Raw genomic sequence first — 48,043 nt, forward strand, 5'->3', positions numbered from 1 at the left:
CGCCACGCTGGCCGAGGCCCCGGTCCGCGAGACCCGCCCCGTCGAGGGCGTCCTCCCGTACGAGGAGGGCCTGCACATCGGCCATCGGGCCTGGTTGCGATCGGGCACCGAGCCCGCGTACTGGTTCGGCCACGGACTGGGATACACCACCTGGGCATACGAGGACCTGGGCCGCCCCGAGCCCGCCCCCGGCGGCCACGAGATCCCCGTCGTCTTGCGCAACACCGGCACCCGGCGAGGCCGTGAAGTGGTCCAACTGTACGTGTCCAGGCCCGAGTCGACGGTGGAGCGGCCGGTGCGCTGGCTCGCCGGATGGGCGGCCGTGGAGGCCGAACCGGGGGAGCGGGTGACGGCGTACGTGCGCCTGCCCGAGCGCGCCCTCCAGTACTGGTCGCCGGAGCCTCGGGGGTGGGTGACCGAGCCGGGCCGGTTCACGCTGCTCGCCGGTCGCAGTGCCGGGAACCTGCCCCTGCGGGCGGCCCTCGACGTCTGACAGCCGGCCGCTACAGTGCGGCCATGAACAGTGGGGGGAGCAGCGGAACGGGTACGGGCACGGCCCCGACCCTGGAGGACGTGGCCCGCGCGGCCGGAGTGTCACGGGCGACGGTGTCCCGGGTGGTCAACGGCGTCCGGAACGTCGACCCGGCCATCGCCGAGGCGGTCCGGCGGGCCGTCGCCGCGACCGGGTACGTGCCGAACCGGGCCGCGAGGTCCCTGGTGACGCGCCGCTCGGGGGCAGTGGCGCTGGTGGTCTCGGGCGCCGGCACGGAAACCTCGGAGGTGTTCCAGGACCCCTTCTTCGGTCGGGTGGTCGGCGGAGTCGTACGGGCGCTGCGCCCGCGCGGCGTGCACCCCGTGCTGCTGTTCGCCGACTCGGCGCAGGACCGGGCCGAGGCGCTCGCCCACCTGAGCCGGGGCGGCGCGGACGGCGCGCTGCTCGTGACGACCCACGGCGACGACCCGCTGCCCGCGATGCTCGCCGAAGCGGGCATACCGACCGTGCTCTTCGCGCGCCCCGCGACGCCCGGCCTGCCGCTGGACAGCGTGGACCTGCGTCACGGCGAGGGCGGTGCGCTGGCCGCCCGGCACCTGCTGGCGCGGGGCCGCGGCCGGCTCGCCGCGATCGGCGGACCCGCGGACGTGGCGGCGAGCCGGGAACGGGTGGCCGGGTTCCGTGACGCGTTGGGCGGGGGCGGGGGAGCGGTCGGCGCGGTCGCCGGCGGTGTCCGGGTCGTGGATGCCGACTTCACCGTGGAGGGCGGCGAGCACGCCATGCGCATGCTGCTGGCCGAACAGCCGGACCTGGACGGGGTGTTCGCGGCCAATGACCTGATGGCGCTGGGTGCCTGTCTGGTGCTGCGCGAGCACGGGCGGCGGATTCCGCAGGACGTGGCGGTGATCGGCTTCGACGACTCCAGCGCGGCGACCGCGTCCCGGCCGAGACTGACGACGGTGCGGCAACCGGTGGAGGACATGGCGGCCGAGATGGTGCGGCTGCTGCTGGACCGGGCCCCGGACCGCACGGAGCCCGAAGTCGTCCTGTTCGACGGGGAACTGGTGATCCGCGACTCGGCCTGACCCCGCCCGCGGCGCCGGGCCGCGCCGAGCCCCCTCCTCGGTACCGGCCTCCCACGCCGAGCCGTCCCCTCCTGCCCGCGCCGCACTGGCCCGCGCCGCGCCTCCCGTCCCGCCGGCCCACCCGCCCCGCCCGAGCCACGCAGTCCCGTCAGGCCCGCCGCCGGCCGATCGCGGGTCACCCGCTCATCGGCCGGCCCCGCGATCGGGCACCGCTCACCCCGGGCGGCCCGCCGGTCCGCCCCGGACCTCCAGGGCCGTCTGCCAGCCCGGCTGCTCGGTCGGCGGTTCCGGGAGCCTGCGCCGGCCGCCCGCCGTGAAGAACGCGGACAGCGGCAGCGTCGCCGCGCCCACCGTCACCGCGTCCGGGCCTAGGGACCCCAGGTCGATGGTGACGCGGTCCGCGGGGTGGCGCAGGGAGTACCGCGTCGCGTGTTCCCGTACCGACGGGAGGATGTGCGGGCCCAGCAGCAGGCCCGCCCAGCCACCGATCAGGATGCGTTCGGGACGGAAGAGATTGATGAGGTCCGAGAGGCCCGCGCCCAGGTACTCGGCCGTCTCCTCCAGGACGTCCACGGCCACCGCGTCCCCGGCGAGGGCCGCCGCCAGCAGGGCCGACAGGGCCTCCTCCTCGTCCACCGCGTCCATCGCCTCCCCGGCGCCGCCGTTCCGCTCCGCCCACCGGGCCAGCACCGACTCGGCGCCCGTGTAGGCCTCCAGGCAGCCCCGGGCCCCGCATCGGCAGCGCCGCCCGCGCACCGAGACGGTCAGGTGTCCCCACTCCAGCGCGGTGCCCGCGCCGTCGGTGATCAGGCTCGCACCGACGCCCGAGCCGAAGAGGACGACCACGGCCTCGCGCGCTCCGCGTCCCGCCCCGAACCACATCTCCGCCTGGCCGAGGGTCCGGGCGCCGTTGTCGATGATGTACGGGACCTCCTCCGGCAGGGCCTTGGTCGCGCGCAGCAGCGCCTCCAGCGGCACGGCGTCCCAACCGATGGTCTGACCGTGCACCACCGTCCCGCCCGGGGCGTCCCGGTCCACTATCCCGGGCACGCCCACCCCGACGCCCAGCAGCCGGTCCGTCCCGACCCCGGCTTCGGCGAGCACGGTGGCGATCCCGGTGCGGACGTGGTCCACGATCGGGCCGACGTCGTAGCAGCCGCGCGGTTGCAACGGGAGTTCCGTGCGCGCGAGTTCCGTGAGCGTGAGGTCGAACAGCTCGACGCGGACGCGGGTTTCACCGACATCGACGCCGATCATGTGGGCGCTGCCCGGCGCGACCCTGAGGAGGGTGCGGGGGCGGCCACCGTCCGAGTCGACGATCCCGGCCTCCTCCAGCAGGCCGTCGGCCACCAGTTCGCCGACGACGTTGCTGACGGATCCGGAACTCAGTCCCGTGGCCGGGCCCAGTTCCTGACGGCTCATCGGGCCGCCGAAGTACAGCTGCCGGAGTACCACGCTGCGGTTGCCGCGCCGCAGGTCCCGCACTGTTCGTCCGCTACGCCCTGTGGTCATCCGGCCCCTTCCGCAGTGACATCCAGCGCAACATACCCCTGCGCGACCCCTTGACGCGACCCTTTCGCGAGGCTTAACTCACGTCCTAAATTAAGGCCTGGACGGAGCGGGTGCCCACAAGGCGCCGTGCGCACCACCACGAGGCGCCGCACGGCACGGACGACGCCGTACGGTGCCTCAACCCCCGCACCACCCGTCATACGCCGTTCGCCACTCGCAGGTCTCCTCCCGACCCTCCCGAAAGGGCCAGATCCGCCATGCGCAGAACCAGAGCCGCCGCAGCCGTCGCCGTCACATCCGCCCTCCTCGCCGCCGCCACCGCATGCGGCGGCGGCTCCGCGGACAGCGGGGGCGCCAGCAACACCGCCCCCAAGGAGCTCACCTACTGGGCCTCCAACCAGGGCCCCGACATCGCGGCGGACCAGGCGACCCTCGGCCCGGAGCTGAAGAAGTTCGAGCAGCAGACCGGCATCAAGGTCAAGCTGGAGGTGGTCCCCTGGTCCGACCTCCTCAACCGGATCCTCGCGGCCACCGCCTCCGGCCAGGGCCCGGACGTGCTCAACATCGGCAACACCTGGTCCTCCTCCCTCCAGGCCACCGGCGCCCTGCTGCCCTGGGACGCCAAGAACTTCGACGCCATCGGCGGCAAGGACCGCTTCGTCGCCTCGGCCATCGGCTCGGCCGGCGCGACCGGCAAGGACCCGGCGGCCGTCCCCCTGTACTCGATGTCGTACGCGCTCTACTACAACAAGAAGATGTTCCGGGACGCCGGCGTCGAGAAGCCCCCGGCCACCTGGGACGAGATGGTCACGATCGGCCAGAAGCTGTCCAAGGACGGCAAGTGGGCGCTCGGTGCCGAGGGTTCGAACCTGTCGAACAACATCCACCAGGCCTTCGTGTTCTCCAAGCAGCACGGCGCGGAGTTCTTCGACGGCGCCGGCAAGCCCACCTTCGACAGCCCCGGCAACGTCGACGCCGTCAAGCAGTACGTCGACCTGATGGCCAAGGACAAGATCATCGCGCCCGGCAACGCCGAGTACGACAAGAACCAGTCCCTCCAGGACTTCGCCAACGGCAAGACGGCGATGGTCCTGTGGCAGAGCGCCGCCACCAGCTTCAAGGCCAACGGGATGAAGGAGGGCGACTGGGGTGTGGCCCCCGTCCCCGTCCCGGCGGGCGGCACGCCCGGCGCCGGGAAGAACACCAACTCCATGGTCGCCGGCATCAACATGGCCGTCTTCAAGAACACCGACAACATCGACGGGGCGCTGAAGTTCGTGAAGTTCATGACCAGCGACGAGGAGCAGAAGGTCCTCAACAAGTCCTACGGGTCCATTCCGCCGGTCAAGGCCGCCCAGACCGACGGCGCGTTCGCCACCGACGATCTGACCGTGCTGCGCGACACCCTCGGCACGAGCGCCGCCCCGCTGCCCCAGGTGCCGGAGGAGTCCCAGTTCGAGACCGCCGTCGGCACCGCCGTGAAGGAGCTGTTCGCCGAGGCCGCCGCGGGCAACCCGGTGACCACCGAGTCGGTCAAGGCGAAACTGACCAAGGCCCAGCAGCAGATGTCGAAGTGAGCACCGCCCGATGACCTCCGTGACCACGGAAGGCGCCGGACGGCTGCGGCGCACCGCGACCCGGGTGCGCGGCACCGGTCGCGTGCGCCGCGCCGCCCTGCCCTACCTCCTGCTCCTGCCCGCACTCCTCCTCGAACTGCTCATCCACCTCGTCCCGATGGTGATGGGCATCCTGATGAGCTTCCGGGAACTGACCCAGTTCTTCATCCGGGACTGGTCCCGCGCCCCCTGGACCGGCTTCGACAACTACGACCTCGCCGTGGACGTCAACCGACCCGTCGGCGAGGCCCTGTTGGGCTCCTTCCTCACCACCTGCCTGTTCACCCTGCTCTCCGTGGCCCTGTGCTGGTTCCTCGGCGCCGCCGCCGCCGTCTTCATGCAGGAGAACTTCCGCGGCCGAGGGTTCCTGCGCGCCCTTTTCCTGGTGCCGTACGCCCTGCCCGTCTACGCGGCGGTCATCACCTGGGCGTTCATGTTCCAGCGCGACAACGGCCTGGTGAACCACGTCATCCACGACCAACTCGGGCTCGGCGGGGCCGAGCACACCTTCTGGCTGCTCGGAGACAACAGCTTCTGGGCCCTGCTGATCGTCTCCGTGTGGAAGGGCTGGCCGTTCGCCTTCCTGATCGTCATGGCGGCCCTCCAGAACGTCCCGAAGGAGCTGTACGAGGCCGCCGCCCTCGACGGCGCCGGCATCTGGCAGCAGATCCGTCGGATCACGCTGCCCTCGGTCGGCGCGGTCAACCAGGTCCTGATCCTCGTGCTGTTCCTGTGGACCTTCAACGACTTCAACACGCCTTTCGTGCTGTTCGGCAAATCCGCCCCCGAGGCCGCCGACCTGATCTCCATCCACATCTACCAGTCCAGTTTCGTCACCTGGAACTTCGGCACCGGCTCCGCCATGTCCGTCCTGCTGCTGCTCTTCCTGCTGCTGGTCACCGCCGGGTACCTGTTCCTGACCACCCGAGGCCGGAGGGACGCCGATGCCTGACCACCGCCCCCGGGCACGCACCCGCTCCGCGCTCGACCCGCCCCTGTCCTTCAAGGTGATCCGGGCCGTCTTCCTCACCCTGCTCACGAGCTTCGTGGCGCTGCCCGTCTACGTGATGATCACCAGCTCCCTCAAGCCGCCGGCCGACGTCGCGGGCGCCTTCCGGTGGATCCCCAGCGGGCTCACCGTCCGCCCGTACATCGACATCTGGCACACCGTCCCGCTCGCCAAGTACTTCCTGAACTCGCTGATCGTGGCCGGCGCCGCCACCGTCTGCTCCGTGGTCATCGCCGTCTTCGCCGCGTACGCCGTCAGCCGCTACCGCTTCCGGGGCAAGCGCCTGTTCACCGTCACCGTGCTGTCGACCCAGATGTTCCCCGGCATCCTCTTCCTGCTCCCGCTGTTCCTGATCTTCGTGAACATCGGCAATACCACCGGAGTCGCCCTCTACGGCTCCCGCGGCGGGCTGATCCTCACCTACCTGACCTTCTCCCTCCCCTTCTCCATCTGGATGCTCATCGGGTACTTCGACTCGGTGCCCCGCGACCTCGACGAGGCCGCCACCGTGGACGGCTGCGGCCCCCTCGGGGCGCTGTTTCGGGTCGTGGTCCCCGCGGCCGTCCCCGGCATCGTCGCCGTCGCCGTGTACGCCTTCATGACCGCCTGGGGAGAGGTCCTCTTCGCCTCGGTCATGACGAACGACACCACCCGCACCCTGGCCGTCGGACTGCAGGGCTACTCCACGCAGAACGACGTGTACTGGAACCAGATCATGGCCGCCTCGCTCGTCGTCAGCATCCCCGTCGTCGCCGGATTCCTGCTGCTCCAGCGGTACTTGGTGGCCGGACTCACGGCAGGAGCCGTCAAATGACCCTTTCCGAAACCCGCCTCGACACCGTGCACGCCACCGTCCACGGCGCCGTCGACCTCGGCGCGCTGCCCCGCGACTTCGCCTGGGGCACCGCCACCTCCGCCTACCAGATCGAGGGCGCGGTGGCAGAGGACGGCCGCTCCCCGTCCATCTGGGACACGTTCTCCCACACCCCCGGGACCATCGACGGCGGCCACCACGGCGACACCGCCTGCGACCACTACCACCGCTGGCGGGACGACATCGCCCTGATGAAGGAACTCGGCACCAACGCCTACCGCTTCTCGGTGGCCTGGCCCCGCGTCGTGCCCGGCGGCGACGGGCCGGTCAACGCCAAGGGCCTGGACTTCTACGACCAGTTGGTCGACGGCCTGCTCGCCGCCGGCATCACCCCGTCCGTCACCCTCTACCACTGGGACCTGCCCCAGGTCCTCCAGGACCGCGGCGGCTGGCCCGAGCGCGCCACCGCCGAGGCCTTCGCCTCGTACGCGCACGTCGTCGCGGAGCGCCTCGGCGATCGGGTCACCCAGTGGACCACCCTCAACGAGCCGCTCTGCTCGGCGTGGATCGGCCACCTGGAGGGCAAGATGGCCCCCGGTCTCACCGACCTCACCGCCGCCGTCCGCGCCTCCTACCACCTCCTGCTGGGCCACGGCCTCGCCACCCGGGCCATCCGCGCCGCCGCCCCCGGCGCGCGGATCGGCATCGTCAACAACCTCTCCACCGTCCAGGCGGCCACCGACAGTGACGCCGACCGGGCGGCCGCCGTACGGATGGACGGACACGTCAACCGCTGGTGGCTCGACCCCGTCCACGGCCGAGGCTTCCCCGCCGACATGCGCGAGGTCTACGGCGTGGACCTCCCCGAACGCCCCGGCGACCTCGACGCCATCGCGGCCCCCCTCGACTGGATCGGCCTGAACTACTACTTCCCGCAGACCGTCGTCGCCGACCCGACCGGACCCGCCCCCCACGCCCGCCAGATCGACCTGCCCGGAGTCCCGCGCACCGGCATGGACTGGGAGGTCGACCCGAGCGGCATCGAGACGCTGCTCATGCGACTCACCGAGGAGTACGGCGCCCGACGCATCCACGTCACCGAGAACGGCTCCTCCTACCCGGACACCGTCGCCCCGGACGGCAGCGTCCACGACCCCGAACGCGCCGCGTACCTGACCGCCCACCTCGCCGCCTGCGCCCGCGCCGCCCGCCGCGGCGCGCCCCTGGCCGGCTACTACGCGTGGTCCCTGCTCGACAACTTCGAATGGGCGTACGGCTACGACAAGCGGTTCGGCCTGGTCCGCGTGGACTACGACACCCAGGAACGCACCGTCAAGACCAGCGGAGCCCACTACGCCGACCTGATCGCCGCCCACCGGGCGCTCTGAGCCCCGGCGGTTTCCCGCGCCGTGCCCGCCCCGCTTCCCGGGGCGGGCACGGCCTTTCGTGATGAGATGCGGAACAGATGATTCCAGCCGCGCGCGGAAAGGTGGGACGCATGTCGTTGAACGTCGAGGCCGAGGGCACCATGCGGGCGATGGTGTACGAGACGTACGGCGGGACGGAGGTGCTCACCGAGACCCGGCTGCCGGTCCCCAAGGTCGGGCCCGGCGAGGTCCTCGTCCGGGTCAGGTGCGCCTCCGTCAACCCGGTCGACTGGAAGATCATGGCGGGTGGCCTCGACGGCCTCATGGACGTCGTGTACCCCGTGATCCCCGGCTGGGACGTGGCCGGGACGGTCGAGTACGTCGGCATCGACACCCCCGAGTTCACCGCGGGCGACGAGGTCATCGCCTACGCCCGCAAGGACTACGTGCACGGCGGCACCTTCGCCGAGTTCGTCACCGTGCCGGTACGGGCCCTCGCGCCGAAGCCCGTCTCGCTCAGCTGGCAGGAGGCGGCCGGACTGCCGCTGGCCGGCCTCACCGCCTACCAACTGCTCACCCGCCTCGACACCGGTCAGGACGACACCGTCCTCATCCACGGCGCGGCCGGCGGCGTCGGCTCCCTCGGCGTCCAGATCGCCCGCGCCCTCGGCGCCCGCGTCATCGGCACGGCCTCCCCGCGCAACCACGACCGGCTCCGCGAGCTGGGCTGCGAACCCGTCGCCTACGGCGACGGCCTCACCGAACGGGTCCGGGAACTGGCCCCGGACGGGGTGAGCGTCGTCGCCGACTTCGTGGGCGGCGTCCTCGACGTCACCAAGGCCGTCCTCGCCCCCGGGGGCCGGCACGCCTCCATCGCCGACCCCGACGTGCTCGGCGCCGACGGCCAGTGGATGTGGGTGCGCCCCGTCGGCGACGACCTCGCCGCCCTGGGCGGGCTCGCCGACACCGGACGGCTCGGCGTCACCGTCGCCAAGACCTTCCCGCTCTCCGAACTGGCCGCCGCCTTCGAACTCAGCCAGGACGGACACACCGCCGGGAAGATCATCCTGGAGGTCTGACGGCCTCCGAGCCGGCTGCCGCGGACATGACCGCGCGCCGCCCGGTGGTCGACCGGACGGCGCGCGGCACCTGCGGCAGGGTCAGGTCTGCCGATCAGGCATGGACGCCGAAGTGGAAGAGGGAGTAGCCGTACCCCGTGCCGCGCCGGGTCAGCTCCAGCCGCACGTAACGGCCCGACGCGGCGACGTCGAAATCGTCGATCCCGCCGTCACCGGACGAAGTGGCGTACGCCGTGCGCCAGTTCTGGCCGTCGTCCGACACCTTGACGGTGTACGCCTTCCCGTACGCGCTCTCCCACACCAGCTGCGCGTGCTTCAGCTGCTTCACCGACCCCAGATCGACCTGGAGCCACTGCTGATCGGCCCAGGTCGTCGCCCACCGGGTGTCGTCGCGCCCGTCCGTCGCCGACTGCGGGGCGCAGGGGCAGCCGCCGTACCCGTCGTTCTGGTAGGTGGAGGCGGTGGTCGGCCGGCCCCGTGCCACGTCCGTGCCGGCCACCGGCGGCGGCACCACGCGGACCGAGCGCTGTTCGACGCCCACGTTGCCCCGCCCGTCCTTCGCCTTGACGTACAGCTTCCACACACCGGTCCTGGCGGGCGCCGTGACCTTGAGGGTGCCGTTGCCCAGGTGCGTGGACGGCGCCGAGACCAGCCCGCCGCCGCCGTCGACGTACTTGCCGCCCCACAGCACCTCGTACGCGAGCGGATCGCCCTCCGGGTCGGTCGCCGGGGCCTGGACCGTCACCTCCCTGCCCGCGGGGACCGCCCCCGGGTCCGCCACCGACGGCACGGCCACGGTGGGCGGCAGGTTGTCGCCCGCCGTGTCGCCGCCGTAGGCCCGCTTGACGGCGTAGTACATGTGTCGGCGCTCCCCGGCGGGGGTCAGGTTGAACCAGTGCCCGCCGAAGTCGTACTCGGTGCCGTAGTGGAAGACCGTCGCGCCCAGCGCCACCCCCCGGTGGCCCGTGACGCAGTTCCACGCATTGGTGTAACCGTCCGCCTTGGCCTTGTCGCCCGGTTCCAGCGGTACGCCGTTCGCGTCGTTCGGCACCTCCCACTCACCGGCCGGACCGGTCTCGGTGATCAGGTACGGCTTGGTGTACCCGCCCTGCTCCCACGCCTGCCGGACCCCGCAGACCTCCTTGTAGGAGTTGACCGAGTACAGGTCCAGGTCGGGGGAGTTGCGCTTGTAGTACGTCCACGCGCCCACCCACGCGTCCGTGGAGGTGACGGGGTGGTTGGCGTCGATCCGGTGGATGGCCTTCGCGACGTCGTTGACAAACGTGGTGTAGGCGTTGCGCTGGTTCTCCAACTCGGTTCCGGAGTAGCAGTTCTGCAGGCCGAGCACGGACTCGTTGCCGACGTTCCACATCAGCACGGCCGGGTGGTCGCGATAGGTCTCCACCCAGCGCGAGAACTCGGCGAGCATGGTGTTCTTGTAGCCGGTGTCCGTGACGTAGTTCGTACAGCCGCCGCTGCCCGGGCCGCCGCCCGGCTGGAGCCAGAACCCGGCGACCACCTTGACGCCGTTGTTCGCGGCCGCGTCGAACAGCGGCCGGCTGCTCGCGTCCGTGCCCCAGGTCCGGACGGTGTTGGCGCCCAGCGATCTCACGTCGGGCAGGAGTCGGGCGGCGTCGGCCGGGGACGGACCCCAGGTGACACCTTTGACGAGGTACGGCGAACCGTTCACGCTGAGCTGCCAGTTGCCCTGGGAGCCGGTCACCTTGACCACGCTGCCGGCTGCCTGCGCCGGGGCCGCGGGGATTGCGGTGACGGCGCCCGCGAGCAGGGCGGCCGCGGTGAGGGCGCGCATGCGGGAGTGCATGCCTGAGCCTCCTTGGGAGTGGGGGGAAGCGGGGAGGGGACGCGAGGACGCGCCCTACGGGAGCCGGTAGTCGGGGCCGAGGACGGCGCCCGCCTCGGGGTGGGTCTGGTCGTAGCCGCGGGCGTCGCACTGGAGACCGCCCTTGACGCAGTGTTCGACGAGGGCGTTCAGGGTCCGGTCGTCCCACGCGTTGAAGAAGTCGAAGTGGAACGTGTGGCCGGCCCCGCTGGAGAGCCTGACCTGCGACATGTTCCCGCTGACGGGGAAGGCCATCTTGAACTCGACCATGGGCAGCGCCACCGGGTGGGAGGTCGGGCAGACGTTGTTGTTGGTGCCGGCCTTCACCGTCGGATACGCCATGTGGGCCTTGTGGTCAGGGGTGTCGAGGTACTTGCCGTCCCAGCAACTGGGCGCCTGGAAGCGGATGTTGAGCTGTGTGCCGGCCGGGCAGTTCGCGGGGAACTCGACGTTCTTGAAGCTGTCGCCGCACTCCCAGCCCTCGACCCAGCCCTTGTGCGCGCGGAACTCCGCCGCGGTCTGGGTCGGACCGCCGACGAGGAACCGCAGGCCCTTGGGGAAGGGGCGCACGCTCGTGTGGTCGGTGACCCCGGCCTTGTAGTAGATGACCTGGGGTCCGGTGGGCAGTACGGCCTGGTTGCCGTTGTAGAGCGTCGGCATCCAGTAGCCCGACAGGTCGCCGACCGCGTTGCAGGCCGTGCCGCCCGTGCTCAGCGAGGAGGTGGTGCTGAACGCGTTCGTGGTCGTGTTGCCCATGAAGGTGTGGTCGTGGGAGGCGCCCGGCCGCCCCGCGAAGACGATCGGGTCGTCCGGGGCGGTCCGGGTGACCGCGCAGTTGGCCTGGAACTCGTGGAAGTAGCGCGGGGCCGGCTCCCGGTCGGACGGGGTGACGCCGGTGACCTGCGGAACGGCCGGGATGTAGCCGTCGCCGTCGGGGTCGTCGCCGGTGGCGAGCGGGGCGACCGCGGCGTGGTTCATGCCCGCGTGCGCGCCGGCGCCGGAGTCCGGGGTCGCCTGGGCGGTCAGCGCGGACGCGCCGAGACCGGCTGCGGCGGTCACGGCGAACGCCGCCGAGACCAGGAGTGCGGACAGGGTCCGCGAGCGGATTCTCATCGTGCGGCTCCTTCGGGGTGGATGGGAGAGCGCTCTCTCGGACGGCCCGGAAAACGCGGGGCGGCCGCCGGGCCGCCCCGCGTCCTGCGGGGGTCAGGGGTGGATCAGGGGAACGAGACCACGGTGGAGGGGGCGGTCGACGTCCCCGAGGTGGGGGCGCCGGTGTTGTTGATGACGTGCTCGTACTGGCCGTTCCCGCCCAGCGAGACGACGAGCAGGTCGTGGAAGCGGACACCGGACTTCACCGGCGCCTGGAAGCCGTGGTCCTGACGGATCGTCGGATCCACGTTGTAGTAGCAGTAGCTGCCCAGGCCCCAGCCCTCGTGCGTGTTGACCGAGTCGGCCACCTTGTAGGCGGCGTAGCCCTTGATCGAACCGTTCTGGATCGCGGCCTGGTTGGGGGCGTCGTACGCCTTCTCGTTCTGGAAGAAGATCGTCCGGCCGCGCTCGCCGTTCCACTCGACGTCGTACTTGTTGAAGTGCTCGACGAACAGCCCGGTGGCCAGCACGTCGTCACCGTTCACGCGGAAGCCGTAGTCGGAGCGGTTGGTCTCCCAGCCCACCCCGTCGCCGTGGTCGGCCCGCCAGATCCACGTGTGGTCGACGATGGTGTCGTGGTTGTTGATCACCATGCCGGCGGTGGCCTTGCCCGCACCGGCGCCGCCGACGCGGATGAACACGTCCTGCACGGTCGTCGGGTTCGCCGCGTGGTCCGTGTTCGCGCCGGCGGGACCGACCTCCAGCAGGGTGGGGGAGTTGACCTGACCGGCGTCGATCAGGAAGCCCGCGAGCCTGACGCCGTCCACGTCGGCGACCTTCATGGCGGTCACCCCGTTGTCCGGGATGATCGTGGCGAGGCCCAGGCCCAGGACGACCGTGTCGGGGCGGTTCACCTGGATGGTCTGGTTCACGTGGTAGACGCCCGGGGTGAAGAGCAGGTGCAGGCCCTGGGCCAGCGCCTGGTTGATCGTGGCGGCGCTCGCGCCCGGCTTGACCACGTAGAACCGGCTCAGCGGGATCGAGGTGCCCTGCGGGGTCCCGTTGCCCCAGGAGGTGCCGCGGGCGTTCACCCGCTTCGCCGGGGCGAACACCTTGTACTCGTTCCCGTCGAGGTACAGGAAGGGCTTCTCCCGCGAGACGGGGGTGGTGTCCAGCGTGGTGTAGCGCGGCTCGGGGAAGCCCTGGGCCGGCGCGCCCTGGGTGCCGGAGAACACCTGGTTCCAGACGGAGTTGGACCAGCCGCCGATGGAGCTGTCGCGGGTGTACCACTGCTGCTGCGAGTAGTTGCCGACCTGGCCGTCGATCCTGGAGTCGGCGATGTACCCGCCGGAGGCCCAACCGTAGCCGTTGGGGGCCAGGTTGAGTCCGCCCTTGACGTGCATCCGGCGGAACGGCGCGGCCTGGGACACGGCCCAGCGGTCGGTGCCGTTGACCGGGTTCAGTGCCAGGTTCTCCGCCGAACGCCAGAAGTTCTGCGTCGCGTTGCCGCCGAACCAGCCGGCGTCGACGGTGACGTCCCCGTTGATGGTGGTGTCGTCCGGGCTGAGGCCGAGACCCGAGATCGAGGTGTAGAAGCCGATCTGGGCGTTGAGGCCGTTGTACGTGCCCGGCTTGAACAGGAACTGGTAGCGGCCGGAGCCGAACTGGGCCGACTCCTGCTGCGCGAAGACCTGGTCCAGCCGGGCCTGGATGTTCGGCGTGGACGGATCGAAGACGATCACGTTGGGGCCGAGGTCGCCCCCGCCGGGGAGCGTCGGACCGGTACCGCCCGTGCCGTACACCTGGAACTCCCAGAGCGAGTAGCCGTATCCGGTGGCGCGCTGGGTGCCGTACACCCGGACGTAGCGGGCGGTGCCCGTGACGTCGTGGGTCTGGACCCCGCCGGCGGAGGTGGCGGTGGAGTGGGCGGTGGACCAGTTGGCCCCGTCGGTGGACAGTTCGACCCGGTACGCCTTGGCGTACGCGGCCTCCCAGCGCAGCACGACCTGGCTGATCTGCGCCGGGGCGCCCAGGTCGACCTGTATCCACTGCGGGTCGGCGAACTGGCTGGACCAGCGGGTGTTGGTGTCGCCGTCCACGGCCGCGGAGGCCGGGGTGCCGCCGCCCTCCACGGTGGAGGCGGTGGCGGGCCGGCCCTGGGAGAGCAGCGTGGGCGCCGCGCTCGCGGTGGCGCCGGGGAGCAGCACGAGGAGGGCCGCGACCAGGGCCGCGGCGAGGGCCGCGACGGTGAGTCTCGGCGGGCGATCGTGGAGCAGGGGCATGCGGGGCACTCCTGACGTCGAGGATCCGGGGGGATCGAAGCGTGAGTGAACTGCCCGGCGCGGGGGGCGTCAAGGGGTTGAGCGTTCATGAACTGAAGATCCAACGGAGTGTCAATTGCGCGTCAGGCCTGTGAACTTGGGGTTTCTTCAATCCTTGTGAAAAGTATTGACGAAAAAAGCCGGCCGCACTCTACTGAGGCTCCTGACCGCTCCGGCCCGCACTGCCCGCCGAGCCCGCCGCACGGGGAGGGCGGGACGGGGTGGTCGACCGACCACGTTCGGACAGTGGGGCCGGCAGGAGGGTGCTCGTGTCCATGCGTTCGTTACTTGTCGTCGCCGGGAGTCGCCGCGACCGTCGGCCCGGGCATCGCCGGGGGCGTCGGGGCTCAGGCCAGGGTCGGAACGGCCCCGCCCTCCACCCGCTCGACCGTGACTCCCGGCAGGCCCGCCGTCCAACGGGCGACCAGCGGGGACAGGTCGGCCGCGGCCGGCGGGTTCGACCCGAGCCCGATCGCGTAGCGAGCGAGCGTGTCCCGCGACACGAACGGACGGGGCCACGCGTGAGCGTCCCCGACACCGCCCTCCTCCAGCGCGGCGAGCAGCGCACGCAACCGGCCGCGCACGCGGCCCAGCCGCTCCTCGAACTCCCCTGCGTCGCCCCGTACGGTGACCACCGCCCAGGCGGCGTGTCGTCGGTGCGCCGGCGCTCCGGCCGCGGCGAGCGGGCCGTCCGCGCCGGCCTCCAACGCCTCCCAGGCCGCGTACAGCTCCCGGACCAGCAGGTCGCGCGTACCCGGCCCCACCTGCGTCGTGCAACTGCGGACCGGATCGGAGGGGGTGAGCACCGTGACGGGGTCACGGTCGCTCCCGCCCGGGCCGTGCGCGGACGGGAGCCCCGCCCCGGACTCCTGCCCCGCCCGCCGCGCTGCCGCGGATCCCGTCGCCCCCAGGGACACCGGCTCGCGCCAGTCCCAGGCCGCCCACGTCCCGAAGAACTCACGGGACAGCGCGTCGGGAGCCAGGTCGCAGGCCTCCCGCACCGTCCGTGCGGCCATCACCGACCAGGCCAGGCCCGGCAGTCCGCCGAACGGCGCCGAATCCAGGCCCCGCGCCCGCGCCCAGGCCTTCACCTCGCGGGCCAGCCCGGCGAAGGCGGCCTGCCGCGGGCCCACGAAGTCCCGTACCGCGTCGGCGTCGCCGACCGCGCTCAACGCGATCCGCGCCGCCTCGCCCAGCTCCGCCCGTCGGGCCACGGCCCGCTCCGGCTCCATGGCGCCGGTGGAGACCACCACCAGGTCCACGTCCAGTCCGCCCACCCGCAAGCGCAGCCCCGGCACCCGCGCCCCCGGTACCGACCGCAGCCGCTCGGCCTCGGGCAGCGCCGCCGCCACCCGGCCCCGCACCTCCTCGATGCGGACCTCGCCGGCCAGCGCCGCCACCAGGTCCAGATCCGCGTCCGGCAGCGCGCAGCCCATCCGCCGGGACCCCGCCACGTGCACCACGCCCTCGCCCAACGCCGCCGTGATCCGGGCGAGGACCGCCCCGGGATCAGGACGGCCCCGGTCGGCCGACGAATCCGTCGACGGGGGGATCGACGGCTCGATCGACGGCTCGGTATCGGGTACCCACCTGACCTCGCCCGTGCCCAACTCCACCGTCGCCCGGACCTCCATCGGTCCGTCCCCGCGCCGCGACAGCACGGCGAGCGAGCCGACCCGCGCCCGGCGCGTTCCGCCGCCGAGGCGGGCGCCGAACTCCGCGACCGCCCGCCGCGGATCGTCGCTGCGCCCCAGCGTCAGGTGCGGGGTGTAGCCCTCGGCGCGGCCCCGGCAGCCGGGGAACCGTGCGGCCAGTGCCCGTCGAAGCTCCTGCCAGGGCGCGGCGCCGTCGGCGGCCGGGTCCAGCCACAGCGTGGCGTCCTCCCGGTGCCCGAAGTCGTGTACGCCCTCCAGGCGGGCCGTGAACGGGGAAGCCTCCGCCGCGACGTGCGCCAGCAGCGGCATCGCCGCCTCGAACGCCGACTCGGGAACGAAGCCGAAGAGCAGGTTCACGTGCGCGGGCCACCGGTCGACCCGGGGATCGTGGGCTCGCCGAAGGGCGTTCACGGCCGGGTCGGCCGGTGGGAGCCAGGCCACGGCCGTGCGCGCCGTCGCCGCCACGTCCAGGCGCGCGGGTCCCTCGTCCGGTGCCTCGAACCCCACCGTCGCCTCCACCCCGAAATGGTCCGAGACGAACAGCCCGTCCGGGCCGGGGACGTCGCCCCGCAGCGCCGCCGAGCACACCACGCCCGACGACCGCAGCAGGATCCGGTCCAGTCGCGCGGACCGTCCAGAGAGCGAGCCCACCGCCGCCAGCGGGTTCACCGCCGGATCGAAGGTCGGCGTGTCGTCCGCCGCCCCGTGTACCTCGGTCCAGGCGTCCCGGAGTCCGAGCGCGGCGGCAGGGCCCTCGGCCCCGGTCCGGCCGTCGTTGAAGTCGCCGACGAGGGCGATCGGGGCGTCGACGGAGCCCAGGCCGTGGGCCAGGGAGGCCAGTTCTCCCGTCCGCCGGTCCGCGCCGTGTTCGCTGTGGTCGCTCGTCAGGTGGGTGTTGGCCACCACCAGGGGCCCGGCCGCGGTGTCCACCGTCACGGCGATCACGGCCTTGTGCGGGCGCAGTTCGTGCAGACCCGCCTCCCGCACCGGCAACCGGCTCAGGATCAACAGCCCGCACTCGACGACGTCCCGGCCGCGCGGGTCGGCGCCCACCGTGTACCGCTCCCGTACCCACGGCTGCGCGAGCAGCATCGTCAGCAGCGCCGGTTCGACCTCCTGGAGCGCGATCACGTCGGCGTCGGCCCGGGCCAGGTCGGCCAGGAGCATCGGCCTGCGCAGCGCGGTGGAGATGCGGGGCGCGTCGTACCGGTCCCACAGCGTGTTCCACGTGACCAGCCGGACGGCGTCCACGCGGGGGGCGTCGGGGTCCGGCTCGGCCGGCCGCCAGGCGCCCTCGCCCGCCGGGTCCCACGCGTGCGGGATCCGTACGGTGAAGAACGGCGCGTCCAGCAGCCGCGGTTCCTCGATCCGACCGGCCCGCGTGCCGTCGATCACGTCCAGGCCGGTGGCCCGGTCCCACACCAACTCGCCGTCCGCCTCGACGAACAGCACCCGGTGCCAGGGGATGTCGCCCCCCGGCACGAACGACGGCAGGGGCACCCGCTTCGGGGCGGCCCCGCGTTGCAGCAGCCCGAGCGTGAACCGCGCCGGATCCAACCGCGGGTCCCAGCGCACCTGGTGGTAGAGCTCCTCGCTGGTACGCATCACAGGTCCCCGTCCCGTTCCGCGACGGCACCGGCGGTGTCCTCGACCCGGCCCCCCGCGCCGATGTACCAGGTCCGGTGTGCCCGGCCCGGATACGGCGGAGCGAACCGCCGCAGCTGTGACTCCAGCACCGCCGCGGGCACGGGATGCGGGCGGACCGTGTTGCGCCGCACCAGCTCCGCCTCCTCGACCCACACCACCGCGTGGGTGACCAGAGCGTCCCGGCGGCGCGCGACCGCGCCCGCCAGACCGCGCTGTTGGTCATTGAGGGAGGTCGCGTCCCACACCACGGTGCCGCCGGTGCGCGTGGCGGCGGCCAGGGCCAGGCTCAACCGGTCGAGGCCCTCGCGGAGCACGTCCGCGTTGTCCTTCTGGTCGCCGCGCGCACCCCGGGCGGCCCGCAGGTCGTCCAGGCTCACGTACGCGCTCACGCCGGGCAGCGACCCGGCGAAGGTGCTCTTGCCGCTGCCCGAGGGGCCGCACAGCTGGATCAGCCGGGGGAACGCCCCGTCGCGCCACCGCCAGGTCGCGGCCACCGCCTCCTCGGCGGTGCGCGCCCTGCCCAGCGCGAACGCCTCCCGCGCCTCGGCCCAGCAGCGGTCCGCCGCGTCCGCGTCCACACCCGCCACGCCGTCCCGCAGCCCCGACCGCAACAACCCCAGCGGGTCCGGCCCGAGCAGCCCCGCGTCCTCGGCGCACAGCGCGGACCACTCCACGCACTCCCGGGCGGCCCCGTCCGCCGCGGCCCCGGCCAGCGCGTGCAGCACACCCAGGTCGGCCGCGGCGGCCAGTCGCACCAGCCCGGCCCGCCGCTCCTCGTCCGGGAACGGCCGTCGCAGCACCGGGTACAGCCCGACCAGGTCCGCGACCCGCCGGGCCGTCGCCATCCCGAGCGGCCCGGCCGCGAGCCGCGCCCCGAGGGCCGCCCGCCGCTCACCGCGCAGCGCGGCGGCCAGCACCCCGGTCAGTCGTGCCTCGCCGGTGCGCCCGGCCCCGTCCAGGCGGGCGGTCACCTCCGCGACGACCTCCTCCGTCGACGCGGCGGACGTCCCCGGGGGGTCGACGGAGGGCACGGGGGGTTCGGCGTGCGCCGCCGGACCCGCCCCGACCGCGTCCCGCAGCGCCGCGACGTCCGGTTCGGAGCCGGACCGGACCGCCCACAACGGGGCCCGCCGCCCGAGTCCGTTCGGTACGACCTGCGCGTACATCCAGTGCGTGTCGGTCTGTACGTGCCCCACGCGGACCCACTTCGCGACGTACCGACCGAAGTCGGCGCGCGTGAACCCGTCCACCGTGCGGACGACGTAGCCCTCCTGGCGGTTCGTGTCGAGCCGCAGCCGGCGCAGCGCCCGCTCGTCGAAGACCCCACGCCACAGGACCCTCGGGCTCGGCACACCGATCCCGTGCAGGAACCGCACGGTGCGGTCCCAGTCCAGGCAGGAATCGCCGTCCCACACGGAGAACCCGTAGAACCAACTGTCCAGGTCCTCGTAGGCGAGGGAGTGACGTGCGTACAGGTTCTCGCCGCACACCCGCCAACCCGCCGGGATCCCGGCCCCGATCCGGCCCTGCAGCGCCTTCACCCACGCCCGCGACGGATGGTGCCCCGAGTCTAGGGAGCGCGCGTGCGACCCGTCGGAGTACAGGGTGGTGTTCTCCCCGTCGAGCTTCTCCGTGACCACCACCTCGCGTCCGGCCAGAGCCGAGAGCCCGGAGGCGCGGACATCGTCCGCGCTCGCCCCGGGGGACCAGGGAAGATGCGCCGTACGGGGGTAGTGCGTGCGCATGGTCCGCTCCTGCTCGACGACGTGGTGCCCCGTCACTCTAGAGAGCCGGAGGCGGCCGGATCCACCCGATTTCCCCAGGTGAACGCGGCCCCGACCGCATGTGCGGGGCGCTGGACGCCCCGCGCCGCGGCCCGTCTCCGGGGCTCCGGGGCCGCCCGTTCAGGGGCGGCGGCCCGCCCACGCCACGAGCCGGTCGATGGCGGGAGCGTCGGCGGCCACGTCCGTGACCGGACCGAAGGGGATCGGCCCGCCGCGCGCCTCGGCCGGCAGGACCCGCCGCACGAGCGTCAGCGCGCGTTCCACCAGGGACTCGTCCCACACCGGCCGCTGCCCGGTCGCGCGCGCCAGGTCCCAGGTGTGCACGGTCAGCTCGTGGCTGTACATGAGCGCACCGGCCGCCCCCGGCAACCGGCCCACGGGAAGCCGGAGTTCGCGCCCCAGGATCCCCGGGTCGGCCCACACGTCGGCGACCTCGCGAGCGGCGGACTCCCAGGCGCCGCCCCACGCCCCGTCGGCCAGTTCGTCGGCGAAGGACGGCACGCTGAAGGGGTCCTCGCCGCGCCCGATCACCGCGATCCGCCGCACGACGGCGACGAGGTGGCTCGACAGCCGCCGGACGTCGAAGTCCTCGCACGGGGTCGGGGCGTCGTACTGGTCGGGGCGGACGGCGGCGAGGGTGCGGCCGGCGAGTGCGATGGCCGTCGCGAGGTCGTCGCGCGGGTCGAGGGCATCGGCTGCCGGCGTGGCGGCCTTGGTGGAAGGGGACTGCTCGAACGACGTGGTGTCTGTGGTCATGCACGCCATCCTGGTCATCAAAGTGGCCACCTTGTGGCCTGTTTTTCGAGCACAATGAACCCATGAAGGCTGACCGTCTGGTGGCGATCCTGCTGTTCCTCCAAGAGCGTGGTCGCGTCACCGTCTCCGAGGTGGCAGCGGAGTTGGAGACCTCCGAGCGCACCGCCCGTCGTGACCTGGAGGCGCTGGCCGCGTCCGGCGTGCCCGTCTACTCCCAGCGCGGCCGCGGCGGCGGCTGGTCGCTGGTGGGAGGGGCCCGCACCAACCTCACCGGACTCACCGCCGACGAGACCCGGGCGCTCTTCCTCGCCACCGGCCCCCTCGCCGTCACACCCGAACTCCGCACCATGCTCCGCAAGTTGGTACGGGCCCTGCCCGCCACGCTGCGCGCGGACGCGGAGGCCGCCTCGCGTGCCGGCGTCACGGACACCACCGACTGGTCCCGCAACCCCGCCACGACGGACACCCGGCACCGCACCGCGCTCCAGGCCGCCGTCGTGGACGGGATCAGGGTCCGCCTCGGATACGAGGGAGTCGGCAAACCGGCGGGGGTCCGCGAGGTCGAGCCGCTCGGGCTCGTCTCCAAGGCGGGAGCGGAGTACCTGGTGGCCGGCACGGAGCGGGGCCTGCGCACCTTCCGGCTGAGCCGGATCGTCTCCGTCGAGCCGACGGGCGAGCCGGTCGTCCGGCCGCCCGACTTCGACCTGGCCACGGCGTGGCGCGCGCTCGCCGAGACGATCGAGGGCGGGATGTACGCGGCCACGGCCCGGGCCCGCGTCGAACCGTCCGTCCTGCCCCTCCTCGGCCGACTGCTCGGCGGCCGACTGCGGGTCGGCGAGCCGCTGCCCGACGGCTGGACCGAGGTGTGGGTCGACGGTCCGGCGCCCCGGGCCATCGCCGCGAGCCTGGCCGGGCTCGGCGGACGCGTGGAGGTGCTGGAACCGCCCGAGGTGCGGCGGACGCTCGCCCGGACCGGCGCCGAACTCACCGCGCTGTACGCCGACGACGCACGGCCCCCGGGAGCCGACGGCGCCGAGGCCGACCCCGAGGACGACAGGCCCCCCGGGCGCCGCGTCGACTGACCGGGCCGCGCACCGCCACCCGCGCGCCCGGCAGCCGAACCCCCGCGCCGCGCGGCCGACCGTCGATGTGCTCGCCCGGGGCGCCGGCGATCGAACCCCGCGCCCGCGCCCGCGCCCGGCGAGCCGACCGCGCACCCGGGCCCGCGCTCAGTACCCGACCGTGAACCGGCGCCCCGCGTGCGCGTCCCGCTCGACCTCGTCCACCAGGGCGACGGCGTAGTCCTCCGTGGAGATCCGGCTCAGCCCCTCGGCGTCCACGATCAGGTCGTCGAGTCCGAGCCGGTACGTCCCCGTGCGTTCGCCCGGCGCGATCAGCGAGGCCGGGCTGAGGCTGGTCCAGTGGACCTCCTCCACCGGCACGGTGAGCAGGAAGTCGAGGGCTTCGCCATGGGCGCGCATGACCGCCAGGACCGGCTCCGGGACGTCCTCCTGGTCCCAGACCTGCCGACCGCCGGCGGTGCGCAGCGAGCCCGCCCCGCCGACCGTGACCAGCCGGGGCCTGGACGTCTCGTCGGTGCCCAGTGTCTGCACGCCGCCGATCAGGGACCTCGCGGCGGTCACGATGGCGCCCGCGTCCCCCGGACCCGGTCCGAAGGCACTCACCACCACGTCGTGCCCCTCGGCGGCCTCGGCCACCGACGACGGGTCGAGGACGTCGCCGCGCGTCACCGCCGCACCGTCCGGGTCGGGGAGCCGCTCCGGGTCCCGTACCACCGCGGTGACCTGGTGACCGCGGCCGAGTGCCTCGTGCAGCACCCGACCGCCGATGGTGCCGGTCGCGCCGAACAGGGCGATCCTGGCCATGCCCGCTCCCTGGGTTCAGGGGCCCCGTGCGGGCCCGCCCCGCCCATGAAACCGAACCCGTCAGGCCCGGCCCGGAAGCCGGGCCGGAGCCAGTCGGATGACGCGCCGCCGACGGGGTGACGCGACGGCCCCGCCGAACCGCGCCCCGCCGACTCCCGGCCCGTCGACTCCCGCGCGGGCGACCCCCGGCCCCACCGAACGGCGCCGGGTCAGCCCGAGACCGCCTGGACCGGTACCGCCGCGGCCAGCCGTCCGCCCGCCGGGAAGTGCAGCCGGTCCAGCCTCGCCGAGTACGGCCACTCGCGGGCCCGGTGGAAGCACAGGTCGCTCGGCAGCGGGACCTCCCGCAGGTCGGCGGCGTACGCCCCGTCCGGCAGCTCCGCCACGGCCGCCGCGAGCAGCGGATCCGTCGAGCCCGCCCACTCCGAGACCGGGGTCGGACGCGGCCACGGTTCACCGGTGTTGGGGAACAGCCACTGCGTCACGCCGGCGATCCGCGCCGCGAAGTCAGGCCCGCCGGCGGCCCGGCGCACCCGCCGGACGAGGTCCAGCAGCAGGTCGGCGGGAGACTCCGCGAGGAGTTTCACCTCGGGGTATCTCCGGAGCGCGGCCGGGTCGGCGGGCACGGAGACCGCGTACCCCCACTGCCCGGCCTCGGGGTCGATCCGGATCTGGACGAGGGCGCCGCCCCGCCCGTACCGCACGCCGGCCAGCGGCCAGTACGTTCCGTCGCCGCCCAGCATCCGGTGCAGTTCGGGATCCACGCCGAGGGCGTCGCCGCCCGGCCGCAGCCACAGCGTGGGCAGGCCCGTGACGGTCACCGAGCCGAACTCGCGGAGCACCACCCGGACGTCCTCGGGGACGGGTACCGGCCAGCCGTCCATGACGGAGTCCGCGCTCCCCGGTTCGAGTGCGACGTACGAGGGGAACTCCGCCGCCAAGGCGCGCAGTTCCGCGACCGCGCGGTGCGGGGCGTCCTCGGGCGACGCGTGCCGGCGCACCGGACGGCCCAGGAAGTCCCCGCTCACCACACTGTGCAGGAGGAGCACCCGGCCGTCGCCCACCAGCCGGAACCGCACGTCGCTGCCGCTGGTGTCGGCGGTGCCGTGGAGGGTGGAGAAGTACGGTTCCCAGCCCACCCCGCAGGGGTACGCGGGCAGGGCCCGCAGGTCGACGAGGTCGGTGAGCGGGTCCCCGCCACCGACCAGGGCGGCGAGTTCGGAGTCCGGGCCCTCCGCCACCGCGACGCTGGGGACGGCCTTCACGAACGTCCCGGGTACGGGTCGCTCGGCGCCCTCCGCGAGCCGCTCGGCGAAGCCGGTCAGCCACCGTACGAACTCCGGGGCCTCGACGGTGACCTCCGGGTCGTCGGCCCGGTGCGGGAACACCGCCACCACCGGACCCCAGTCGCCGGTCCCGGCCCCCACGATCAGCGAGCCCTCTCCGTAGTCCAGGTCTCCCAGGGTCCAGTGGCCGTCGGTGAACACCTGGCGGCCGCGCGGCCCGAAGACGAACTCGCTCTCCCCGGTCCGCACCCCGCCGATCTCCCGCAGCACGGCTCGCAGCGCCTCGGGCACCTCGACCCGCCAGGCGTCCATCTCGGAGTCGGTGAACCCGTCGAGGACCTCCACCTCGCCCGCCCGCTCCCGCGCCAGTTCCCGCAACGCGCCGACCACCGCTGCCGAGTCGGTCATGCCCCACACTCCCCGTGTCGTCCACCCGCCGGCCCCGCTGCCCGACGACGTCGTCCCGAGGCTATGCGCCCGCACTGTCATCAGCGGCACAGGGCCACGATGGACGGTGACACCGTCCCCTTGGCCGCCGCGCACAGCGGCGCCATGTCGTACGAGCGCCTCGGCGCCGGCCGGGCTCCGGGCCGTACGGACTCCCGCCCGCGGGGCTTGGCGGCGGGCGCGCGGTGCGCCGGGCGGGCCGGCGCGACGGGCGCGGCGTGCCGCGGTACCCGCCCCGTGCGTCGCGCCGGGGCCGCCGGCCCGGGGGCCGTGCGCGGCGGCGCGGCCCGCCCGGGGCCGGCCGGCCGCGGCGCAGGGGCGGTGTCCGGTGCCGCCGTGGCGGGCGGGGCCGGCTCGGAAGGAGCGGGGAGGATCCGCAACGGCCATGCCTCCACGACCTGTTGCGGGGGAGCGGGGGTCGCGGCGGACACCGGCGGGGGCGTCGTTCCGGTGGTGTCCGTCGGCCGTACCGTCACGCACCCGGCGGTCAATGCGAGCGCGAGTACGACGAGGGCCAGGGGCACGGGCGGAATCCGGCGCGGCTGCATCCGCCCACCCTGCCGTACCCGTGCCCCGTCCCGCGCCCGACGTCACACGGACGGGTGAGCGAGCCGCGCGGACCGGCGGAGGTCGCTCAGGCCCCGCAGGTGACGGCGTCGCGCGGCGTGTAGCGGGTCTTCATCGTCTCGCGCCTGACCTCCTGGCCGCCCTTCACGAAGATCCGGTCGACGGCCACGTCGAAGCCCTCCAGCGGGGTCTGGGTCTCGCACTTGGGGCCGCTGCCGGTGCGGGAGGCCGGCGCCTTGACGTTGGTGCGCGGGCCCTTGACCGCCTTGACCTCGTCGTACTTCCCGGTGCCGAGGAAGGTGACGGTGACAGAGGTGTCGGTGGCCGTCGCCTGGATGTACAGGGCCCGGCCCGTGTCGTTGGCGAAGCGCAGGTCCAGGCTGCCCCAGGCGACCGTGGCCTCGCGGCCCTCGGGGTAGCGCTCGATGTAGAAGGAGTGCGCCCCGTATTCGAGGGGTTTGACGCCGGCGAAGAACATCGCGTTGAAGACGGTGGTGGCCACGGCCGAGACCCCGCCGCCCGCGGCCTTCTCGTACACACCATTGTTGATCATGAGGCCGTCGACGAAGCCGTTCTCCTTCGTCCGCTCGCCGACCCGCCGGTTGAAGCTCCACGTCTCGTCGGGCAGCACCACCGAACCGTTGATCAGCTCGGCGGCCCGGCCTATGTTCGTGGTCCGGTACGGGGCCCGCTCGAACGGGACGGTGAAGGTGGACACCTGCTCCGTGATGCCGAGTTCGCGCACCGACTCCCGCGTGAGCCGCGGCCGGACCGACTCGGTGGCGACCTCTCCGGTGCGGGCGGCGGCCCCGGCTCCGGTCAGCAGCGGCAACACGGCCTTGCCCAGCGTGGCCTCGGTGACCTGGCGGCCCGGTTTCCCGTCCTCGACGACGGTGACCCGGCCGTCGTCCACCCGGAGTTTCGCCTCGACGGGGCCCCGGGTGGCCTGCCGCAGGGGTCCGCCGAGGGCGGGAGCGGCGAGCAGTGCCTTCGCGTCCAGGCGGGGGGCCAGTCGGCCCCGGCCGTCGTCCTTCAGCGTCAGGTGCCTGCCCAGCAGGGTGGGGGACACCGATATGCGCCTGCCTTCGACGGTGAGGGTGACCGGCGCCGACACGGCCGGTCGCGCGAACTCCTTCAGCGCGCGGTCCGTTTCCTGTCGGCCGACGCGCGGTTCGGTCGTGCGGACCGGCAGTTCCACGGGCTTGCCGGCGGCCGTGGGGTACGCGGCGCGCAGCGCGTCCAGGGACCGGTCGGCGTCCACGGCGATGCCCGTGACCGGGGCGACCGCCTCGGCCAGGCCCTTCTCGAAGGTGACGGAGCCCTCGCGGGCCGCGCGCCCGCTCTTCTCGCCCACCCGGTCGAGGGCGGCACGGGCCGTCTTCTCGTCGAGGCCGACCACCGGCCGTACGTCGGGGTCGCCCGAGGCGAAGAGGCGTCCGATCGCGGTCAGCGGGTCCGAGCCGGAGCGCGCGGCGCGCTCGACGGTCGCGGCGGTGTCCAGGGAGAGGCCGAGGGCGCCCGGGGCGAGGCGTTCGGAGCGTTCCCCGACGCGCAGGACGACCGGTGCCGCGGCGTCCGGGCCGAGTTCACGGTCCAGGGCCCGCCGGGCCTCGGCCCGGCTCATTCCGCCCAGGTCGACCCCGCGCACCTTCGTGCCCGCGGCGATGTCGCTTCCGGTCAGGAGGAGTCCGGCGACGTACAGGCCGCCGAAGCCGAGCACCGCGACGCCGCCCGCGACACCCGCGACGACCGGTGCGGTCCACCGCATCCCGTCGGCCGTTCCGGTGTCGGTACGGGAAGCGCGTCGCATGTCGGCTGGTTCTCCTCGATCCGGTGAAGTGGTCGGACCGGCGGCTTTCACACGGCCGGTCCGCACGACGGAAGCTATCAAGATCGACATAATCAGGTAATAAGAAGGTATGGATTCGGTAAAGCCGAATCGAGCCATCCGGCAGGCCGGGGTGTCGGGGCGTCGTAACCCGGGGGCCACGCCCGCTGTTGCACAACCGGCGGGTCCACCCACGGTGAACGGAGTTCCAATGCCGCAGCTGACCGATGACGCCGAGCGCGCGGGTACCTGGATGACACCGGCGGAGTACGGGGCCTCGCGCGCCACGCTCTGGACCGCGGCCGTCGTGCTCGTCACCGACCCCGACGGCCGGATCCTCCTCCAGACCGTCGACTACCGCCCCGACCGGCTGCTGCCCGGCGGCGCCGTCGACGCCGGGGAATCGCCGGCCGCCGCGGCCGCCCGCGAGATGCGCGAGGAACTCGGGGTCGAGGGCCGCTATCCGCAGGGGCTCGCCGTGGACTGGGTCCCCGCCGACACCCCCGGCTTCCCCGCCGAGATGCGCTTCCCCGGCGAGATCCTCCACGTGTACGACGGCGGTACCTGGAGCCCCGAGCGCATCGGGTCCGTCCGCCTCCCGGCCCAGGAGATCACCGGCATCGAGTTCGCCGAACCGGCCGACCTGCCCGCCCTGATGGACGCGGGTGACGCCCGCCGCGCCCTGTCCGCCCTGCGGGCCCGCGTCAGTGGCGGCGGCCCCGCGCTGTTGGAGGCGGGCCGCCCCACCAACCCCACGGCGCTGGACCGGCTCGGCGTGCTGCGCACCCGCCGGATCCCGGAGCACGGAACCTGGCACCGCGGCCCGGTCCCCGCCGGCCTGCCGGTGCGCGACCGGGCCGGTTGGCTGTTCGCGCCCGACGGCCGGGTCCTGCTGCTGATCGCCCGGGCGACCGGTGCGGCCCACCTGCCGACCCCGGAGGCCGAACCCACCGCGGGGCCGGTCCCGATCGGGTACCGGTACGACGGCCAGGGCGCCCACGCCCGCGGCGCGGCCCGCCTCACGGCCGTGCTCCCGAGCCGTGACCCGGCGTACGCCCGCCTCCTGGCCACGCCCGAACAGGTCCGCGAGCTCAGCGACTGGGGCCCCGCCGGCCACGAGGAACTCGCCGCCGTGCACGCCGCCCGCACCCACCTCTGCCTCCCCGTCCCGCCCCGCACCCCGCCCACGGAACTTCCCCCGGAGGGCGCCCGTTGGTGACCGCCCGGCCGCGGGCCCGGGAAATCCGCCCCCAACGGTGCGCGGTCCCCCAGCATGGGGACATGAGCGACAGTGCGATCACCTACACCCTCTACATCCAGGCCGACCCCGACCGGGTCTGGCAGGCCCTCACGGAGCCGGCCCTGACCCGCCGCTACTGGGGCCTCAGTTTCGAGACCGACTGGGCGGTGGGCTCGACGATGGACTGGATCGAGCGAGGTGCCCGCACCAGCGATCCGGCCCAGGTCGTCCTCGACTGCGTGCCGAACCGCCGGCTCTCCTACACCTGGCACACCTTCACCCCGCAGTGGGCCGCCTCGGTGGGCGTCGGGGAGGAACTGCGGGCCGAGTTGGCCGGCGAGCCGCGCACGGAGGTCGCGTACGAGATCGAGCCGGTCGGGGACACCCTCGCGCGACTGACCATCCGCCACGAGGGCTTCGTACCGGGCGGCACCCTCATCGGCATGTGCGGCCGGGCCTGGCCGATGCTCGCCTCCAGCCTCAAGACCCTGCTGGAGACGGGAGCGCCGCTGCCCGAGCCGGGACACGAGGGCGGGCAGGGAGCCGGGGGACACGAGGTCCACGAACGCTGACCGGGCGCCGGGACCGGAAACGCGGACGGGTCGACGTCGGGCGCCCCGACCCGACCCGCTTGTGGTGCCCCTGACATGATCTCCGTCAAGTCGTTCCACCGACAACAGGTCTGACGGGCCGGAGAGCGAGTACGACCATGGGTCCGAGCCTGACGGAGATACTCGACGCGGCGGCCGTCGGGCACTTCCCACCGCCCGACGGCGGCACGACCGTCGTCCCGCAGGAGAGCGGACGCGACGCGGGCGTCATCGCCTTCACCGCCCACTCCGTGGTGTTCACCGACGAGGACCCGGACTGGGTCCGCTCCACCCTCGCCGCCCTCACCTGCGACGGCCTCGCCGCCACCATGAACCCGCGCTTCCTCGCCGCGTTCCTGGACCGCACGGGCCGCGGCCACGACACCATCGACCTGCTCACCGTCGCCGGTCCGCTGGCCGGCCCGCCGCCACTGGAACTGTCCGAGATCGTCGACCCGGACCACCCCCGGGTCCGCCGGGCCCTGCGACGACGCCACGACATACGGGTCTGGTCCGCCGCCGGCGGCGTACTCGTCCTCGGTCGTGGGATCGCCGACCGCTGGGAGGCGGCGATCGAGGTGGACGAGGACGTGCGCCACAAGGGCCTCGGCCGGTCCCTGGCACTCGCCGCCCGCCACCTGGTCCCTGACGGGGCGCCCGTCTGGTCCCAACAGGCCGCCGGGAACGCCCGCAGCATCCGCGCCTTCCAGGCCGCCGGATACCGCCCGATCGGCGCGGAAGCGCTGCTCCTGGCCCCTGAAGCCGCCCGTGCGGCCCGCTGACACCCCACCCCCGCTCCAGGCCGCCGGCGCCCCCCTGGGAACCGGGAGCCCGCGGGTGTCGTGTGGAATGGACGTCATGGGGAGAGCCGAGAACCAGACGCACGGGGCGCCGGGAGCCGCCCCGGCACCTCGGGCCGAGGAGTCGACCGCGCCCGAGTACTGGTCCTACACCCGGCATCTGGTCTCCCTGGCCGCCGCGGCCGGGCACTCGGAGGCCGGGGCGGTGGCCGCCGTACTGCGCGACGCGGACCGCGTCATGGCGGAGAGCGCGGTGGTCACCCACCTCGACCGCAGGGCCGCGCACCTGCTGGACGACGACGGCTTCCCCGCCTGGGCGCGGGCCATGGAGGACGTGTTGAGCGGCCGGGACTTCCCGGCGCGCAGGCTCCACGAGTGGAACCTGCTGAGGTCGATCACCGTCGACGAGTTCTGGTCGGCGCAGGAGCTCACCGGTGCCTCCGACTGGTGCCAGCGGACCGCCGTCGCGCTGCTCACCTCACGCGCGGCCCTCGGCCTGCTCGCCTCCGCCGCCCGTACCCGTCGGGTGCGCAACGCCGCCGTCCAGCGCCTGCGCAAGCTGCCGGAGGCCTGACCCGCGTCACCCCGGCCGACGGCTCGGTCGCCGGGGTGACGTGTCGGTTCGCGAACCGGGGCCGGTCGGGTCAGAGACCCTTGCGGACCCTGGCCGCGCGGCGGGCCTCGGCCTGCTGCCTGGCCTCGATGGTCTTACGGGACTCCTTGCCCTTCCCGGGGCGCCCGGGGCGGGTGCCGATGCCCCGGAAGCCGAGGTCCGTCCCGCTGGGCCGCCCCTTCGCGTCGGTCGCCGCCGCGCCGGCGAGCGGCACCCCGGACGGTGCCTTCGCGCCGGTGATCCGGCTGAGCGCCGCCTCGCCGGAGCGGACCTGGGTGATGGTCGGGCGGATCTTCGCGTCGGCCATCAGACGCACGATGTCCCGCCGCTGGTTCGGCGTGACCAGGGTGACGACCTTGCCGGACTCGCCCGCGCGGGCCGTCCGGCCGCCGCGGTGCAGGTAGTCCTTGCTGTCGGCCGGCGGGTCCACGTTGACCACCAGGTCGAGGTCGTCGATGTGGATGCCGCGGGCGGCGACGTTGGTGGCGACCAGCACGCCGATCAGCCCGTCCTTGAACTGCCCGAGCGTGCGGGTGCGCTGTGGTTGGGACTTCCCGCTGTGCAGCCCCTCGGCCCGTACGCCCATGGCGCGCAGGTGCTTCACGAACTGGTCGACGCCGTGCTTGGTGTCGAGGAACATCAGCACCCGGCCGTCCCGCGCGGCGATCTCGGTCGCTGCCGCGACCTTGTCGGCCGTGTGGATGTGCAGCACGTGGTGGTCCATGGTGCCGACCGAGGCCGACTGCGGGTCGACCGAGTGCGAGACCGGGTCCTTCAGGTAGCGGCGCACCAGCTGGTCCACGTTGCGGTCCAGGGTGGCCGAGAACAGCATCCGCTGGCCGGCGTGGTGCACCTGGTCGAGCAGCTCGGTGACCTGCGGCATGAAGCCGAGGTCACACATCTGGTCGGCCTCGTCGAGGACGGTGATCCGCACCCGCTCCAGGTGCACGTCCTTGCGCCCGATCAGGTCGCTCAGGCGTCCGGGGGTCGCCACGACCACCTCCGCGCCGGTGCGCAGGGTGCCGGTCTGCCGGCCGATGGACAGGCCGCCCACGACGGTGGCCATCCGCAGCGCGAGGGCCTCGGCGTACGGGGCGAGGGCCTCGGTCACCTGCTGGGCCAGCTCGCGCGTCGGCACGAGGATCAGCGCGAGCGGCCGCTTCGGGTCGGCGCGCTGTCCGGCCGTGCGGGCCAGCAGCGCCAGACCGAAGGCGAGGGTCTTGCCGGACCCGGTCCGGCCGCGCCCGAGGATGTCCCGTCCGGCGAGGGAGTTGGGGAGGGTGGCGGCCTGGATCGGGAACGGCTCGCGCACGTCCAGTTCGGCCATCGTCTTCACCAGCTCGGCAGGCAGGTCGAGCTCCGCGAACGACGTCACCGGCGGGAGGGCCGGGCTGACGGTCCTGGGCATCGAGAACTCACCCTGCGGACCGAGGGTCCGAGGAGTCTTGCCGGAGCCCTTGGCCCCGGACTTGCTGCCTGTCCTGGCGCCGGGCTTGATGCCGAAACGCCCATGAGCCGACGGGTTCTTCATGCAGAACCTTCCGTGAAGAGAACACAACGCGAGCGGGGAACGTGAGGGCGGACGACAACGAGCCGGGGCCCGTACCCCTCGGTACGGGCCCCGGCTCGTCGTGCACGTCCGCACCGGGCGAAGGGCCCGCGCTTCACGTTTCCCGCCCATTTTACCAGTCGGTCCTATGGGGTGAGCGGCCCCAGTTCCCCGGACCGGACCTGGGCCAGATGGGCGCGGGCCTCCACCGCCGCCCGTCCGAACCAGTCCGCGATCACCGCGACCTCGTCGGGGGTGTACTCGGCGAACACGGAGCCGAGGCGGTCGTAGAAGGGCTGGTACACGGCGAAGATCCGGGCGGCCCCCGACGGATCGGCCACCACCCGGACGCGGCGCCGGTCGCCCGGGTCGGGTCGCCGGTGCGCGTACCCGGCCCGTTCCAGGCGGTTGAGCACCCCGGTGACGGCGCCGGTGGTGAGGTTGGTCAGTTCGGCCAGTTCGCCGGCGGACAGGGGGGTCTCCCCGGCGCCCAGGACGTGGCCCAGGCAGGTCAGGTCGGTCACGTTGATCCCGAGGAGCTGCGCCACCTCCTGCTGACCGATCACGCCGAGGGCGACGTACTGGTCCATGCGCGAGATCGCCTCCCCGGCCGTGGCCGCGGGGCGGGGCTTGCCCTGCACGCAATTTCTCCTTAGCATCTAAGTAACTTAGCTCGTGAGATGTTTACTTTGTGAGGTAAGTCATCCTGTTCCGAGCCTACTGCCGCCCTTCCACCGGGAGAATCATGAGCGCCCACGGCCACGTAGACATGGGCCACACCGTGGCCGGCTGGACCGGCACGACCCTCGCCCTGCTGGGCGCCACCGGAGCGGGCGCCGCCCTCTGTGCCGCCTGGGCCCCCGGCATCTGGCTGGGTCTCGCCCTGGTCGCGGTCGCGGGACTCGTCACCTGGGTCCTGCACCTCGCGGGCTGGGGCAAGCCGAGCGGGCCGCGCCCCGAGTCCGCGTGGGACTGGCGCGTCCGCGACACCACCGCGCGCACCGGACACGCGAACTGCCTTGGCTGCCGGGCCGCCGGACCCCGACGGGCCGCCGCGGGCGCCCTCGAAGCCCGACCGGTCGTGTCGTTGTCCGCCGGCGACGGCGGCTCCTGACCGCACGGCCCGGCGCCGCTCACTCCCGTCACGGACAACTCGGCCAGAAGTTCGAGCCGACCCGGTTGGCCGCGCCTGGAGTGTGTCGACGGCGACGGGTGGGCACTATCGAGACGGCCGCACGTGCGGCCCGAGTGGAACGTTGTGAAGGATCAGTACTGATGGCAACTGGCATCGTGAAGTGGTTCAACTCCGAGAAGGGGTTCGGGTTCATCCAGCAGGACGACGGCGGTCCTGACGTGTTCGTGCACTTCTCCGCCATCCAGACGACCGGCTTCAAGGAGCTGGCCGAGGGGGCGAAGGTCGAGTACGACGTCACCCAGGGTCCCAAGGGTCCGCAGGCGGAGCAGGTGACCACCCTCTAGTACCGCCTCACGCGGCCGATCGCCGTGGACGTGAGCCCCGCCGGTTCCTCCGGCGGGGCTCACGCGTACCCGGGGCGAAGGAACCGGTCGCGCCTATCCCGCCCGGTGCAGGGCCATGAGGAGCGGCCAGAGCCGGTTCGCGAGTTCCACCGGGTCGGAGTCCGGGATGTGCTCGTGCAGCCAGTCCGCGAGGACACCGGTGAAGGTGGCGGCCACCGCGGAGGCGACGAGGTCGGGGCGCGGGGCGCCCACGGCCTCGCGCTCGGCCCGGGCCCGGGCGCGCAGCTCCCGGTACAGGCGGTCGCCCAGCGGGCCGCCGCCCCCCGGGAGGAGCAGGGCGCGATGGAGCGGACCGCGGGCCGCCGCGTCCGCGAGGAACTCGGCCAGGGCCGCCGGGGGCCTGACCGGGGGGAGCGCGCCCGGGATGCCCTGCCAGGCGTGGAGGGCGTCGACCGCCGCGTGCACCACGTCGGCGCACGCGTCCACCGCCAGCGCGGTGAGGTCCTCGTAGTGCAGGTAGAACGTCGCGCGCCCGACACCCGCCCGGCGGACCACCATCGAGACACCGACCTCGGCCAGCGGGCGGTCCGCGCACGCCGCGAACAGGCTCTCGCGCAGCCGGGCCTTGGTGCGCGCGGTCCGCGGGTCCTGTGCGCGCGCTTCCCTGCCGCCCGGCCGGTCGGAGCCGGTTTCCGGCACGGAGTCCTGTGCGCTCACGGGGCGTTCACCCGGCCGACAGCGCCGCGCCGAGGGCGAGGGCGCCGGGCAGGGCCTGGGCGATCAGGATCCGGCGGTTGGCGGTCGCGGCTCCGTAGACGCCCGCGACGATCACACAGACGAGGAAGAAGATCTGCGTGGCGAGGGAGTCGATGACCAGCGACCAGACCAGCCCCGCGGCCAGGAAACCGTTGTAGAGCCCCTGGTTGGCGGCGAGCGGTGCGGTGAGGCGGGCGGTGTCCGCGTCGAACCCCGACAGGGCCCGGCCGGGCGGTCGCTGCCACAGGAACATCTCCAGGACCAGGAAATACAGGTGCAGTGCGGCGACCGCGCCGATGAGGACCTGAGCGACCGTGTGCACGGGCTGTCTCCCTTGGTTGATTTCCTGGACAACTGTACAGGAACTCGCGGGTCGGGAGCCGGTGATCGCGCGGCTAGGCTGGCCGCATGACTGTGCTCGTGTACGAAGACTTCGGCACCGGACGCCACCGCGAGGCCTCCCTGATCCGCCACGCCCTGGGCAGCGCCCACGACGAGGAACTGGTCGCGGGCCTGGCCGGCGGGATCGGCTTCATGTACTTCGTCTTCGAGTACGCCGGACGGACGCCGATCGCGACGATCGTCGCCCAGTCCCACCCCGAGCCCTGGGTGCAGGTCGCGCTCGGACGCCTCGGCGTCCCGTACGACGCCACCCGGGCGATGAAGCCACGTTGGGGCCGGGTCCGCGCCGCGCTCGACGAGGGGCAGCCCGCCTTCTGCGTCGTCGACCGCTCCTCGCTGCCCTGGCACGAGCCCGACCCCGAGGCCGAGATGACCGGCGCCGACCCGCACACCGTCGTCATCGCCGGGTATGACGGCGACGACCTGTTGATCGAGGACGGGGCCGAGACCCCGCACCGGATCGACCGCGAGGAGTTCGGGGCGGCCTGGACCGCCCACCGCAAGGGCCGCCACCAGCTGATCGTGCCCACCGGCCCGCCGGAGGGGGATCCGGACGTGGACGGGGCCATCGCCGCCACCGTCACCCACCTCACGGGCCCGGTGCTGGGGAACCAGTTCGACGTCAACTTCGGCTTCACCGGCATGGAGAAGTTCGCCGCGCAGTTGCGCGACACGACCACGAAGACGGGCTGGGAGCGTCGTTTCGGCGTTTCCCCCGAGGCCCTCGCGGCGGGCACCGGCCGGCTCCACGCCTGTCTGGAGGAGGAGTGGACCGCGCCGGGCGCCACCCGGCCGCTCTACGCGGACTTCCTCGACCTCGTCGGGCGGCCGGAGGCGGCGGAACTCTTCCGGGAGTCCGCCGGGCACTGGTCCGCCCTGGCCGACCTCGCGCGGGCCTGCGATCCGCACTCCGACGCCGACGGGCGACGGGCCCTGTTCGACGCCTGCGCGGAGCACGTGGACGCCTGCCTGGAACTGGAGGGCCGGGCGGTCGAGGCGCTCCGCAAGTAGCGACCGTCAGCGCCCGCCCCCCGGCCGTCCGGGATCCTCAGGCGTCCTCCAGGGAGATGGCCGCCACCGGGCAGGCCCGCGCGGCCTCCCGGACGAGGGGGCTGCCGGCGCCGTCCTCCCGTCCTGCCAGCAGCTCGCTCAATCCGTCGTCGTCCTGCGTGAACACCGTCGGCGCGGTCAGCGCGCACTGGCCCGCACCGATGCAGACATCGTGGTCGATGGAGATCCGCACGCCGCTCACCAGGCCACGGGCAGTTCGATCATGCCCTGGATGGTGTCCCCGGGTTTGAAGGGGATCCGGTCGGGATCGGCCGCCAGTCGTAGTCCGGGCAGCCGCCGGAACAGCGTGCCCAGGGCGATCTCCATCTCGGCGCGGGCCAGGTTCTGCCCGAGGCACTGGTGGATGCCGAAACCGAACGCCAGGTGGTGGCGGGCCGGCCGATGCCAGTCCAGGTCGTCCGGCTGATCGAACACCGACTCGTCGCGGTTGATGACCGAGGTGGAGAAGATCACCCCGTCGCCGGGGCCGATCGTGACCCCGCCGACCTCGATGTCCTCGGTCGCCACCCGCAGCATGCCGTCGGCGATCGACAGGAACCGCATCAGCTCCTCCACCGCCTCCGAGATCAGCGACGGATCCGCGCGCAGCTCCGCCAGTTGCCCGGGGTGCCGCAGCAGGGTGAACGTGCCGAGGGAGATCATGTTCGCGGTGGTCTCGTGACCCGCGACGAGCAGGATCACGGCCAGCGCCACCAGCTCCTCGACGTCCGTCTCGCCCGTCTCCAGCCGCCTGGCGATGAGTTCGTCCAGCAAGCCGTCGCCGGGGGCGGCGCGCTTGCGGGCGATCAGGTCCGTGAGATAGCCGTCGAGTTGTCGGCGTGCCTCCTCGACGTCGGCGACGTCGGGGCCCCGCAGCAGCCGCCGGGACTGCCCCTCGAAGAACTCGTGGTCCTCGTAGGGGACTCCGAGCAGCGCGCAGATCACCATGGACGGCACCGGGAGCGCGAAGGCGCCGACCAGCTCCGCCTGCGAACCGGCCGCCGTCATCTCGTCGATCAGCCGGTCCACGGTCTGCTGGATCGCGGGCCGAAGGGCGGCGGTCCGTTTCAGGGTGAAGCTCGGGATCAGCATCCGGCGCTGGGTGTTGTGCTCCGGATCGTCGACCCCGAGCAGGGCGGTGCGGCGTCCCGTCAGGCCCTTGAACCGCTCGGTCGGGGCGGGAAAGTCCGAGTTCAGCCGGTCGGAGGAGAGTCGGGGATCGGAGAGCAGGGCGCGCGCCTCGGCGTGGCCGGTGACCACCCACACGGAGCGGCCGTCGAAGAGGGTGACCCGGGAGAGCGGGCGGCCCGCCCGCAACGGCTCGTAGGCGGTCGGCGGGTGGTAGGGACAGGTTCGGTCCTGGGGAAAGGCAACGGTCTCTGACATGCAGCACCTCGCGAGCGATGGTTCCGTCTTGCCGGACTCCATTACATGCCTGAGGCACCTATCTCCCCCATACCACTTTCGGCCAGACCGCCCCAGGTCACCCGAACGGGCCCGCGAGCACCCGTCGCCCCTCAGACGTGGGCGTCCAGGAAGGCCTTGAGCTCCTCGCGCGCCATCGGCCCGGAGTGGCTCGCCACCGCCAGGCCCGCCCGGACGATGACGACGGTGGGGGCCCCGGTCACCTCGTGGCGCCTCGTGGCCTCGGGGCAGCGGGTCATGTCGGTCCGTACGACGGTCAGCCGTGCCTCGTACTCCTGCGCCACCTCGCCGACCAGCACGTCCATGGTCCGGCAGGCCTCGACGGCCTTGGGCCAGGTGCCGACGAAGTAGCCGAGGACCGCCCCGGGAGCCATGCCCAGGATGAAGTCGAACTCCTGGTCCTCGCGTGGCTGATGTACCAGACGTGCCATGTGCCGAGCTCCTGCGTCGCGATGGGTGGACGACCCGACGGGCCGGCGGAAACCCTACGGGACTCGGTGGTTCCGCCAAGGTCCGGGCCCTGTTCACGGAGGTCCGGACGGCATTTCCGGTGAATGCTCCAGAGGGGAAAAGCGATGCTGTGGCAACTGCGACTCTTCATGTATGTTGCGCACGGCATTTCAGCTGGAAAGAGGCTGATCACCTTGCATGTGCGAGTCTGTTGGTCGGCGCGTCGGGAGGGGTTCGTCCATGGGAATGCGCAGGAATCGCAGAAGCGTGAATCGCGGCGCGGCGGTCGCCGTGTTCGCGGCGGGCGGCCTGCTGCTCGCCGGCTGCGGGCAGTCGGACGACGGCAAGGGGTACCAGGAGGGCGCCGCGGACGGCTTCCACCGCGCCCTCGACCTCGGCCCCGGCAACGTCCGCGGCCCCTCTGAAGCCCGGTGAGGTGCGGGTGGCCGGCGAGGTCGGCAAGCCCTACACCGTCACCCTCGCCGAGCTGCGCAAACTGCCGCAGACCTCGGCCGCCGTGAAATTCACCAGCGCCAAGGGGGAACAGGAACACACCTATCAAGGCGTGTTGCTGAACGACGTGCTGAAGACGGCGGAACCCCGATTCGACCAGGGAAAGAAGAACGGACAGTTGCGCGGCTTCGTCGCCGCGACCGGTGGCGGCGACTACCGTGCCGTCTTCGCCTGGGCCGAAATCGATCCCGCCTTCGCCAAGAGCCAGGTGCTGCTCGCGGTCTCGGAGGACGGAGTCCCCTTCGACGACGCCGCGGGACCCCGACTCGTCGCTCCGCAAGACACCAAGGGCGGCCGGTACGTGTCCGAGTTGAACCAGCTGTGGGTCGGTGTCGTCGACCCGGTGGTCGACGGTGTGAAGTGACGGACCGGCCCGCCGTGACCCCGCTGCGACGGCGGACCCTGCTCGGCGCCGGGGGGCTGGCCGCGCTCGCCGCAGGGGGCGCCGTGCTCACCACGGCCGCCCCCGGGGAGAGCACGAGGGACACCGGGGGCCGTGAGCCCGAGGCTCGGATACCGTTCCACGGCCCCACCCAGGCCGGAATCCTGACCCGGCGCCAGCCACACGCCCACCTCGCCGCGCTCGACCTGCTGCCCGGTGTCGACCGCCCGCTCGCCGCCGGTCTGCTGCGGGCCTGGAGCGGCGCCGCCGACCGGATGAGTCGCGGGGAAACGCCGGTCGAGGGGGAAGCCGACACCGGGGTCGCCCTCGGCGCCGGTCCGGCCGCGCTCACGGTCACCTTCGGGTTCGGGCCGGAGTTCTTCGAACGCCTCGGGTTGACCGCCGCCCGACCGGAGGCGCTGGGCCCGCTCCCCGCGTTCCCGGACGACCGCCTCGACCCCGCCCGCAGCGGCGGCGACCTCTTCGTCCAGGTGGCCGCCGACGACCCCCTCGTCGCCGTCCACGCGCTGCGCGCCCTCCAACGACTGACCCGGGGAACGGCCCTCACCCGCTGGGTGATGTCCGGGTTCACCCGTCCACCCGGAGCCGGCGCTCCCGACGGAACACACCGCAACCTCATGGGACAGCTCGACGGCACCGCCAACCCGACGCCGGCCGGCGACCCGGCGCACCGCGCACGGATCCTGGTCACCGCCCCGGACGCGCCCGGCTGGCTGCGGGGCGGATCGTACGTGGTCCTGCGCCGGATCCGGATGCTCCTCGACCACTGGGAGGGCCTGCCCGAGGCCCACCGCGAACAGGCCGTCGGACGGCGCGTGTCGGACGGGGCGCCCCTGACCGGGGGGACCGAACACACCCCGGTCGACCTGGACGCCGCCCGCCCCGACGGGGTTCCCGTCATCGCGACCAACGCGCACATCCGGCTGGCCGCGCCGCGCGGCAACGCCGGCGCGACGATGCTGCGGCGCGGCTGGTCGTACCACGACGGCATGCGCGCCGACCGCACGGTGGACGCCGGAATGCTGTTCGTGGCCTGGCAGACCGACCCGCGCACGGGCTTCGTCCCCGTCCAGCACCGGCTCGCCCGGGGGGACGCCCTCTCCCGGTACCTCGTCCACGAGGCCTCGGCGCTGTTCGTGGTGCCCGCCGGCGCGGCGCCGGGGGAGTACGTGGGACAGGCCCTCCTGGAAGGCTGACCGGGCCCGTTGTCAGTGGGGCCTGTCAACCTGGGCGGATGGACGACAGGATGCTGCGGCGCCGGGTCTACGGCGCCGACCACGACGACCCCGACCCGGGCCCGCGCCCGGGGCACGTCTACGGCGAGCTCGTGGGCGGCCCCCTCGACGGGCTGCTGCTCGACATCACCGGCTGGAGCGGGCCCCGACTGGCCGAAGAGGCCCGCCTCCCCACCGAGATAGGCCGCTACGGGGCCGGCGGGCGCGCCCACTACCGTCGCCGGCCGGCCGACCCGGACCACTGGGACTGGTCGGGCGACAGCCCCTGACCGGGCGAGCCCCCGATCCGCCGACGTCGACCGGGGGCTCTGTGGACCACTTCCGGCGCCGGGCCCCGTTCGGATGCGGTGCGTTTCAGGTGCCGGCCGCCTCGGGGTGTCGGGCTGTCAGGGCGTCGGGGTGTCGGGCTGTCAGGGCGTCGGGGTGTGCCGGCGGTCCGGGCGTCGGGGTGTGCCGGCGGTCCGGGTGTCAGCCGGTCGTGGCTCCGCGACCCACCTGGCGGGCCCACAGCACCAACGGCACCTGTAGCGGCAGCCGTGCCAGGGTGACGGCCCGGATGGCGGGGGACTGGGTCCGGGCGTCGACGGCCATCTTGACGTTCGCGGGGAAGACGCCGACGAAGAACGCCGCCGTGGCCATCGCCGCCACGCGCCGGGTGCGCGGGTGCGCGACGCCGGCCGCCAGTGCCAGCTCGACGACGCCGGACGCGTACGTCCACTGGCGGGGGCTGCCGGGCAGGGAGCGCGGGACCGTCACGTCGAACCGCTTCGGCGCGACCGTGTGCGCCACCGCCGCGCCCGCCAGCAGACCGGCGAGCAGCAGGGGCGAGGAGGGGGTGCGCGGCATCGGGGATCCTCTCGGAGGGGATGAGGCCCGCGATCCTACTCATGGGTAGCCGCCCTGCGTCCAGGCCCGCGGCAGGCCCGACTCGGCCGGGAGCGGCCCCGCCTGCCGGCCCGGACCCGCCGCGGTGGTGAGAATGCGGATCGGGGCGGATCGGGGCCGATCCCGAAACTTCCTGAAGAAAGTTTCCCGGAACTGTCGATTCGGGTGTCTCCCGTTCGACGCAGGGGTGAGAGGCAGGGAAAGCCCCCGCCCTCCCGACCGAGGAGTCACCATGCCGCGCTTCCTTTCGCTGATCCGCATCGACGAGCAGAACACGCCCACCGACGGCTTCACCCCCGAGTTCGAGCAGCGGATGGGCGCCCTCCTGGAGGAGATCACCAAGGCCGGAGTCATGCTCGACACCGCGGGCCTGCTCCCCACCGCCGAGGGCACCCGGGTCACCTGGTCCGGCGGCAAGATCGGCTACACCGACGGCCCCTTCACCGAGACCAAGGAGGTCATCGGCGGCTACGCCCTCATGCAGTGCAAGGACAAGGCCGAGGCCCTGGAATGGACCAAGCGGTTCCTGGAGCTCCACCCCGCCACCTGGACGGTCGGCTCCGAGCTCCGCGAGATCGTCGAAGGCTGATCCGGCCGCGTTCACGGCGTCCTGTTTGCCCTGCCTCGTCACGGCTGCTCTGATGGGTGGCCGTGACGGCAGTGAGTACGACCCGAGCGGTCGAAACGGTGTTCAGGATCGAGTCCGCGCGGATCATCGCCGGTGTGACGCGCATCGTGCGCGACGTCGGCATCGCGGAGGAGATCGCCCAGGACGCCCTGGTCGCCGCGCTGGAGCAGTGGCCCGTGGACGGCGTCCCGGACCGGCCGGGCGCCTGGCTGACGACCACCGCCAAGAACCGCGCGATCGATCTCGTCCGCCGCAAGGAGGCCTACGCCCGCAAACTCGCCGAGGTGGGCCGCACCCTGGAGGACGTACCGCCGCCCGAGGAGCCGGCCGAGCCGGAGGACATCGACGACGACCTGTTGCGGCTGATCTTCACCGCCTGTCATCCGGTGCTGAGGACGGAGGGCCGGGTCGCGCTCACGCTGCGTCTCATGGGCGGGCTGACCACGCAGGAGATCGCCCGCGCCTTCCTCACCTCCGAGTCGACCGTCGCCCAGCGCATCGTCCGGGCGAAGCGGTCGCTGGCCACGGCCGGTGTGCCGTTCGAGGTTCCGTACGGCACCGACCGCGAGCAGCGGCTCGCCTCCGTGCTGGAGGTGATCTACCTCGTTTTCAACGAGGGCCACTCGGCGACCGCCGGGGACGACCTGGTCCGCCCGGCACTGTGCGAGGACGCGCTGCGGCTGGCCCGGTTGCTGGCCGGCCTGATGCCCGAGGAGACCGAGACGCACGGGCTGGTGGCGCTCCTGGAGTTCCAGGCCTCCCGGATCGCCACCCGCACCGGGCCCGACGGCGAGCCCGTGCTCCTCGCCGACCAGAACCGGACCCGGTGGAACCGCATGCTCATCGGGCGCGGTGTCGCGGCACTGCGCCGCGCGGGCACCGGCCCGTACTCCGTGCAGGCCGCGATCGCCGGGTGTCATGCCGCGGCCGTCCGGTACGAGGACACCGACTGGGCGACGATCGTCGCGCTGTACGGGCGACTCCTCGTGCTGATCCCGTCCCCCGTGGTGGAACTGAACCGGGCCGTCGCCGTCTCCATGGCCGAGGGCCCCGGTGCCGCCCTGCCGCTGGTCGAGGCCCTTGCGGACGAACCGGCCCTCGCGTCCTACCACTTGCTGCCGAGCGTGCGGGGTGATCTGTTGGAGCGCCTCGGCCGCGGGGAGGAGGCCCGGGTCGAGTTCGAACGGGCCGCCTCCCTGACGCGCAATGCCCGAGAGCGCTCCTTGCTGCTGCGTCGGGCGCGGGCCGCGGCCGAGCGCTGAGCCGGCACCGGGTACTCGCGGTCGGCCTCGCCCTGCTGCGCGGTACCCCGCGCACCGCACCCCGGCCGGCCTGGCGTCCGCCGGGCCGGGGGAGCTCAGGCCCGGACGCGGGGCCGGATCGGCAGACGGGGCGGGGTGAGCGCGATCGGGCGGCGGAACCCGCCGGTCAGGGCGATGTCCCGCACGGTCTGGCGCAGTGACGCCTGGAAGTCGCCCATGGTGCCGCGGGCGGCCGCGGTGTCCACGTAGATGGAGTTCATGTGCAGTCCGTCCGCGTCCCGTTGGAACCAGGAGCACGCGCCGTTCGCCCGCGCCGACCACACGTGGGAGGTGGGCCGCCACTCGTCGTGCCGCTCGGAGCCACGACACTTGCGCATGTCGATGTACGAGAAGAAGTTCACCGGGTACGGCCACGAGCGCGCCGCGAACTCCTCGGGGGCCAGCAACTCCCAGGCCCTGACGAACGGCACGTCGATGTGGCGGATCATCTCGCCGAAACCGGCCCGTACCTGCGTCATGACCTGGGTGAAGTCCCGCCCCGGAGAAGCGTCGAACTCGATGGGCATGGTGTTCACGAACCAGCCCACCGAGTTGGTCCAGGCGTCCCGCCCGCGCTCGCTGACCGGCATGAACCCGCGGTACACGCCGGGCCCGCCGGCCTCCCGCAGGCAGACGGCGACCGACGCGAGCACCCCCATGAACGGCTTGCCGCCCACCGCCAGACAGGACTTCTCGAACACCTCCGCCTCGGTGGCGTCCAGGAGCAGCGACGCCTCGTTGACGATCGGGTACATCCGGTCCGGCCGCACGCCCAGGTCGAGCGGGAACCGCGGGAAGAACTCGCCGTTGCGCTCGATGAACGACTTCCAGTAGCCCAGGCGTTCGTCGTCCGCGCCGATGGAGAGGTACCGGCGCCGCTGCTCCTCGGCGAAGTCCAGATAACTGGGCGCGGTGGCCGGCAGCCCGGAGCTCTCGCCCCGGCACAGCGCCTCGTACTCCGTCTCCACCTCGTGCACCACGATCGGCATCGACATGCCGTCGCACACGATGTGGTCGAAGGCCAGGTACACCGTGGCGGAGTCCTCGCGCAGCACGGCGCCCATGGTGAACAGCGGCCAGGACAGGGTGTCGATGCTGCGCTTGAACCGTTCGACGAGGAAACCGCGCAGCAGCTCGGACGTCTCGAAGACGCCCACCTGGGCCGTTTCGAGGGCGAGTTCGTCGGCGGCCAGCGGCGCGCAGGCCAGCTCGCCGGCCAGCCGGCGGAACTCGCAGCGCAGCACCTCGTGACGGCCCACGAACGCCAACAGCGCCCGACTGAGGGCCGTTTCGTCGAGCGGTCCCTCGACCTCGAAGGTCACCGCGATCCAGGACGCGACCGGATCGTCGGCCGCACGGCTCTCCTCGGCGACGGTGAAGTGCTTGTCCTGGTTGAAGGACGCCCTCCTGCCCGACGGATCACCCCGGTCGGCGTCCCGCGCCGCCGCCGTGGACCGCAAACGCCACTCCACCACCCTTCCGGGCGCCAAGGTGTGCATCTCCAGAGGAAACTGCCGCATTCCGTCATCCCTTCGACCCCCGAGTCAACCCCGAGCGCCTAACGACACCCGGCCCACGGAAGTGACGCACGCACCCGCGAAGGCGTTCGGCGCCGCGCGCGTCAGTCCGTGTCCGGGGCGTCCTGCGCATCGTCGCGACGGACCTCGATGTGGTCGGCGGCGAGGTCGACCGCCACCCGGTGCTCCATGCCCAGCGCCTCCAGGAACTTGTACGGGAGTTGCACCCGCCCGGTACGGTCCAGCATCACGTACTCGCGTTCGCTCACGGACTCCGCGCCGTGCTCGTCGGTGACGGTGCGGCGCAGTACCTCGCTGCTGGTGCGACCGTCGCGGATGGCCACCGTACGGCGGACCTCTCCCGCGACCATCGGGTCGTGCGTCACGATCACCACGGTCGCCCCGAGCTCCCGGTTCACGGTACGGAAGGCCTCGAAGATCGCGGCGCCGGTCTCGGAGTCCAGCTCGCCGGTCGGTTCGTCCGCCAACAGGACCGCCGGGTCGTTGGCCATGGCCACGGCGATGGCCACGCGCTGCTGCTGCCCGCCGGACAGCGCGTTCGGCCGCCGCCCGGCCAGGTCGCCGATCTCCAGGGCCGCCAACAGCTCGGCGACGCGCGCGGTCTGCCGCTTGCGGGCCGCGCGCCCGCTCCCGTCCTTCAGCTGCATCGGCAGCGCCACGTTCTGGGCGGCCGTGAGGAACGGCAGCAGGTTGCGGGCGGTCTGCTGCCAGACGAACCCCACGGCCTCGCGCCGGTAGCGCAGCCGCTCCCGCGCCGACATCTCCAACAGGTCGTGGCCGCCCACGGTGGCCTTGCCCGCCGTCGGCACGTCCAGGCCCGCCAGGATGTTCAAAAGCGTCGACTTCCCGCTGCCGGACGCGCCGACCAGCGCGATCAGATCCCCCCGGGTCACGGTCAGCTCCAACCCCTGCAGGGCCTGCACCTCGACCCCGTCGGAACTGAAGATGCGCACCAGCCGGTCACAGACGATGGCGTGGGCCGGATCGTGACCGCGGGGCTCGGCGGCGGCCAACGCCTTGCGGCGCAGCTCCTCGAAGGTGGGGGCTTCGGTGTTCAACGTCGGTCTCCCGCTCTCAACTCGGTGGTGATCTGGCGCCGGCCGGACACCGCCGCCTCGGCGAGCACGGTCAGGGCCACCAGCGCGGCAAGGCCCAGTGACTGCACCAGCACGGGTCGGACGAGGACGCCCAGCCCGGTCGGGACCGAGGAGCCGACCAGCGTCGTCAGGTCCACCGCCGGACCCAGCAGGGCGACCGCGGCGACCGCGATCAGGCCGCCGCCGAGTGCGGCGGTGACCGCCTGCGGCAGCGATTCGACGAGGATCAGCGCCACGCCCTGCCGGGGCCGCAGGCCCATGGTGCGCAGTCGGGCCAGAAGTGCGGCGCGTTCGGGCGTGGCCCGGGCCAGGGTGAGCAGGACGGCCAGCGCCGCGAAGCCGGCCGCGCCGGCCAAGGAGGCCCGGAACACGCGGCTCGCGGACCGCTGGAGGGGGTCGTCGGCGAGCTTGGCGACGGTGGCGGCGCTCGTGCGGACGAGGTAGCGGTCGGCCGCCGGGCCGGCGTGGGTGCGAACCACCTCGCGCAGGGCCCCGTCGTCGATGCTTCCCACCGCGAGCCAGTGGGTGGGCGGGGCGCCCTTGGGGATCCTGGCGGTGGCCGTGCCCGCCGGCAACACGATGACGCCCTTGCCGGAGCCCTGTAGGAGGGGCGTGCCGTCGATCCGGGCGACGGGCTTCGCGAGCAGCTCCTCGTCGTTGGCGAAGCGCACGCGGTGGGTTCCGTCGGTGACCTTCCCGACCAGGTCCTCGCTGAACAGCGCGGGGATGGCGGCGGGGGATCCGCCGGCGAGCAGGGCGGGATCGAACCGTCCGCGTCCGACGGTCCGCGAGATCTCCGCGTAGGCCACCGGGTCGGCGACGATCACCGTGACCTTGACGGAGCCCCGGTCGGTGTCGAAGACGTACGCGTCGGCGTCCGCCCACAGGGTGAGCGAGGCCCGTACGCCGGGCAGTTCGCCGGCCGCCTTCGCGAGGGCCTTCGGGACGGGTACTCCCGCGGGTGAGGCGACCTGGGCGTCGCCGCCCACGTCGAGTCGGGCCACCCGCTCCCGGGCGGACTCCACCCCCGCCAGCACGGTGGCCCCGAATCCGCCGGTGGTGACGGCGAGCAGCAGCGCGATCAGCGGCAGTACCGGGGGTCGTGCCCGATCCCCGGAACCGCGGGCCGCGCGGGTCGCCCCCAGGAAGCCCACCACACCGCGACGGCGACCCACCGCCCGCGCCAGCGCCCCGACGAGCGGCGGCTGGATCCGGGCCAGGAGCAGCCCGCCCGCGAGCGCCAGCAGCAGCGGGGCCGCGACGAGCAGCGGGTCGACGCCCTGCCCCGCCGGGGCGACGCCGCGTTCGCGGACCTCGAACACCGCCGCGCCGGTCGCGGCGAACACGAGCAGCTCCGCGACCAGTCGGCGGCGGGGGGCGGGCGGCCGCGGCGGCGACAGCAGCACGAACACCCGCACGGGAAAGGCGGTCAGCAGCACGAGCGTGACCGCCGCCGCGGCGAGGAGGGCGGGCAGCAGACGGGGAGTGGGCAACAGCAGCACGGCGGCGGCCGTCGCGAGCGCCGCCGCCGGGAGCACCGGGACGGCTCCTTCCGCCAGCACCCGGCGGACGATGGAGGAGCGCGAGCCGCCCCGCGCGAGCAGCAACCGCAGTTCGGCGAGCCGCCGGTCCCCGCTCAGTCCGGCGGCGAGGAAGAACACGACGAGGGCGACGCCGACGACTCCGGCGGGCCCGATCGCGGCGAGCGGCGCGGCGGCCTGCCGGCGGGCCTCGGCCCGGGCGAGCAACTCGGGCAGCCGCGAGGTGATCCGCAGGTCGGGCCGGCGGGATTCGAGGGTCAGGTCGGTGGCGGTGGGACCGGCCACGTAGGAGGCGACGGCCTCCTTGACCGCGGGCAGCCGGTCGGCGCGCAGGATGTCGGTGTCCACCGGCAACCGCCAGAAGAACTCGGCGCGTTCGCCCCAGGACGCCAACCGGTCGGCGCCGTCGGGCCCGACCACGGCGGAGGTCTGCCAGTACTGCTTGCGGGTGCCGTTGAGGCAGGCGCGGGTCGCGCACAGCAGGTCGGTCCAGAAGGGGTCGGCCGGGTCGTCGACGCGGTACACGCCGACGATCTCGGCGCTGAGCGGCCCCGAGATGCTCGGAGTGGGGTCCAGGACCGTGCCGACCTTGACGCCGAGGGTGTCGGCGGCTCCCTGGGACAGGGCGATCGGGATCGGCCCCTCCGGCGTGCCACCGTCGGGCCAGCGACCGTCGACGAGGCGGGTGTGGGCGGAGAGGTCGCGCAGGTAGAGCAGGCTCATCTGCGGCGCCACCTCGTAGGGGCTCGGCAGCCCCGGGTTCGTCAGGGTCCGCGGTTTGACGGCGCGGGTGCCCGACACGGGGCCGTCGGGCGCCACCGCGAAGTCCTTCCCGGTGCGGGACAGCAGGAGGGACCGTACGGAGTCGAGCCCCTCGGGTGTGCGGGCACCGGGCTCGGCCCGGGCGGTGGCGAGCAGGCTCGTGAAGCCGGGCCCCTGGTCCCGCAGGAAGGACCGCAGGGCCTGGTCGGAGCCGCGGTCCAGGGCGCGCGGCAGACCGGCGGCGAGCAGCACCGCGACGAACGCCAGGACGGCGCCCAGCAGGGTGGTCAGCGGCGCGGCCCGCAACCGGGTCCGCACCCACGGCGCGGGGCGGGTGTGCGGGGGCGGCGGCGCGGAGGCCGGGCTGGTCACATGTCCTCCACGTGCCGCAGCCGGGCGGCTGCGCTCAGGGCGTTGCGGTTGCGCCGGCCGCCGAGCACGGTCGACAGCAACGGCACGGCGGCGATGCCCGCGACCAGCAGCAGCGTCGTGGTGACGGGCAGATCCACCAGAACCTCCGGGACCGGCCGGCGCGCCCCCGGCGTCAGCACCACCAACGGCACCGTCAGGTGCACGATGGCGGCCCCCAGCACGAGACCGACCCCCGCTCCGAGGCCGACCAGGACACCGCTCTCGACGGCGGCCGTCCGGGCCGGCGCCCGACGCGGCGCGCCCAGTGCCAGCAGCACGGCGAACTCCCCGGACCGTTCCTGCGCGTTCGCCGCGGCGGAGGCCGCGAAGCCGATCGCCGCCAGGACCGCGCAGGCGAGCGCGAGCGCGGCGAGGGCGGCCTGTGGTCCCGCGCTCAGCGGGTCGTCGAGCAGTCCCGCGACGACCTCCTCGCGCAGCCGCACCTCATGGACCCCCGCGCCCGCCCGCAGCGCCGCGGCGGCCCGGGCCGGGCCGGGGTCGTCGGCGGAGGCGGCCGGCAGCCACCACTCGTCGGTCGGGGGGACCTGCTTGCCGCCCTGCGCGGCGAACAGCCGGCCGAGCGTGGCCAGGTCCACGGCCACGGCCGTGTCGCCGACCACGGGCAGGATGTCCACCGCGGAGGTGATCCGGACCGGCAGTGAATCGCCGCCCAGGGGGACGGTCACCAGGTCGCCGACGTCGGCGCCGATGGCACGGAGGTACGCGTGCGTGGCGACGCCGGGGACCTCGGTGGCGGGCGGGCCGCCCGCGGTCGCGGAGATCCGGACCGGGCCGGTCGTGTCGCGCGGGTCCTGGTAGCGCATCCGTACCAACGCCCCGCCGCCCTCCCGGAGCACGCCGGGCCGAGCCCCGTTCGTCGTGGTCGGGGCCGTCAGGTGCCAGGCCGGCGCGACCGCCTCCACCCGCGCGGCCGGGCCGTCCCGGGTGTCCGAGACGGCGACACCGCGCACCGTCACCTCCCCGCCGACCTGCTTGGGCGAGCCGTAGGGCCGGGTGTCGGGGGAGAAGGTGACGACGAAGCCGATGATGCTCAACGGGCCGGCGGCGGATCCGATCGGGGCGTCGGCCAGGGCGTCGACGTCGACCGAGACGATGGTGGGGCCGTTCGCGGGGAGTTGACGCGTCGGCGCCCGGTACGTCAGCCCGAACCGGTCGCGCAGCAGTACGCCGATACCGGGGCTGCCGGGCTCGTCCGCGGAGTCCAGGGACACGTCGATGTCGATCCGTCGCGGCTGCCCGGGCAGGGTGATCCCGTTCGCGGCGGGGG

General features: G+C 73.5%; 44 protein-coding genes (1 of these 44 only partly in view). 21 read left to right on the plus strand and 23 right to left on the minus strand.

Annotated elements, in window-relative coordinates:
• Both ADK55_RS25295 and ADK55_RS25300 read left to right on the plus strand, forming a co-directional pair.
• Positions 1 to 493 carry the 3' portion of a glycoside hydrolase family 3 C-terminal domain-containing protein gene (locus ADK55_RS25295; RefSeq protein WP_053682088.1) on the plus strand. 2,036 nt of this gene lie to the left of the window's left edge, so only the last 493 of its 2,529 coding nucleotides appear in the window; the start codon falls outside the window, past its left edge; the stop codon is at positions 491 to 493.
• A gap of 23 nt (positions 494 to 516) precedes the next feature.
• Positions 517 to 1,578, plus strand: coding sequence for a LacI family DNA-binding transcriptional regulator (locus ADK55_RS25300; protein WP_053682089.1), 1,062 nt, complete (start codon positions 517 to 519; stop codon positions 1,576 to 1,578).
• A 213-nt stretch (positions 1,579 to 1,791) separates the two neighbouring features.
• Here ADK55_RS25300 and ADK55_RS25305 read toward each other — a convergent pair whose 3' ends face one another.
• Positions 1,792 to 3,090 carry an ROK family transcriptional regulator gene (locus ADK55_RS25305; RefSeq protein ID WP_053682090.1) on the minus strand — a complete coding sequence of 433 codons (1,299 nt, stop codon included), beginning with the start codon at positions 3,088 to 3,090 and terminating at the stop codon, positions 1,792 to 1,794.
• A 257-nt stretch (positions 3,091 to 3,347) separates the two neighbouring features.
• Between ADK55_RS25305 and ADK55_RS25310 the strand changes: the two genes are divergently transcribed.
• The 5 genes from ADK55_RS25310 (at position 3,348) to ADK55_RS25330 (ending at position 8,975) form a co-directional block, all read left to right on the plus strand.
• Entirely contained in the window at positions 3,348 to 4,667 is a 1,320-nt protein-coding gene (locus tag ADK55_RS25310; RefSeq protein ID WP_053682091.1) for an ABC transporter substrate-binding protein, read from the plus strand.
• A gap of 10 nt (positions 4,668 to 4,677) precedes the next feature.
• Positions 4,678 to 5,658: a carbohydrate ABC transporter permease gene (locus ADK55_RS25315; protein WP_053682092.1), complete on the plus strand. Its 981-nt coding sequence runs from the start codon at positions 4,678 to 4,680 to the stop codon at positions 5,656 to 5,658.
• A complete protein-coding gene (locus ADK55_RS25320; RefSeq protein WP_053682093.1) occupies positions 5,651 to 6,529 on the plus strand; it encodes a carbohydrate ABC transporter permease in 879 nt (292 codons plus the stop codon). The genes ADK55_RS25315 and ADK55_RS25320 overlap by 8 nt, the downstream gene beginning before the upstream one ends.
• Positions 6,526 to 7,917, plus strand: coding sequence for a GH1 family beta-glucosidase (locus ADK55_RS25325; protein ID WP_053682094.1), 1,392 nt, complete (start codon positions 6,526 to 6,528; stop codon positions 7,915 to 7,917). The genes ADK55_RS25320 and ADK55_RS25325 overlap by 4 nt, the downstream gene beginning before the upstream one ends.
• A gap of 140 nt (positions 7,918 to 8,057) precedes the next feature.
• The gene (locus tag ADK55_RS25330) at positions 8,058 to 8,975 is read left to right on the plus strand and encodes an NADP-dependent oxidoreductase (RefSeq protein WP_199826623.1); all 918 of its coding nucleotides are present in this window, start codon (positions 8,058 to 8,060) and stop codon (positions 8,973 to 8,975) included.
• 94 nt (positions 8,976 to 9,069) lie between these two features.
• Here the strand turns inward: ADK55_RS25330 and ADK55_RS25335 are convergent, their stop codons facing one another.
• From ADK55_RS25335 to ADK55_RS25360, 6 genes are all read right to left on the minus strand, one after another.
• On the minus strand, positions 9,070 to 10,800 hold the full coding sequence (locus tag ADK55_RS25335; protein WP_053682096.1) for a discoidin domain-containing protein: 1,731 nt from the start codon (positions 10,798 to 10,800) through the stop codon (positions 9,070 to 9,072).
• A gap of 54 nt (positions 10,801 to 10,854) precedes the next feature.
• Entirely contained in the window at positions 10,855 to 11,931 is a 1,077-nt protein-coding gene (locus ADK55_RS25340) for a DUF1996 domain-containing protein (protein WP_053682097.1), read from the minus strand.
• Positions 11,932 to 12,035: 104 nt separating this feature from the next.
• Entirely contained in the window at positions 12,036 to 14,192 is a 2,157-nt protein-coding gene (locus ADK55_RS25345) for a discoidin domain-containing protein (RefSeq protein ID WP_053682098.1), read from the minus strand.
• Positions 14,193 to 14,578: 386 nt separating this feature from the next.
• A complete protein-coding gene (locus ADK55_RS25350; protein WP_053682099.1) occupies positions 14,579 to 17,491 on the minus strand; it encodes a poly(A) polymerase in 2,913 nt (970 codons plus the stop codon).
• The gene (locus ADK55_RS25355) at positions 17,491 to 19,278 is read right to left on the minus strand and encodes an RNA ligase family protein (RefSeq protein ID WP_053682136.1); all 1,788 of its coding nucleotides are present in this window, start codon (positions 19,276 to 19,278) and stop codon (positions 17,491 to 17,493) included. The genes ADK55_RS25350 and ADK55_RS25355 overlap by 1 nt, the downstream gene beginning before the upstream one ends.
• Positions 19,279 to 19,437: 159 nt before the next feature.
• A complete protein-coding gene (locus ADK55_RS25360; protein WP_053682100.1) occupies positions 19,438 to 20,073 on the minus strand; it encodes a TIGR03086 family metal-binding protein in 636 nt (211 codons plus the stop codon).
• A gap of 62 nt (positions 20,074 to 20,135) precedes the next feature.
• On the opposite strand from ADK55_RS25360, the gene ADK55_RS25365 reads away from it, so the two are divergent.
• Positions 20,136 to 21,155, plus strand: coding sequence for a helix-turn-helix transcriptional regulator (locus ADK55_RS25365; protein ID WP_053682101.1), 1,020 nt, complete (start codon positions 20,136 to 20,138; stop codon positions 21,153 to 21,155).
• A gap of 147 nt (positions 21,156 to 21,302) precedes the next feature.
• Here ADK55_RS25365 and ADK55_RS25370 read toward each other — a convergent pair whose 3' ends face one another.
• The 4 genes from ADK55_RS25370 to ADK55_RS25380 all read right to left on the minus strand — a co-directional run bounded on the left by ADK55_RS25370 (position 21,303) and on the right by ADK55_RS25380 (position 26,069).
• Positions 21,303 to 21,959, minus strand: a complete 657-nt coding sequence (locus tag ADK55_RS25370) for an NAD(P)-dependent oxidoreductase (RefSeq protein ID WP_053682102.1) — start codon at positions 21,957 to 21,959, stop codon at positions 21,303 to 21,305.
• Between the two features lie 209 nt (positions 21,960 to 22,168).
• On the minus strand, positions 22,169 to 23,653 hold the full coding sequence (locus tag ADK55_RS25375; RefSeq protein ID WP_053682103.1) for a hypothetical protein: 1,485 nt from the start codon (positions 23,651 to 23,653) through the stop codon (positions 22,169 to 22,171).
• 80 nt (positions 23,654 to 23,733) lie between these two features.
• Positions 23,734 to 24,240, minus strand: coding sequence for a hypothetical protein (locus tag ADK55_RS38770; protein WP_159041546.1), 507 nt, complete (start codon positions 24,238 to 24,240; stop codon positions 23,734 to 23,736).
• An 86-nt stretch (positions 24,241 to 24,326) separates the two neighbouring features.
• Positions 24,327 to 26,069 (minus strand): VanW family protein, encoded by a 1,743-nt coding sequence (locus ADK55_RS25380; protein WP_324611204.1) that lies wholly within the window; start codon positions 26,067 to 26,069, stop codon positions 24,327 to 24,329.
• Positions 26,070 to 26,298: 229 nt separating this feature from the next.
• Between ADK55_RS25380 and ADK55_RS25385 the strand changes: the two genes are divergently transcribed.
• The 4 genes from ADK55_RS25385 to ADK55_RS25400 all read left to right on the plus strand — a co-directional run bounded on the left by ADK55_RS25385 (position 26,299) and on the right by ADK55_RS25400 (position 29,291).
• Positions 26,299 to 27,306, plus strand: coding sequence for an NUDIX domain-containing protein (locus tag ADK55_RS25385; protein WP_053682104.1), 1,008 nt, complete (start codon positions 26,299 to 26,301; stop codon positions 27,304 to 27,306).
• Positions 27,307 to 27,368: 62 nt separating this feature from the next.
• Positions 27,369 to 27,899, plus strand: a complete 531-nt coding sequence (locus ADK55_RS25390) for an SRPBCC domain-containing protein (protein ID WP_053682105.1) — start codon at positions 27,369 to 27,371, stop codon at positions 27,897 to 27,899.
• Positions 27,900 to 28,036: 137 nt separating this feature from the next.
• Positions 28,037 to 28,699, plus strand: a complete 663-nt coding sequence (locus ADK55_RS25395) for a GCN5 family acetyltransferase (RefSeq protein ID WP_053682106.1) — start codon at positions 28,037 to 28,039, stop codon at positions 28,697 to 28,699.
• Positions 28,700 to 28,775: 76 nt separating this feature from the next.
• On the plus strand, positions 28,776 to 29,291 hold the full coding sequence (locus tag ADK55_RS25400) for a hypothetical protein (RefSeq protein WP_053682138.1): 516 nt from the start codon (positions 28,776 to 28,778) through the stop codon (positions 29,289 to 29,291).
• A 70-nt stretch (positions 29,292 to 29,361) separates the two neighbouring features.
• On the opposite strand, the gene ADK55_RS25405 is transcribed toward ADK55_RS25400, so the two are convergent.
• Positions 29,362 to 30,861, minus strand: a complete 1,500-nt coding sequence (locus ADK55_RS25405) for a DEAD/DEAH box helicase (protein WP_053682107.1) — start codon at positions 30,859 to 30,861, stop codon at positions 29,362 to 29,364.
• A 164-nt stretch (positions 30,862 to 31,025) separates the two neighbouring features.
• Positions 31,026 to 31,520 (minus strand): MarR family transcriptional regulator, encoded by a 495-nt coding sequence (locus ADK55_RS25410; RefSeq protein ID WP_053682108.1) that lies wholly within the window; start codon positions 31,518 to 31,520, stop codon positions 31,026 to 31,028.
• Between the two features lie 104 nt (positions 31,521 to 31,624).
• On the opposite strand from ADK55_RS25410, the gene ADK55_RS25415 reads away from it, so the two are divergent.
• Together ADK55_RS25415 and ADK55_RS25420 are read left to right on the plus strand one after the other, a co-directional pair.
• Positions 31,625 to 31,993 (plus strand): HGxxPAAW family protein, encoded by a 369-nt coding sequence (locus ADK55_RS25415; protein WP_053682109.1) that lies wholly within the window; start codon positions 31,625 to 31,627, stop codon positions 31,991 to 31,993.
• A 161-nt stretch (positions 31,994 to 32,154) separates the two neighbouring features.
• Positions 32,155 to 32,358 carry a cold-shock protein gene (locus ADK55_RS25420; protein ID WP_053682110.1) on the plus strand — a complete coding sequence of 68 codons (204 nt, stop codon included), beginning with the start codon at positions 32,155 to 32,157 and terminating at the stop codon, positions 32,356 to 32,358.
• Between the two features lie 93 nt (positions 32,359 to 32,451).
• Here ADK55_RS25420 and ADK55_RS25425 read toward each other — a convergent pair whose 3' ends face one another.
• Together ADK55_RS25425 and ADK55_RS25430 are read right to left on the minus strand one after the other, a co-directional pair.
• Positions 32,452 to 33,057 carry a TetR/AcrR family transcriptional regulator gene (locus tag ADK55_RS25425; RefSeq protein ID WP_053682139.1) on the minus strand — a complete coding sequence of 202 codons (606 nt, stop codon included), beginning with the start codon at positions 33,055 to 33,057 and terminating at the stop codon, positions 32,452 to 32,454.
• A 25-nt stretch (positions 33,058 to 33,082) separates the two neighbouring features.
• On the minus strand, positions 33,083 to 33,436 hold the full coding sequence (locus ADK55_RS25430) for a DUF1304 domain-containing protein (protein WP_053682111.1): 354 nt from the start codon (positions 33,434 to 33,436) through the stop codon (positions 33,083 to 33,085).
• A gap of 86 nt (positions 33,437 to 33,522) precedes the next feature.
• Here ADK55_RS25430 and ADK55_RS25435 point away from each other — a divergent pair, with 86 nt between their 5' ends.
• Positions 33,523 to 34,527 carry a BtrH N-terminal domain-containing protein gene (locus tag ADK55_RS25435; protein ID WP_053682112.1) on the plus strand — a complete coding sequence of 335 codons (1,005 nt, stop codon included), beginning with the start codon at positions 33,523 to 33,525 and terminating at the stop codon, positions 34,525 to 34,527.
• Positions 34,528 to 34,564: 37 nt separating this feature from the next.
• On the opposite strand, the gene ADK55_RS25440 is transcribed toward ADK55_RS25435, so the two are convergent.
• The 3 genes from ADK55_RS25440 to ADK55_RS25450 all read right to left on the minus strand — a co-directional run bounded on the left by ADK55_RS25440 (position 34,565) and on the right by ADK55_RS25450 (position 36,422).
• A complete protein-coding gene (locus tag ADK55_RS25440; protein ID WP_053682140.1) occupies positions 34,565 to 34,759 on the minus strand; it encodes a ferredoxin in 195 nt (64 codons plus the stop codon).
• Between the two features lie 5 nt (positions 34,760 to 34,764).
• On the minus strand, positions 34,765 to 35,952 hold the full coding sequence (locus tag ADK55_RS25445) for a cytochrome P450 (RefSeq protein WP_078999392.1): 1,188 nt from the start codon (positions 35,950 to 35,952) through the stop codon (positions 34,765 to 34,767).
• A gap of 131 nt (positions 35,953 to 36,083) precedes the next feature.
• Positions 36,084 to 36,422, minus strand: a complete 339-nt coding sequence (locus tag ADK55_RS25450) for a thioredoxin family protein (protein ID WP_053682114.1) — start codon at positions 36,420 to 36,422, stop codon at positions 36,084 to 36,086.
• A gap of 286 nt (positions 36,423 to 36,708) precedes the next feature.
• Between ADK55_RS25450 and ADK55_RS38775 the strand changes: the two genes are divergently transcribed.
• From ADK55_RS38775 to ADK55_RS25465, 4 genes are read left to right on the plus strand one after another with little or no spacing between them, the layout of a single operon-like run.
• Complete coding sequence (locus tag ADK55_RS38775; protein ID WP_159041547.1) at positions 36,709 to 36,876, plus strand: hypothetical protein; 168 nt, start codon at positions 36,709 to 36,711, stop codon at positions 36,874 to 36,876.
• Positions 36,877 to 36,883: 7 nt separating this feature from the next.
• Positions 36,884 to 37,318, plus strand: a complete 435-nt coding sequence (locus ADK55_RS25455; RefSeq protein WP_159041548.1) for a molybdopterin-dependent oxidoreductase — start codon at positions 36,884 to 36,886, stop codon at positions 37,316 to 37,318.
• Positions 37,315 to 38,553, plus strand: coding sequence for a Dyp-type peroxidase (locus ADK55_RS25460; protein ID WP_053682116.1), 1,239 nt, complete (start codon positions 37,315 to 37,317; stop codon positions 38,551 to 38,553). The genes ADK55_RS25455 and ADK55_RS25460 overlap by 4 nt, the downstream gene beginning before the upstream one ends.
• A gap of 38 nt (positions 38,554 to 38,591) precedes the next feature.
• Positions 38,592 to 38,861, plus strand: a complete 270-nt coding sequence (locus tag ADK55_RS25465; RefSeq protein WP_053682117.1) for a hypothetical protein — start codon at positions 38,592 to 38,594, stop codon at positions 38,859 to 38,861.
• A gap of 199 nt (positions 38,862 to 39,060) precedes the next feature.
• On the opposite strand, the gene ADK55_RS25470 is transcribed toward ADK55_RS25465, so the two are convergent.
• Entirely contained in the window at positions 39,061 to 39,438 is a 378-nt protein-coding gene (locus ADK55_RS25470; protein ID WP_053682118.1) for a hypothetical protein, read from the minus strand.
• A 271-nt stretch (positions 39,439 to 39,709) separates the two neighbouring features.
• On the opposite strand from ADK55_RS25470, the gene ADK55_RS25475 reads away from it, so the two are divergent.
• Positions 39,710 to 40,066: a YciI family protein gene (locus ADK55_RS25475; RefSeq protein ID WP_053682119.1), complete on the plus strand. Its 357-nt coding sequence runs from the start codon at positions 39,710 to 39,712 to the stop codon at positions 40,064 to 40,066.
• A gap of 71 nt (positions 40,067 to 40,137) precedes the next feature.
• Positions 40,138 to 41,367 (plus strand): RNA polymerase sigma factor, encoded by a 1,230-nt coding sequence (locus tag ADK55_RS25480; protein WP_053682120.1) that lies wholly within the window; start codon positions 40,138 to 40,140, stop codon positions 41,365 to 41,367.
• A gap of 95 nt (positions 41,368 to 41,462) precedes the next feature.
• Here the strand turns inward: ADK55_RS25480 and ADK55_RS25485 are convergent, their stop codons facing one another.
• The 4 genes from ADK55_RS25485 to ADK55_RS25500 all read right to left on the minus strand — a co-directional run.
• Positions 41,463 to 42,926, minus strand: coding sequence for a condensation domain-containing protein (locus tag ADK55_RS25485; RefSeq protein ID WP_053682121.1), 1,464 nt, complete (start codon positions 42,924 to 42,926; stop codon positions 41,463 to 41,465).
• 101 nt (positions 42,927 to 43,027) lie between these two features.
• Positions 43,028 to 44,002, minus strand: coding sequence for an ABC transporter ATP-binding protein (locus ADK55_RS25490; RefSeq protein WP_053682122.1), 975 nt, complete (start codon positions 44,000 to 44,002; stop codon positions 43,028 to 43,030).
• Positions 43,999 to 46,716: a hypothetical protein gene (locus ADK55_RS25495; protein WP_053682123.1), complete on the minus strand. Its 2,718-nt coding sequence runs from the start codon at positions 46,714 to 46,716 to the stop codon at positions 43,999 to 44,001. Before ADK55_RS25495 ends, ADK55_RS25490 begins: the two co-directional genes overlap by 4 nt.
• The coding region (locus ADK55_RS25500; protein ID WP_324611205.1) for an FtsX-like permease family protein at positions 46,713 to 48,043 on the minus strand (1,331 nt) is incomplete at its 5' end. The genes ADK55_RS25500 and ADK55_RS25495, both read right to left, overlap by 4 nt.

The organism is Streptomyces sp. WM4235 (genome assembly GCF_001279725.1).
Classification (GTDB): Bacteria; Actinomycetota; Actinomycetes; order Streptomycetales; family Streptomycetaceae; genus Streptomyces.

Excerpts from the sequence above, each read along its gene's own strand:
- ADK55_RS25300 (WP_053682089.1), top strand. The coding sequence starts at position 517 with ATGAACAGTGGGGGGAGCAGCGGAACGGGTACGGGCACGGCCCCGACC.
- ADK55_RS25305 (WP_053682090.1), bottom strand. The coding sequence starts at position 3,090 with ATGACCACAGGGCGTAGCGGACGAACAGTGCGGGACCTGCGGCGCGGC.
- ADK55_RS25310 (WP_053682091.1), top strand. The coding sequence starts at position 3,348 with ATGCGCAGAACCAGAGCCGCCGCAGCCGTCGCCGTCACATCCGCCCTC.
- ADK55_RS25315 (WP_053682092.1), top strand. The coding sequence starts at position 4,678 with ATGACCTCCGTGACCACGGAAGGCGCCGGACGGCTGCGGCGCACCGCG.
- ADK55_RS25320 (WP_053682093.1), top strand. The coding sequence starts at position 5,651 with ATGCCTGACCACCGCCCCCGGGCACGCACCCGCTCCGCGCTCGACCCG.
- ADK55_RS25325 (WP_053682094.1), top strand. The coding sequence starts at position 6,526 with ATGACCCTTTCCGAAACCCGCCTCGACACCGTGCACGCCACCGTCCAC.
- ADK55_RS25330 (WP_199826623.1), top strand. The coding sequence starts at position 8,058 with ATGCGGGCGATGGTGTACGAGACGTACGGCGGGACGGAGGTGCTCACC.
- ADK55_RS25335 (WP_053682096.1), bottom strand. The coding sequence starts at position 10,800 with ATGCACTCCCGCATGCGCGCCCTCACCGCGGCCGCCCTGCTCGCGGGC.
- ADK55_RS25340 (WP_053682097.1), bottom strand. The coding sequence starts at position 11,931 with ATGAGAATCCGCTCGCGGACCCTGTCCGCACTCCTGGTCTCGGCGGCG.
- ADK55_RS25345 (WP_053682098.1), bottom strand. The coding sequence starts at position 14,192 with ATGCCCCTGCTCCACGATCGCCCGCCGAGACTCACCGTCGCGGCCCTC.
- ADK55_RS25350 (WP_053682099.1), bottom strand. The coding sequence starts at position 17,491 with ATGCGTACCAGCGAGGAGCTCTACCACCAGGTGCGCTGGGACCCGCGG.
- ADK55_RS25355 (WP_053682136.1), bottom strand. The coding sequence starts at position 19,278 with ATGCGCACGCACTACCCCCGTACGGCGCATCTTCCCTGGTCCCCCGGG.
- ADK55_RS25360 (WP_053682100.1), bottom strand. The coding sequence starts at position 20,073 with ATGACCACAGACACCACGTCGTTCGAGCAGTCCCCTTCCACCAAGGCC.
- ADK55_RS25365 (WP_053682101.1), top strand. The coding sequence starts at position 20,136 with ATGAAGGCTGACCGTCTGGTGGCGATCCTGCTGTTCCTCCAAGAGCGT.
- ADK55_RS25370 (WP_053682102.1), bottom strand. The coding sequence starts at position 21,959 with ATGGCCAGGATCGCCCTGTTCGGCGCGACCGGCACCATCGGCGGTCGG.
- ADK55_RS25375 (WP_053682103.1), bottom strand. The coding sequence starts at position 23,653 with ATGACCGACTCGGCAGCGGTGGTCGGCGCGTTGCGGGAACTGGCGCGG.
- ADK55_RS38770 (WP_159041546.1), bottom strand. The coding sequence starts at position 24,240 with ATGCAGCCGCGCCGGATTCCGCCCGTGCCCCTGGCCCTCGTCGTACTC.
- ADK55_RS25380 (WP_324611204.1), bottom strand. The coding sequence starts at position 26,069 with ATGCGACGCGCTTCCCGTACCGACACCGGAACGGCCGACGGGATGCGG.
- ADK55_RS25385 (WP_053682104.1), top strand. The coding sequence starts at position 26,299 with ATGCCGCAGCTGACCGATGACGCCGAGCGCGCGGGTACCTGGATGACA.
- ADK55_RS25390 (WP_053682105.1), top strand. The coding sequence starts at position 27,369 with ATGAGCGACAGTGCGATCACCTACACCCTCTACATCCAGGCCGACCCC.
- ADK55_RS25395 (WP_053682106.1), top strand. The coding sequence starts at position 28,037 with ATGGGTCCGAGCCTGACGGAGATACTCGACGCGGCGGCCGTCGGGCAC.
- ADK55_RS25400 (WP_053682138.1), top strand. The coding sequence starts at position 28,776 with ATGGGGAGAGCCGAGAACCAGACGCACGGGGCGCCGGGAGCCGCCCCG.
- ADK55_RS25405 (WP_053682107.1), bottom strand. The coding sequence starts at position 30,861 with ATGAAGAACCCGTCGGCTCATGGGCGTTTCGGCATCAAGCCCGGCGCC.
- ADK55_RS25415 (WP_053682109.1), top strand. The coding sequence starts at position 31,625 with ATGAGCGCCCACGGCCACGTAGACATGGGCCACACCGTGGCCGGCTGG.
- ADK55_RS25420 (WP_053682110.1), top strand. The coding sequence starts at position 32,155 with ATGGCAACTGGCATCGTGAAGTGGTTCAACTCCGAGAAGGGGTTCGGG.
- ADK55_RS25435 (WP_053682112.1), top strand. The coding sequence starts at position 33,523 with ATGACTGTGCTCGTGTACGAAGACTTCGGCACCGGACGCCACCGCGAG.
- ADK55_RS25445 (WP_078999392.1), bottom strand. The coding sequence starts at position 35,952 with ATGTCAGAGACCGTTGCCTTTCCCCAGGACCGAACCTGTCCCTACCAC.
- ADK55_RS25450 (WP_053682114.1), bottom strand. The coding sequence starts at position 36,422 with ATGGCACGTCTGGTACATCAGCCACGCGAGGACCAGGAGTTCGACTTC.
- ADK55_RS25465 (WP_053682117.1), top strand. The coding sequence starts at position 38,592 with ATGGACGACAGGATGCTGCGGCGCCGGGTCTACGGCGCCGACCACGAC.
- ADK55_RS25470 (WP_053682118.1), bottom strand. The coding sequence starts at position 39,438 with ATGCCGCGCACCCCCTCCTCGCCCCTGCTGCTCGCCGGTCTGCTGGCG.
- ADK55_RS25475 (WP_053682119.1), top strand. The coding sequence starts at position 39,710 with ATGCCGCGCTTCCTTTCGCTGATCCGCATCGACGAGCAGAACACGCCC.
- ADK55_RS25485 (WP_053682121.1), bottom strand. The coding sequence starts at position 42,926 with ATGCGGCAGTTTCCTCTGGAGATGCACACCTTGGCGCCCGGAAGGGTG.